The following is a 54060-nucleotide window of genomic DNA, read 5'->3' on the forward strand; positions in this document are numbered from 1 at the left end:
TTCGCTCATGCGTAGGGCTAAGGCGATGGTGGTGAGCCCCGGGCCGACGCTTGGGCAACTCGGGAACACGCTGGAATCAGCGATGTAAAGGTTGTCGAGCTCGTGGGAACGGCCATCGCCATCGACCACTGATGCAGCGGGATCGTCGCCCATGCGGCAGGTGCCGCAGGCGTACCCCACCACACTCAATGGCGCTTCACCGCGGGGGTGTGTCGGCGCTTTGGTCACCACTTTGGTGATGGGATCCGCTTCGACGGCCGTCAAGGTGTCGATCCAGCGGTAAACAAGGCGGTCATGCGCCTCCCGATTGTTGTGCAGGTAATTGATGCGAATCTGATCATTGTTCAGCCACACTTTGTTGTGGGGGTCGGGAAGCACTTCCGTCATCGCCCACCAGGCCACTGAGCGGGAGGCCAGCCGTTCCAAGCCGAAATCAGGGATCAACTTGCTGACAAGGGACAGCACCGGTGGTGATTCGGCAAACAGGGCATCCTGCAGAACACCTCCGGCAGCCTGGATGTGACCGAGGGGGAAGCTCACATTTTTGTCACCCCAGTAGTAGTCATTCACGCCAAGCGAACGGGCATAACGACCGTTATTGCGTTCAGCTGCCAGTTGGAGAATCGAGGTGAGCTGAAGATTCATCAGATTCCGACCCACCTGATCGGACCCGTTGCTGAGGCCGCGGGGGTGCTTTTCACTGCTGGAGCGCAGCAGGATGGCTGCTGTGTTGATCGCTCCCGCCGCGAGCACAACAACATCCGCTGAGAACAACCAGGTTTCACCGTCCACGTCGGCTTCCACAGCTTTGACCTCGCGGCCGCTTGGGTTCACATGGAGCCGCATTACCCGGGCCATCGATCGCACCTCGAGCTTTTCGGAATCGGCGTTGTCAAGTCCGTACAGCTGGGCGTCACCGCTGGGGTCTTCCTGACTGCTCGACCAGCTCAAGGGCAGGTCGTAGGGCTGACAGCCTTGGCGCTTGAGCCCTTCCCGCAAGGGCTCAAGAAAGGGCATCAACGGTTTTGGTGCGTGGCCGAAGTCACCGTTGCGGGCCGGTTCGGTGGGGTCCACGCCCGATTTGCCGTGCACTTGATAAAGGTGTTCGGCCTGGTCATAAAAGGGGGCCAGGTGCTGGTAGTTGAAGGGCCAGCGTGGGGAAATACCGTTCTGAAGAGGGAGATCGTCGAAGTCCTTCTCGCGCATGCGTTCGAGAACGGCCCCCCAAATCTTGGTGTTGCCCCCTAAGGCATAGGTGGTTTGTGGGGCGATCGGATCACCATCCGGTCCGAACCAGCGTTCGTTGCGTGGGTGATAACGATCCTTGCGGAAGAGATCAACATCGGCCACGTTCTGGTCGCTGAGGGCCATGGCTCCGCCGCGTTCAAGCAGGAGCACCCGTCGGCCCTGTCGGCTCAGTGCCCCTGCCAGAGTTCCGCCCCCGGCGCCGCTGCCGATGACGATGATGTCGTAGTGGCGATCGTCGATGATCATGGCGGAAGTGTTGTATTGAAACCGTTTGATGCAGCGAAATCAGTTGGTGCGCTGCCACACGTAAATCAGCACAAAAAGGATAATCCAAATCACATCCACAAAGTGCCAGAACAGGCTCACCGCGGTGACGCCCATGTCTCCTTTCTCGTAGTTTCCCGGGCGGAAGGAGTGAAACAGCATCAACCCCATCAGGCCAATGCCTGTAATCACATGCAACCCATGGAATCCTGTTAGGAGGTAAAACGTTCCTCCAAAGACACCGCTGCCAAGGCCGAATTCCAGGCTTGACCATTCAACATATTGTCCATAAACAAAATAAGCGCCCATCAGCATGGTGATAAACCACACGATTCGGAAGCCCCAGAGGTTGCCTTTGTGGAGGTAGCGCTCGGCGAAATAGGCCACAAAGCTTGAGCTCACCAATACGATTGTGTTGATGAGCGGCATCCTCACTTCCAGGCCCTCAACGCCTGGAGGAAGCCATTCAGGGGATGTGATTTTAAACAGTGTAAATCCTGCAAAAAATGCCAGAAAGATGATGCTTTCCGAGCAAAGAAAAATCACAAACCCCGTAAGGTTGTGGCCGGAGTGTTTGATGTGTCCCGGCGTGTGATTGAGTTGTGAGGATGAATCCAAGCTGGTCATGGGTCAGGCCTCCTGGGCGCGTCGGATGTAAAACTCCTCATCGGCCACAAAGGGCTCATTCAGCCCGTAGCCATAGGGGTTGTTGAGAACGGTTGGAACATCGTCCTCGAAGTTCTCTGCCGGCGGTGGTGAGGGCAGAAGCCACTCCAAGCCGATGGCTCCCCATGGATTGGGGGACGCCTTGGGCCCCCGTGCCCAGGAGCTCACCATGTTGAGAATGAAGGGAATCGAGGCCACCCCCAGAAGAAACGCGCCAATACTGGCAAGAACGTTCCAAATGGCGAATTCGGGGTCGTAGGACGCCACCCGTCTGGGCATGCCAAGTAGTCCCGCCCAGTGCAGCGGGAGCCAGTTCAGCGTGCATCCGATGAAGGTGAGGGCAAAGTGAACCTTTCCCAGGCCTTCGTAGTACATATGACCAGTGAACTTCGGGAACCAGTGATAAACGGCGGCGAAGACACCTAGCACGATGGCATTGAAAATCACATAGTGAAAATGTGCCACCACGAAGTAAGTGTTCCCAACATGGATATCGATCGGCACGGTTCCCAGCATCACGCCGGTGATTCCAGCGAAAATGAAATTCAGCAAGCCACCCAAACAGAAAAGCATGGGTGTGGTTAAGCGAAGCTTCCCTCCCCAGAGTGTGGCCACCCATGCGAACACTTTGACCCCCGTTGGCACAGCAATGGTCATGGTGGTGAACATGAAGAGGATGCGCATCCAGTTCGGGGTGCCTGTGTAGAACATGTGGTGAACCCACACGATCAGCGACAGAAACACAATTCCGAACGAGGCCAGAGCCACAAACTTGTAGCCGAACAGCGGTTTGCGCGCGTAGCAGGTGAAAACTTCGGAGAAAATGCCGAACACCGGCAGCACCATCACATACACCGCAGGGTGTGAGTAGAACCAGAAAAAGTGTTGGTAAAGAACAGGATCGCCGCCGCCTTCAGGTCGGAAGAAACTGGTTCCAAAACTCAGATCGAACAGCAACATGATGGCGCCACCCGTCAGTGCTGGAAGGCCGATCAGCTGTATCGTCTGGGCTCCCCAGGCTGTCCAGCAATACAGGGGCATCTTAAAAAAGCCCATGCCTGGGGCCCGCATTCTGATGATTGTGGTGACGAAATTGATGGCGCCGAAGATGGACGACACGCCAGAGAGTGCCACGGCAAGCAGCCAGAGCTGTTCCCCATTCACGAAGTGATTGAGGGGGTTCTGGATGCTGATCGGCGGGTAGGACCACCAGCCAGACTGCGCCGGTCCACCCGGAATGAAAAAGCTTCCCATCAGCAGCAGAGCAAACACTGGTACGAGCCAGAACGCTGCTGCATTGAGCCTGGGAAAGGCCATGTCGGGCGCACCGATCATGGTGGGAATCAACAGATTGTTGAGACCATTCAGAACCGGGAAAAGAAAGAGGAACAGCATCACTGTTCCGTGCATTGTGTAGAGACCGTTGTAGACGCTGGGATCAACAAGATCAGCTGGTGGAGTGATCAGTTCACCCCGCATCACCATGGCCAGGAGCCCACCCACAAGCAGAAAAAGCAACGAGGTGGCGATGTATTGAATGCCAATCACCTTGGCGTCGGTGTTGAAGCTGAAAAAGCGCTTCCAGTTGTCTGGGGCCCCGGGCACGGGATGGGGCGCTTTGAGGATGCGTGGATCGAAATTGGTGGATGTCATGAATATCAGGCGTCGTGGGGGATCGAAGCGTCACCGGGGTCATTCACCATCGGTGGTGGTGCCGGAGGGACGGTCGCCCATCCTTTGTTCCCGTTGGCCAGTCGTTTGGCGTAGAGCTCATTGCCAGGGCTAAGACCAGGTTGCAGTGGTTGTTTCGCTGTTGCCGCCAGCCATTGGTTGTAGGAGTCTTCTGACTCAACGATCACGTCTGTTTGATTCTGAGAGAAGTAAGCGCCACTAAACATGGCGTCCCTGAGTCGGAATCGTCCCTGTTTTGTGGGTGTGAGGCTGTAGGAAATCACACTGCCTGGAATGATGTCTTGCTTCAGTCGAAATGCTGGAACGTAAAAACTGTGATTCACATCTTCGCTGATCAATCGAAAATTAACGCGTTGATCAACGGGCAGGTGAAGTTCGGAACTCCTCGTTCCATCGGGGTAGATGAACTCCCAGCTCCATTGCCTTGAAATCACATCGATTGGCCCCACCGTTGCGCGTGGATCCACCTCGGCAACGGCCACAGGGTCAGTGCCGATGGCGTACTTGTGCTTAGGGCCAAGGGCATCGAGCTTGTCATTCACCTGCATGGAATAGATCGCAATCGCGAATACGATCACGGTTGGAATGATTGTCCAGGTGATCTCGAGTCGGTTATTACCTTCAATCGGCTCGCCGTAACTTTCGTCGTACTTGGGCGCCCGATTGAACAGGAGCGTCCAGGCAATCACGGCGGTGAGGCCGAACCAGAGAAAGGAGCCAATGGCCGTTTCCAAGGCGAACAGATCATCCACATAGGGCGCGGCGCTGGAGGCCTGGGGCGGGAACCAGCTGTAGGACCACTGGGCCATCTGCGCTGCCAGCGCCGTGTTGAGAGCGACCCCGATGGAAATGATCAGGATGGCCTTGATGTTCGGGCCTTTCCGATCCGTTGATGTGGTCATGGGAGCACCTCCTTGAGATCAGCGCCTGCGGCGATCAGTTGGTCGGCTGTGATGTGCACACCAAATTCGCTGGCAAGCCAGGCCCCGAGACTTCCGTGCACGCCCATCACAACCAGAATGAAAGCTCCGCTCGCGAGGTAGAGCCAGGTCACCTGGCGGCCGAGATCTTTTCTCCATACAAAACGCTGGTACCCACGCCAGATCGTCATGGCCACGATGATCAGCAGCAAGGCGACGCCGCCAATCGCATGCCAGAGCATGGTGTCGATGGCGTTCTGACCGATCACACTGCGAATTCCTGGAAGAGGAACCGCCAGGAGCATCTCGTAGAAGCCTGCAGCCACCGTGAAAAAGGTGATCACACTGCAGGCCAAAACGTTGTACCAGCCCACATCGTGAAAGCCTGTGCGGGTAACAGGAAGGGCGAGAAAACGGAAAATCCTTTTCTCTAGTGGATAGAAGGCCCCTGCAAAATCAAAGGCGATGCCAATGGCAAACAGCCCAATCGTGAAGTGCACAAGATTGGGGTGAATCGGAATGGCGTAGGGAAGATCGTTGGCGCCGAGTTGCTCAACGATGTCGTTGATCGGTGAGGGGATGGCGATCAACGTCTGCATGGTGGGGAGGCTCATGAGACGGCTCCACTGCGAATTGCTTCGACAACAGGCACGGTGTGAAGCCCGTAAACCCAAACGAGCTTGTCGCCGAGATACACCTGGCAGAACACCAGGGTGGCCAGCACTCCATCAATCACGAGGAATCCCGAGGGCAGTGCTGTGGGATCCTTCTGCCGCACCACATAGCGCCAACCCGTGAGCAGGCCGAGCACACCAGCCAGCGACCAGCCGATTGTGCTGTGGTAGTTGAGAATGTCTCTGGAAGCCCCGTAGGGCATCGCCAGGCCTGCTTCAATTTGGCCGAAGATGATGGCGACAAAAATGGCCACGGTGGCCACAACAAGATTCCAGAAACTCACCTCGAAGAGGTTGCGGCGACGTGTCACGACACCCAAAACGTCGAACACAACAGTGATCAACGCCATGGCGATCACGAAGTGAACAACAATTGGATGAATGACATCCAACCAGGGCAGGTTCTTATCGTTGAGTGGTGGAAGCAATTCGAGCATCGGCAAGCGGAGCGACGCTCTTTAAGGATGAACAGCTTTCCCACAGCGGTCACCCTTTCGTGAACGAATGCACCATTCCGTGTGGGGATGCCGACTTGGGCGAGGTGTTGCCGATCACCTCACGGGCAAGTTGTTTTGTTTTTGTTTGCGTTTGAGTTGTCGCCAGTACACCCCTGCCTGAACGCTGATCATGACAATCACTGCAGGCAGAACCAGGCAGAGCATCACGATCCTGAACTCGTCCTGCCATGTGGGCAAGGTGCGTGGCAGCACCTGGTCGACCACATAGAAGACGTACAGCGTCACCAGGATCCCGCCTTCGAGGCGGGTGATCTGGCCGCGGGTCCAGAAAATCGGCAGGCAGGCCAGGGCGGCTAACACCATCACCGGCAGATCCCGCGCAATCAGCATTGGGCTCACCTGCAGACCGGCCCCACCAGCGGCTGCCACGGCGCTGGCCCCCAGCACCAGCAGCTGATTGAGCAGATTGCTTCCCACCACATTGCCGATCGCCAGATCCGTTCTGCCCTTCACGGCGGCCACTAAAGAGGTGATCAGTTCCGGCATGGAGGTGCCTGCCGACACGATTGTCAGACCGATCACGGCCTGACTCACACCCAAAAACGTGGCGGCTGCGCTGGCTCCATGCACCAGCACGCGCGATCCAACGCCCAGGAGGACGATTCCGACCACAAGCAGACCGATGGCACGGGCAACGCCACGTTTGCCTTGATCAGGATTCACCTCCGGTTCAGCTTCTTCCACACCTTCGGGTTCTTCCCGAGCCGTGCGGATTTCCCACACGGAATTGATCGCGAGGGCCAGAAGCAGAGCAATCCCCGCCTGCCAGGTCACCCGACCTGCCGAGGCCATTCCCCAAACCGCAGCTGAGACTGCGATCAAAAGGGGGACATCCCTGCGCACCAGACGGCTTTCCACCCGTAGAGGCATTACCAGGGCGCTGCTGCCCAGCACCACCATCACGTTGAAAATGTTGCTTCCCACAACGTTGCTCACCGCGAGCGCATCAAATCCCTGGGTGACGGAGCTCAAGCTCACGAACAATTCCGGAGCACTGGTGCCGAATGACACAACCGTGAGGCCAATCACCAGCTGGGGAATGCCGAAGATCAGCGACAGGGTCACCGCGCCCTGAACAAACAATTCTCCGCCACCAAAAAGCAGGGCGATTCCCACCAGAACTTCCAGACAGGAGAGCAGAAAGGGAGGCATCGCTACCAGAAGCCAGACCTCATTGTGCGCTTTCGACCGTCACGTGCTCCTCCTTCAACCCAGGGTCCGATTCCCGTGGCGGGACTTAGCATCGCCCCATTAATGGCCTTCTACGGCGTGTTTCTGAATCACATCAGCACCCGCAACATCCGGGGGGACGTCTTTGGGGGGGTGACGGCTGCTGTGGTGGCTCTCCCGATGGCACTGGCTTTCGGAGTGGCCTCCGGTGCAGGCGCCGCCGCTGGTTTGTGGGGTGCCGTGATCATCGGCCTGATGGCCTCGCTGTTCGGAGGAACGCCCACACTGATCTCTGAGCCCACAGGCCCGATGACGGTGGTGTTCACCGCTGTGATCCTGAGCTTCACAAGCCAGATTCCAGATCGCGGCACCGCTCTGGCGATGGCCTTCACCGTGGTGGTGCTGGCTGGTGTGTTCCAGATCCTGTTCGGATTTTTCCGTCTGGGGCGCTACATCACGATGATGCCTTACACCGTGATTTCCGGGTTCATGTCCGGAATCGGGGTGATCCTGGTGATTCTTCAGCTTGCCCCTTTTCTTGGACAGGACAGTCCAAGCGGGGGCGTGATTGGAACCCTGAGCAATCTTCCTGAGCTTGCTAAAGGAATTCAGCTGCATGAGCTCGGCCTGGCCGTGATCACACTGCTGATCCTCTGGTTCACGCCTGAACAGCTGAAGCGGTTTTGCCCTCCCCAGTTGCTGGCGTTGGTGATCGGAACGGTGCTGTCCCTAACGGTGTTCGGCGATGTGGGGCTCCGCCCAATCGGTCCGTTCACCGCTGAATTCCCCACCTTTCAAGCCCCCACGTTTTCTCTCGATCAGATCCGCTTGATGGTGGTGAATGGTGCGGTTCTGGGGATGCTCGGCTGTATTGATGCGCTGCTTACATCTGTTGTGGCTGACAGCCTTACCCGCACAGAGCACGACTCCAACAAAGAATTGATTGGTCAGGGTCTCGGCAATGTGATGTCGGGACTGTTTGGTGGTCTCCCCGGTGCTGGGGCAACGATGGGAACCGTGGTGAACATTCAGGCGGGCGGGCGATCGGCCCTTTCCGGCATCGTGCGCGCGCTGATCCTGATGCTGGTGATTCTGTTGGCGGCTCCGTTGGCGTCCCGCATCCCCCTGGCCGTTCTTGCCGGCATCGCCCTCAAGGTTGGTTTCGACATCATCGATTGGAGTTTTCTCAAGCGCGCCCATCACCTGTCGATCAAGGCGGCATGCATCACCTATGGCGTGATTGCGCTCACCGTTCTGGTGGATTTGATCTGGGCCGTGTTCATCGGGGTTTTCGTGGCGAATGTGCTCACGATTGAGCGCATGACGGCGCTCCAGTCCAAAGGGGTCAAAACCATCAGCACGACCGATGATGACGTTGAACTTCCTGAGCAGGAGCAGGTCTTGCTCGACCAGGCCTCCGGGCGCCTGCTGCTCTTTCAGCTCACCGGTCCGATGATCTTCGGTGTGGCCAAAACGATCAGCCGCGAACACAACGCCATCGACGACTGTGAGGCTGTTTTGTTCGATCTGAGCGAAGTGTCCCACCTGGGCGTGACCGCTTCGTTGGCGCTCGAGAATGCCATCAAGGAAGCCATTGAAGTGGGCCGTGCTGTTTACCTTGTTGTGCTCTCCGGATCCACGCGGAACCGTCTGGAGAAGTTGAAGCTTCTCGATCTTCTCCCCGATCACCATGTGAGCGAGGATCGCGAAGAGATTCTCCGGCGTGCCGTCGGAGAGCTTCCCGTGCTTCAGGAGGTTTGACCATTGCAGGACAGTTCCAGCCAGCTGGTGATTCGCCGTCCTGACGACTGGCACGTGCACCTGCGGGATGGAGCCATGCTCAAGGCCGTCGCCCCGGCAACCGCCAGGGTGTTTGCAAGGGCAGTCGTGATGCCCAACCTGAAACCACCGGTCACCACAGTGGATCAGGCGCGCGCCTACCGGCAGCGAATCGTGGAGGCCGTGCCGGCGGACGTGAGATTTGAGCCGCTGATGACGGCCTATCTCACCGATCACATTGATCCAGCTGAGCTTGAGCGAGGTTTCAGTGAGGGCGTGTTCACTGCAGCCAAGCTCTATCCAGCCAATGCCACCACCAATTCAGCCGCTGGTGTGAGCGATCTGTCCAGGATCAGCAAGGTGCTGGAGCGAATGGAGGCCATCGACATGCCTCTGCTCATCCATGGAGAGGTCACAGATGCTGATGTGGATGTGTTTGATCGGGAAGCTGCATTCATCGAATCGCACTTGATTCCCCTGCGCCAGCGTTATCCATCCCTGCGCATCGTGCTTGAACACATCACCACGGAGCAGGCTGTCGATTTCATTCGCACTGAAAGTCTGGCTGGTGATTCGCGTCTCGCAGCCACGATCACGCCGCATCACCTGCATCTCAATCGCAACGCGATGTTCTTGGGTGGTTTGCGCAGCGACTTCTATTGCCTGCCGGTTGTGAAGAGGGAATGCCATCGACGCGCCTTGGTGAAGGCGGCCACCAGTGGCCTGTCCTGTTTCTTTCTGGGAACCGATTCAGCACCCCATCCGCGATCAGGCAAGGAATCGTCCTGTGGGTGTGCCGGCATCTTCAATGCGGTGCATGCACTTGAAAGCTATGCCGCTGTCTTCGAGCAGGAGGGGGCTCTTGAGCATCTTCAGGGATTTGCCAGTGAGCATGGGCCCCGTTTCTACGGTCTTCCCCTGAACAACGAATCCCTCACCCTTGTGAAACGCCAACAGACCGTTCCCAAGACCCTTGAAGACTCAGGGCTCGAAGCCGGTGAATGGCCAGTGCTGTTCCATGCCGGTGAAACGTTGAACTGGTCGGTGCATGTCGATGGGCAAGCGGAGACGAACTGAATAGGGTTCGTGCAGGCGAACATCTCATTCCATGGGCGATCCCCAGATCCAGACTCCCGCCGCAGAGCAGTATTGGCATCTGTGGACGGATGCCGAGGGCATCAGTCGCCATCAGCTCTGCACGATCAGTGAGTTCAAGCTCGGCCGTCTCGGGCCGCGAAACTCACCACAGTTCTCCCGCGATCTGATCAAGGATGGCAATGCGTTCGTGACGTATCTGCCCGTGGGTTGGACAGCCGATTGGCATGAAAACCCTGAGCCCAAATGGATCTACATCCTGCGCGGAGCCTGGGCTGTCACGAGCATGGATGGTCAGCGGGTTGTCATGAAAGCTGGTGAATACTCCTATGGGGGAGATCAGGGCTGCGTGATGACATCCGATGGTCGTTTGGGCCATCTGTCCGAACAGGTTGGCGATGAACCGTGTGTGCAGTTGGTGATCCAGCGCAATGACAATGCCTGGCGCAATCTTCCCCCAGGCTCATTCAGCTGAAACAAGCGACCGCAGCGATGAACGTCTACCAAAGCGATTTCGTTGAAACAAGGCTTGAGGAGCTTGATCCTCGCTTCAGTTCTCTGGTCTTGTTCAATGCCCAGTTGGAACGACTGTTTGATGGTTGCCGATGGCTGGAAGGTCCTGTTTGGCTTGGTGATCAGCAGCGCCTTTTGGTTTCTGATATCCCCAACGACCGCATCCTGTCTTGGGATGAGGTGCACGGCTTGAGCGTGTACCGCCACAATGCAGGATTCCCGAATGGTCAGACGCGGGATCGTCAAGGACGTTTGCTGACATGCAGCCACCGCGATCGTGCCGTGTTGCGGACCGAGCACAACGGCAGAGTGACGTCGTTGGTGGACTCCCATCAGGGAAAGTCTCTCAACACACCCAATGATGTGGTGGTGAAACGGGACGGCACCGTCTGGTTTAGTGATCCGCTCTATGGGCTGGTGAATGATTACGAGGGCGGTCGGCGCTCGTCGTTGCAGGCTCCGGTGATTTACCGCTTTGACCCAGCGGATGGTTCATTGCAAGCCATGACCACACCAGATGAAGTGTCGGGTCCCAATGGTCTGGCCTTTTCGCCTGATGAGTCCCTGTTGTACGTCGTTGATACCGGTGCTCCGGATGATCCCGTTGCCGATCGACTGATTCATGTGTTTGATGTGGTGCAGGGTGGCCGGCTGCTCGAGGGACGGCGGGATTTCCACCGGGTGAACAACGGCAATGCCGATGGCATTCGTGTGGATGAGGTCGGCAATGTTTGGAGCAGCGCAGGCAATGGTGTGCACTGCATCGCTCCCGATGGAACCCTGTTGGGGCGCATTGCCACGCCGCGCCTCGTCAGCAATCTTTGTTTTGGCGGTGTTCATGGCAACCGACTGTTTCTGTGCAGTTGGGACACCGTGTATTCCATCCACGTCAACACCAGAGGGCTTCAGCATCCAGCCCTTCCTTGACCCAATGTCTCTCCCCATGACCCCTCATCCTCAACTTGAAGCGTTTCTCAGCAAGGTGAAAGGTGATCCCGACCTGCTGAAACAGTTCCACTCCGCCGAATGCCTTAATGACATCGCTGCCATGGGGGCTGGGATGGGCTTTCAATTCAAAGGTGTGGACATTCTTCTGCACCAAGCCTCAGCCACGCTGAAGCTCTCTCCGGATGCCCTGGAAGCCCTGGCTGCAGGTGTGGAATTGGAAGGGCATCTCTGGAAGATGGCCATTCAATGGACCTGAGCTGATGCAGATGATTCCCTGCCTGGACCTCGCCGATTCCGAAGCGATTGTCTTCTCCGCGCTCCAGACGGCTGAACGCTCTGGGTCGCAGGTGTCGATTGCAGTGGTGGACGGGGCTGGACTGCTGATCCGTTTCAGTCGGATCGATGGCGCTTCAGCAGCGAGCGTTGAAGCGGCCATGGCCAAAGCGCGAACGGCCGCTTTGACAGGAAAGGACAGCGCCGCTGCCGAGCAGGCCATCGCCTCGGGGCGTCTGGCGTTGCTCTCGCTGCAGGGGGTTCTCCACCAGCCTTGTGCGCTGATGGCTGGTGGTCTTGTGCTGCGCTCCCAGGGCGTGGTGGTGGGGGCGATCGGCGTGTCTGGGATGACTCCTGATCAGGACCTTGCGATCGCCCGAGCCGGCGCGGACTGTTTTGCGCTCAGAGTCCAGGACTGCTCATCATGATGCCGCCGTCAGCAAACACGCTGGTGGCGGTCATGTAGCTGGCTCCATTGCTGGCGAGAAAGGCCACCACGGAAGCGATTTCTTCAGGCTGAGCCATGCGCCCCATGGGAATCGCTGCATTGAGCTTGGCCAAAAGCTCAGGATTGTTGATTGTGGAGTCGTTGATTGGCGTCGCCACGGCGCCAGGACCCACATTCACAATCGAGACTCCTTTGCTGGCCAGTTCCACCCCGGCGGTGCGGGTGAGCATGCGCACACCGCCTTTGGCCACGCAGTAGGGCGTGTTGTCAGGCATCGGCCAATCTTCATGGACCGATGAGATGTTGATGATCCTGCCGCCGCTGCCTTGGGCGATCATCTGTTTGGCTGCGAACTGCGTGGCGAAGAACACCCCACGGAGATTCACATTCATCACTTTGTCGTAGTCCTCGGGAGTGGTGTCGAGGATCGAGGTGCGGGTTTCGATGCCTGCGTTGTTCACCATCACGTCGATCTTTCCGAACGTCTTCACCGCAGTGTCGATGAGCCGTTGAAGATCATCCAGCTTGGCCACGTCGGCCTGCACACCAATGGCTTGGCCGCCCAGTTCGCCGATTTCTTCGATCAGCTCTTCGGTGCGTTCGGGATGGGATCTGTAGTCGATCACCACTTTCGCGCCCAGGCCGCCAACCGCTTCAACGATCGACTTGCCGATTCCGGAATTACCTCCGGTGACAACGATCACTTTGTCGCGAAGACAAAGGGATGTCATGGCCTTAGGGACCTGGTTGGTCATGGGGATGGGTGAGCAACCTTCATTGAATAGCTGGTTTTCGTCTGGCTTGCTGTGTTGTGTTGCGTCGCCTGGAACGCGCTAAGACGCCTTTAAAGCCCTTGGTCTGGCCATGACTGACTCCCTTCAACTCTCCCCTGCAGTGGAAGGCGTGGCGTTTTCTCTGCCAGACCCGCAGGCGCTTGATCCACTGTTCAGCGTCCTTGGCGTCACTGACCATGGCAGCACGATGCTCGATGGCGCAGCGCTCCAGCGTCGTTTCGGCCTCAAGGAAGGACGGGCGACAGTGCATCACCATCGCCTCGGCTCCGAACGTCTCGACACCATCACCTTTGAGGACTGTCCTGCCGCAACGTCTTTCCAGCCGGGCCCTGCCAACACCCTGTGGTTTCAGCACGTGGCCATCGTGGTGAGTGACATGAACCGTGCGGCGGCCTGTTTGATGCCGATGGTGTCACCCATTTCCGAGTCCCCCCAGTGGCTCCCCAACGGAGTTGCGGCATGGAAGTTCAGGAACGCGGCCGGCCATGCCATGGAACTGCTGTGGTTTCCTTCCGAACTGGGCCATCCCCGTTGGCATCAGTCGAATCCTCCGCTCTTTCAAGGGCTTGATCACACAGCGATCGCCATCGCTGACAGCGACCGCAGCCTTGACTTCTACGGTTGTGAACTCGGGCTGCAATTGCGTTACGCCACGCTTAATCAGGGGCTTGAACAACAGCGCTTGGATGGCCTGAAGGATCCCCGGGTTGCGATTCATGGTGTCAGTGGCTCCAGTCCCTGTGGGGTGGAGTTCCTTCGTTATCTGCACCCCGAGCCCTGCCAGCCAACAGCGGCGGCTCTGCAACCTCAGGATGCGTTGTATGCGCAAATCCTTTTGCGCGATCCGGATGCTGGGCACGGCCGATTGCTGCGTGACCCTGATGGTCATCGACTCTGGATCGAGTCTTAAGACAATCCTTAACGTTCCGGTTGGGCTCGGTTTCTAGCGTTCGTTAAACGCGTCCTGTCCGTTGGATCTAATCTCTCTGATTCTCCCCGCTGCGCCGACTGGGCCCGCTGCAGGGGGCTTGCTCTTGCTGCGTGTGTTCACGGGGCTGGTGTTCATTCGCCACGGATGGCCGAAGTTAAGCAACCTCGCGACCTGGGCTGCTGCGATGAATACTCCGGCATGGCTCTGCTTTCTCTCGGCGTTTTCGATGTGGGCCGGAGGGATTGCTCTCATCCTCGGCGTCCTCACGCCGCTTGCCGCATTGGCGATCGCTGTGTCGATGCTTTACGCCGTTGTGTTGGAGATCAAGAATGGATTTCCCTTCATTGCTCCTGATCCTTTTCAGATTCCGGAGGGTGATTATGTGGGCCCCATGGGAGTGGGCGACCCTCCGAGTTGGGAAAAGGCCGCCATGTACGTGGTGATGTGCGGTGTGCTGATCACCGCTGGAGGTGGTCCTTTCAGCCTTGATCTGGCTGTGGTTGCGCCCAAAGTTCAGGCTTGGCTGGGCTGATCAGCCCAGCCTCTCCTTGAGGTGATCCCCAACGCGGATGGCATTGGCAATCGCGGTGAGTGATGGGTTCACGGCCGAGCTGCTGGGGAAGAAGCTTGTATCCACGACATAGAGGTTGTCCACATCGTGGGTGCGGCAGTTGAGGTCCAGCACGGATGTGGCGGGATCGGTGCCGAAGCGGCAGGTCCCCATCTGGTGACCGACAGCTGCAATATCCATCGAAGAGGCGAAGTACACCTGACGTTCAGCCAGGTGATTCTGCAGATAAAGCTTGTCAAGAAGGCCTTCCAGTCTGTTGATCAGCTCCTGGGATGCCCGGTTGTTGGTCATGGTGTAGCTCAGCTTGATCTGGCCATGGGCATCCACGGTGACCCGGTTGTCGGGGCAGGGCAGGTCTTCGGTTTGCAACCAGAAATCAAGCGAATGCTCAGCGATGCGATCCATGCTCCAAGTGGGAGCGAGTGCCGTTAAACGCGGCTTGTAGCCCTTGATCATGGCTCCGTTGGTCTTGCCGGTCATCTGCACATTGCCCATCGGATAATCGAAGGCGTTGTCGCCGAAATACCAGTCGTTCACTGCGACGGTTTTCTGGAAGATTGTGGTGTTGGGCTCATGGGCAAGGGCCACAACGGCCTTGCAGTTATGGAACATGTAATTCCGTCCCACCTGATCGGAGCTGTTCGCCAGTCCTTTGGGATGGGCATCATTGGCCGACATCAGCAACAGTCGGGCAGAGTTCGCTGCTCCAGCTGAAATCACCACAATGTCTCCCCGGAAGCGGCGCTCTTCACCACGGTGATTCACAACAACCTCGGTGATCTCGCGACCGCTGGCGTCAGTCTTGAGCTTGCAGACTTCCGCTTCGGTCAGCAGAAATACGTTGTCGTGATCCAGGGCTGGACGCACACCCATCACCTCGGCATCGCCTTTGGCGTGCACGAGACAGGGGAAACCGTCGCAGCGATTGCAGCGCACACAGGCGCTGAACGCTGGATCCAGTTCGTTCATGGCCACGCCGGTTGGTGCATGGAACGGATGAAGACCGGCGGAGCGCAGATCAGTCACCAGTTTCTGCATCCGCGGTTCGTGGCTGATCGGTGCGTAGGGGTAAGGCGAGGACGCCGGTGGCTCGGTGGGATCCTCCCCTCGTTCGCCGTGCACGTGATACCACTCTTCGGCTTTGCGGTAGTAAGGCTCGAACACGTCGTATTTAAGGGGCCATTCCGGTGACTCACCGTCGACGTGAATCACCGATTCAAAATCTCTTTCGCGAAGGCGAAAGTGGGCTGCTCCATACATCTTGGAAGCACCACCAACGAAGTAATGACTCCCGGGTTGAAATTCCTTTCCGTTCTTGTCGAGCCAGGGATCGGTTGAGACGTAGCGATCCTTCTGAAAGACTTCAACTGGGTCCCAGTTTTGAGGTTCTCGGGGCAGCCAGCCACCTCGCTCCAGGATCAGAATCGAATGGCCTGCATCGGCCAGGGCCCGTGCCAGAGAGCCGCCACCAGCACCGCTGCCGATGATCACCACGTTGAAGTGATCGCCTTGAGGCTCCATCGGCGTCTGACGCTGCGCGGAGCAAGTGGCAAAATCCATCGGTGGCACTGAAAGCACTGCCTGAACGCTAGGTAGGGCGTTGGCCGACGTCAGGCGATGCGTGTTGAGCCAAACCGATTGAAGGGGATTAGGTCTGCCAACGATTCAGCTGGGTGATCATCTTGGCGACGATGGCGCTCCACCCTGTCTGATGACTGGCTCCGACCCCGGCGCCGCTGCAGCCATGGAAATATTCGTTGAAGAGGAAGAGATCACGCCACAGCGGATTCTGCTGAAACTGTTCAACAGGGCCATTGAAGGCGCGTCGTCCGTCGTCATCACGGCGGAAGATACCGATGAGGCGTTGTTCCAACTCAAGGGAAATTTGCCAGAGGTTGAGTTCCCGGCCGGAGCCTGTCGGGAATTCCATTTTGAAATCGTCGCCGAAGAAATGGCCGAATTTCTGCAGCGCTTCGATCAGTAAGTAGTTGATCGGCATCCAAATGGGACCCCTCCAGTTGGAGTTCCCTCCGAACATGGCAACCGGGCTGTCTGCTGGGCTGTAGCTGATCGTGGCGTAATCGTCTCCCTGCTGATAGGAATAAGGGTGGTTTTCATACACCTTCGAGAGGCTGCGAATGCCGTAGGGAGACAGGAACTCCTCTTCATCGAACACTCTCGTCAGAATTCGCCTCAGACGGTGGGGAGGAACGATTGAAAACAGAACCCTGTCTCGGTGCCACGTGCCGAGGTGCGAGATCGCATCAAAGGGAGCTCCGCGTTCCCGGCCGAGATCATTGAGGTAGCTGCGAACATCCAAGGCTGGAATTGAATCCACCGTCTGGGCGTCAAAGGTGGCGATGGCCAGCAGTGGGATCAGTCCGCTGAGGGAGCGGGTGCGCAGATAATCGGAGCTCCCGTCTGGCCGTTTCAGCACGTCGTAATAGAACCCATCCGCTTCATCCCAATTCACGAATCCCCGTCCTGAGGGACTGTTGAGGGCATAGGTGAGCCGGCTGAAGTCGCTGACAAAGCGCTCGCACAAGCCTTTGTACTCTTCACGATCACTGGAGAGCAGAACACAGGCCTCCAGCATGTTGAGACTGAGCATGCCCATCCAGGCTGTGCCATCGGATTGCTCGATTCGACTGCCGTCTTTCAGGGGATAACGGCGATCGAAGATGGCGATGTTGTCGAGTCCGAGGAAGCCACCTTCAAACAGGCTGTCGCCGTTGCGATCCGTGCGGTTGGCCCACCATCCGTATTCGAGCAGAAGCTCCCGCAGGCTGGCGCGCAGAAAGGGATAGTCCTTTTGCCCATGGGTGCGCTTGGAGATCTGGAAAATGCGCAGGGTGGCCCAGGCTCCGATGGGCGGATTGGCGTCGGATAAGGCCCATTCATAGGCGGGGGACTGCCCGTTGTTGGCTGTCACGCTCGCCTGGCGCAGCATGCGGGCCTGACGTTTCGCTTCGCCGGGGTCGAGTTCTGCAAAGGCCACGGCGTGAACCATGAGATCCCACTGGCAGAAATAGGGATATTCCCAACAGTCGGGCATCGAAATGATGTTGCGGGCTCGCAGGGTGCTCCAGTAAGCGTTCTCGGAATGCCAACGCTCTTCCGGTGGTCGCGGAGCATTGCTGTCACCGCGCAACCATCGGGCGACGTACCAGTTGTAAAACTTGCGGCACCAGAACAACCCGGCTGCGGCGGCGGCGTGAATCGCCCGGTCTTCCGTCCCCAAGCCCGGTGCGACCCATTGCAGGTGATCCTCCCAGTCCTGGCGACGCTGGCTCAGGACGGCGTCCACCTGAGAGGACTCCATCGGGTCTGGAGCCTTCGCTCCGTGATGGTCATGACGGCAGAGGCGCAGATCGACCTGCCAGACCTCGCCGGGGTCGAGACGGCGTTGGAGATGAAGCGCCGCTTTGCTGCCCTCGCCGCTTGGGTTGACAGCACCTGCCTCCCCTTCAATCAGATACCGGTGAAAGGCATCCTTCACATAAGGCTGGCGAAGCGGTTGGTTGTAAAGCCGCTCGGTGTTGGTTTCATTCTCCGTGAACAGCCAGGTGCCCTGCTCGCTGCAGCTGAAGTTGTAAGACGCCAATGCATTCAATGCGTCGCTGACCACCACGCCGTCTGCCAGACGAAGTCTGGGACGGGCACTGGTGTCATCACCCCAGTCCCAGGTGTTGCGGAACCAGAGACTGGGAAGCAGGTGCAGATCCGCGGCCTCTGGTCCTTGATTGGTCACTGTGAGGCGGATCAACAGATCCTCTGGTGAGACCTTCGCGTATTCGACGCCGAGATCGAAGAAGCGATTGTCTGAGAAAATTCCGGTGTCGACCAACTCGAATTCAGGCTCATCCCGGCTGCGGCGTTGGTTCTCCTCGCGTAGACGCTCGTAGGGAAAGCGTTCCTGTGGATAGCGATAGAGGGCCTTGGCGTAGCTGCACGTGGGTGTGCCCGCCAGGTGGTACATCGTGTCTTTCAGGTCTTCACCGTGGTTCCCTTCAGGGTTCCCTAAACCGAACAGGCGTTCCTTGAGCACAGGGTCTTTCCCGTTCCAAAGCACGGGAGCGAAGCAGAGCAGACCGTTTTCATCGCTGAGTCCGAGCAGGCCATCTTCTCCCCAGCGATAGGTGCGCAGATGACTGTGATCGAAAGGAAAGGAGTTCCAGGCATTGCCATCGCCTGAATAATCTTCACGGACGGTTCCCCATTGGCGATCGCTGAGATAGGTCCCCCAGAGGTCCCAGGGTTTCAACCCTTCATCCCTTTCCCGGGATCGAACCAGCTCCAGAGGCTCTTCGCCCAATTGGGCCGTGGAGATGACGGACGTGGTCATGCGTTGCTCTGAACCCTTGCCCCAGAACGTAGAGGGGGATTCAAAGACTGCCCATGGGATCGTGTCGGATCGACAGGTCGGCCGGATGGGGGCGGGGGGACTTGAACCCCCACAGGATTTTCATCCCAAACGATTTTAAGTCGCGTGCGTCTACCGATTCCGCCACGCCCCCGGAAACCACTGGTTCCGATCCGGCATCCTAGATTCCCCTTGCTCAGGAATCATCAGTGACGATGGAGACGCTTCTGAACGCCATTCCCCAGGAGACTCTCCTCGTGATCGGTGCCTACGGTGCCCTCGGAGCGGCGTATCTCGTGGTGATCCCGCTGTTTCTTTATTTCTGGATGAACCGTCGCTGGACGGTGATGGGAAAACTGGAGCGGCTGGGAATCTATGGACTGGTGTTTCTGTTCTTCCCCGGGTTGATTCTGTTCGCGCCGTTCCTGAATTTGCGGATGAGCGGTCAAGGAGACGTTTGATTTGACGCGAGCAGGAGTTTTGTCGCTGGGCGCCGCCCTGCTTGTGGCTGGAGCCCTCGGCTACGCGGGCTTTCAGGCCTTGGGCTTGAAGGGATTTTCCGCTGGAATTGCCGCCGAAGCCCTTTTGGTGCTCGTGGTGGTTGTGTGGACAAGCAGCTATCTCTTCCGGGTGATCACCGGTCGGATGACCTACATGCAGCAACGGCGCAACTACAGAGCGGAGTACGACGCTCTCACCGATCAGCAGTTGCAGGCGCGTTTCGATGCCATGAGTCCAGAAGAACAAGCGGCTTTATTGGCTTCAGTCTCTGGTGAGAAGCCTGAGGAATCCCAGGACAAGGTTTCTTCCGACTCGTAGGCTCGCTGCCGTCACATTGTCAGATTCTGCGATGCAGCCTTCGTCACGAATCGCCGAGGTCTTCGCCCAGACCGCTCGTGAGCAGCGCCTCGCACTGATGCCTTTCATCGTGGCTGGCGATCCGAATCTGGAAACAACAGCCGATATCTTGCTCAGCCTTCAGTCCAATGGTGCTGATGTGGTTGAACTGGGAATTCCTTACAGCGATCCACTGGCGGATGGTCCGGTGATCCAATCCGCTGCCTATCGAGCATTGGCTCAGAACACCACGCCGTCGAATGTGCTCACCATGCTGCGTGGTCTGCGCGATCGTCTGACCATGCCAGTTGTGCTGTTCACTTACAGCAATCCTCTGCTGAACCGTGGTGCAGAAGCATTCTTCGCTGAGGCTGCAGATGCAGGCGTGGCTGGATTGGTGGTGCCCGATCTTCCCTTGGAGGAGGCGGAACGTTTGTCTCCACTCGCTGCTGAGCAGGGCCTGGATCTTGTGCTGCTTGTGGCCCCCACCACTCCAGGCGATCGTCGGCGCAGGATCGCAACATCCAGCCGTGGATTTACTTATCTGGTCAGTGTTACAGGCGTGACCGGTGAACGTGCTTCTCTTCAGGATCGCGTAGCAGAGCTGGTGCTTTCGCTAAAGGGATTGGAGGCTGGACCTGTTGCGGTTGGCTTTGGAATTTCTGGGGCTGATCAGGTGCGTCAGGTGCGTGAGTGGGGAGCTGATGGCGCCATCATTGGCAGTGCCCTCGTTAAAAGAATCGCCGCTGCACAACCAGGTTGTGCAGCGGCGGAAGCAGGTGAATTTTGCCGGGAGCTGCGCAAGGCAGCCGGCTGATCATCACTCTTCGTCTTCGTCGGTGCCGCCGACGGGGACGAGGCGAATCTGCTTGCGGCCAAGCTTAATTTCGAACTCATCACCAGGCTTGAGATCGAGCATGGCTGTGTAGGCCTTACCGATCAACAGATTGCCGTTGCCTTGAACGGTGGCGACGTAGGAAAGCTTGCGACCGCCTTTGCCGATTCCGCCAACGCCAGTAGCACCGAGATTCACTCCCTTGGCTTCGAGCAGTGCTTCATAGAAGGCGGTGAAGTTGAGGCGCTCCCCACCATCCTTCTTGTTGGACACATAACCGCAGGCACGGACGAGATCAGACTTGCTGACATCACCCAGCTCTTTCACTTTGTTCAGCAGGTCAGCACCTGTAAGCATGGTCGTTGAAAACATCTACTCATTGAACATAGCGCTTGATGTGCAGCATGTGCCATCCTTTCCCTTGGATTTGTACCAACTGAGCAAGCAACCTATGGCGCGTTTCGTTCTTTGGGGTTTGTACTGCGAAGATGCTCTTCAGAAAAGAGTGCCGTTTCGTGATGAGCATCTAGCTCGTCTTCAAAGTCTCAAGGACGAGGGCACCTTGATCACCTTGGGTCCAACGGAGGCCAGCACTCACGTGTTCGGGGTGTTCGAATCCGAGAGTGAATCAGCTGTTCGTGCGCTGCTCGAAGCCGACGTCTATTGGCGGGAGGGTATCTGGACGCGTTTGGATGTTTATCCCTGGATCCAGGCGTTTTGAGCCTGAAGCCATACCCAATCGCCAACAACCTGCTCGTTTCCCTCGCCGAGGGCATCGCCATAACCACTCATCTGGCCGATTCCCTCCTTGGCGATCGCTGCAATCGCTTCTGGATTGTCCAGGCCTCGTTTGGAAAGATCCTTCAATTTCAGTGAACGGCCGCGGCGAATGATGTTCCCGCCGTTGGGGTGACAACCAGCACAGTGAAGATCAAACAGCTGGGCGCCATCGCTCGAGAGGGCGCCGACGCTTTCGACGGGCAAGGCGAGCGCGATGATCAGACCAGCCACAATCAACAGTGCTCGCATTGGCGACAACCCTTCAAGGGTTCTCAGTCTGCCTTTGAGGCCGTGTCATTCATCTGGTGAGACCGTTGATAGCGGAGCACCAGATCCTCAGGGGAGCGGTAGCTCTGAGGAAGTGAACGATGCAGCCGTTGGAGATAGTCCCAGCAAATCGTGCGCTGAATGGCCGTCATGGATCGCCCTTCAGAAACAAGGCGACGCAGCGCTTGGCAATAGCTTGAAAATCCTGCTTCCAGATCACCAATCGTGAGCGTGCGACTTGAGGCGGTCATGACCGGATCTGTCAGGTTCCCCTGACTTTCGTGGCGTCATGGCCATTTCGTCTGTTGCCAGGATCACGAGATTGCTACGGATGTCATGGCAGAAGAGGATCTGCAGCGGTTTCTGGAGAAGGTGAAGGCGCTCAATGCTCTCGTTGCACGTCTCGAGAGCGATCCTGCTTCGCGCCAGCAGTTCGCTGCTTGCTCGGACCACAACGCCGTGGTGGCGCTGGCCTCAGCGTGGGGATTTGAGATCGGACGGCGTTGGGGTGAAGCGTCGCTCACTGGGCCATCGCCCTCAACGGCGACGTCGAATCTTCTGGCGGACGCCGAGACTCTTCCTGGTGAGGAGCAGGAGGACGTTCTCTGCAGCGGCGCTGATTGGAGGTTGGTGGTCATCCGCTCCAATGCTGCGAGCACTCCCGCTGGCTTCTGGTACGACCAGAGTGAAAACGAATGGCTGACGTTGCTGAAGGGAAGCGCTCTTCTGCGTCTGGCAGATCCTGACCAGTTGGTGGATCTCAGTGTTGGCGATCAGTTGCTGCTTCCGGCTGGTCGTCGTCATCGGGTGGAGCGCACTGATCCCCATCCAGGTACAACCTGGCTTGCTCTGTACTGGACTGATGCTTGCGCGCCGAATCACCAGGCTGCATTGAACGTTTGACCAGCCAGTAAGCGCCTGCAAGAGCGATTGAGGAAATTCCTAGACCGATCAGCAGCTGGGGTTTGTTTTCCGATCCCGCTGGCAGCACGATCACTTTGCGGGCGACGGCGGTTAAGGCTGTCACGAGAACCAGTTCGATTTGAACCACGTGACGCCGCAGGTAACTGGTGATGTTCTGCAGCACCTCCAAAGCGATCAGAACAGTGAGCAGATCTCCCAGAACTCGGATCAGTCCGTCGCCGAGCCAGTACGCGTCCTGATCGGTGTTAATCAGGGCGAGTGTGACTTTGACAGTGAGTTGAACCAGGGCTGCAACGATGACCACTGCTGTGATCACGGTGAGAAGCATGGCGACTTGTTTTTCGCCCTGATCAACCCACTGCAGAAAACTGCGGCGCCGGCGACGAAACTCAGGCATGCGCTTCAGTTGCTGCTGAAGGGGTTGTAGTAAGGCTTCGCCGGGGTATCGCCGGGTGGGTTCTCGATCTTGGTGTTGCAGGTGATCGATCCGTCTGCATTTTCCAGGCAGTCGGTGGGAACAACGGTGCTCTCTGGACCTGTGCGGCTGTTCGGACCCAGAAGCCAGACCTCCGATTGAGCCAGAGCGGCTTGAGGGAGCGTGGCGCAAAGGGCTGTTAGCAAACTGATGCCGGCTAGCTGTCGGGGCAGGAAGGGCATCGTCCTCAATTCATCTCACTCCACTTTGCCCGGGATTGCCCTCAGCTGGCGCGGTCATCGCGGATTTCCTGCAGGAGGAGGTCGAGCTGACCGAATGGATCGGCAGCGTCGCTGGCTGCGTTCACCGTGTCGCCAAAGGAGTCCGAAGGCTGTCCGTCAGCCCACTCCGCTTCGATGGCGCAGAGGCGGGCCGCAACGCTCGGCATGCCACCAAGGCTGTAAGCACGCTGAAGCACCTCGAGCAGGGCAGGCATGCGTGTGGACGAGGCCCGGAGGCTGCGCCGCAGATCGGCCTGCGTGCGCCCTTGGCTTTTGAGCCAGTCCTTGAGCAGTGATCCGAGGTCGTCTTCCAGCTCTTGAGACCAGGGCGTCATGGAGTTGCTCATGGAAACCACCGCTCCAGTCTGCGTTGAGCTCGCTGCCTGATTTCAGGGGTGATGTGATTCCTGCACAGCCCGAGCAAGGCGGTAAGTGCCACTAGGTCGTCGCTGAAGCCAGCCACTGGCAGAAGGTCGGGGATGAGATCAATCGGAACGAACAAGTAAGTGAGCGCAGCCAGAACAGTGACCCTGGCCTGATGGGGTGTGCTCGGCTCCAGCACCATTTCCAACGCTTCCAGCGCGGGGCGGGCGACGAACCGGCCGCTCCTCTTGAGCAGGTTGCGCAGCAGTCCCGCATCCACCGTGACGTCACCGGTGTTTGCTTCGGCGCGAGGGTGAGCGGATGCCAATGACAGTTCTCAGATGACAGGGAACCCCACCCTCCATCAAATCTCCTGTCCTGTGAAGGGGAGAGATCCGATGCGTTGAGGGGCGGGGACCCGCTCAAACGCTCAGCTCGACCAGCCCATGCTGAATGCCCGTTTTACGGAGCTTGCGCAGTGCGCGCTGCACGACTTGGCGGCAGTATTCGCGACTGCAGTTCATCTGACGGGCCACCTCGGCCAATGTTCTCTACTCGTTGCTGCCATCAAGGCCGAAGCGCAGCATGACGACGGTGCGTTCCTTGGGGGTGAGATTGGATTTATCGAGCAGCTTCCAGGCTGATGCTGTGCGCTCGGCAATCTCAGCCCGTTCCATGGGTGGTACCTCTTCACTGGGCAGCACATCCACCAGTTCCGAGGGGTCGGATTTTGACTTCACCACCCCTTGCAGGCTCACGGTGACGCTGCGCAGTTCACATCCCAGAAGATCTTCAACTTCGCTGATGGGAAGATTCAGATCGTCGGCAAGTTGCTCCGTGCTTGGTGATAAACCATTCCGTTGCATCAGACGGGCTTTGGAGGCACGAAGTTTTGTTAGTTTTTCATTCACATTGACGGGAATGCGAATGGTGCGGCTTTGGGTGGACAGCGCTCGATTGAGGCCCTGCCGAATCCACCAATAGGCATAGGTGGAAAAACGATGTCCCCGGGTTGGATCGTATTTCTCAACGGCTCGGGTCAGTCCGAGTGTGCCTTCCTGGATCAGGTCGAGAAGGTCGAGGCCTTTGCCCTGGTAGCGCTTGGCGAGATTCACAACCAGCCTGAGGTTGGCTGTGATCATTTGATTCTTGGCCTTTTCACCGCGTTTGATCGTGCGCTTCTCGTCATCGCTGTACTCGCAGGCCGGGCCGCTGCCGCCCGCGAGATGGCAGCGTTCGGTCAGGCTCACCATGGCCTGAACTTTCCGACCCATCGTTAATTCCTGCTCAGGCGTGAGTAACTGGTGTCTGCCGATTTCGCCCAGAAATGCACTCAGGGAGCTCACCATTTTGTTTGCTCTGTTTCTTTGAACCTAGGGCGAATGTCTTTTTCTCTGGCCCGTGTAATAAAGAGTGCGGAATTCATACTTTGGACACAATTTTGAATTTGTACGGATTCCTTTTTTTGTTCATCTTTTCAATCGTTTTTCTTCGCTTTTTGCCAGTCTGAGTTTTTTGCCTGGTTCAGGCTTTGGCATTACAGCCGCTGGTGCGGTTCTGCCGCTACCCTCGCTTGCGCCGACCGACGTCGAACCCATGCCATTGGCCACCGTGCTCACCCCCGAGATCGCCAAGAGTGCGGGAGTGGCCTACATCCACTACGTGAGCTTCATGTTCTGCTTCGCGGCCCTCGTTGTGGAGCGCAGGCTTCTCCGTCCGGATCCTGACCGGCGTGCGGCAACGGCCATGGTGATCACCGACATCATTTATGGCATCGCCGCTCTGGCGCTGTTGGTGAGTGGCATCTTCCGGGTTCTCTATTACGGCCAGGGAAGCGAGTTCTATACCCAGAACCCACTGTTCTGGTGGAAGGTGGGTCTCTACCTGAGTGTGGGGGCTCTCTCCCTCTACCCCACCATCACCTACATCCTCTGGGCCATTCCCCTGCGCAAGGGTGAGCTCCCCAAGGTGAGTGAGGCTCTCGCCACGCGCCTCGGATGGATCATCAATGTGGAATTGGTGGGCTTCTCGCTCGTTCCCCTCCTCGCCACGCTCATGGCTCGAGGGGTTGGTCTGCCCAGTGCCTGACCCAGGCGATCGATGAGCCTTGACCTGTGCCCTCCAGTTCAGGCGGAGCGGGTTCTGGACGGGGAGGCGCTGCAAAGCAACCCTGCTGTTGCGGCGCCCGGATATGGCAGCAAGCTGGCCCGATCGCGCTATGGAGCCCCCTCGTTGCCGCAATGGTGTGTGTGGGTTGAGCCGGCTGCGGGGATGGAGGCGGATCGCTGGGAGCGACGTTGGCTGCTGGGTATGGATGCGGCTCTAGCTAGCTGGGCCAAGCTTCTGCCGATTGTTCGCGTTGAGGATCCGCAACGTGCCCATGTGCGCGTTGAGCGGCGGCGCCCTCCGCTGCGTCAGCTGCCTGGGGGATGGCGCGCCAGCAACGGACGCAGTTTGTTGCAGGTGCTGGAGGTGACCCGCGCAGGTCGCACGCTGCTCGAGCCCCGGGTCACCGTGCTGGTGTCGCCGGGGCTGCGTGCATCGTCGCTGAGGGCGACGGCGCTGCATGAGCTTGGGCATGCGTTTGGGCTCTGGGGCCATAGCGATAATCCCGCTGATGCCATGGCGCCCGTGCAGGGGGCGTCTCCGGTGCTTGAGCCATCTGCGGATGATCGCCTCACCTTGGAGTGGATCCGCCGCCAGCCGACTGGTTTTGGGCAGCCACTGCCGCCCGAGCCTCCCGTCGACGACGCGTAGGCGTTTCGTTTTCGTCGCGCTTGCGTAACGTTACCGTGTCATTTGCCAGGGAGCTGGCGGCTCCTGGGGTGGGGTGCCGTCAGGCTCGAAACTCGGCAAGCTGGCAGCAGTGAATCCTCTTTCTTTGCTTATGTCGCGGAGATGGCGCCCCGGTCAGCTGATGGCACTGCCCGCCCTTGCTGCTGTGGCGGTCGCTGCGGTGGGGTGCAGTGCCTCGGATCAGAGCGTTGATTCATCGGCTGGAGGAGCGTCAACCATCCGCATTCAGTTGGATGGCAAGGATCCATCGGCCAGTCGCGGGGAGCTGGGGCGCGGCAGCAAGCCTCTTCAGTTCAAAGTTGGCTTCGGGCGCAACGGCATTGCCTGCCAAGGAACGCGTTTCGAGGAGGGCTGGACTCCCCTGGGTACCTTCCGTGTGAACGCTGTGCTCAGTGCGGATCGCTTTGCGATGGACCCCTCCCTGGTGGAGGCCTCCGGACGCAGTGAGGACTATCTGCGCGACAACCTATTCCGCAACATGAGCGCGATTGACTTCAAAGGGGATGGTGAAACGGCGGAATACGGCATCGGTTACATCAGCCTGACCCCGGTTCCAGCGACGCCCCAGCCGTTCCGCTTCAACACCTACGACGGCCAGTTCCGCTGGTACAGCTTTGCCATTCACGGCACCAATGACTCCAGTCGGGTTGGTCAGTCGGTGACGGGTGGGTGTATCAACGTGGGAGAGCAGGCGATGGCCGACCTGCTCAAGACCGTTCAACTTGGCGATGAGGTTGTGATCACCTCCGAGAGCCCCTGCGTGTCTTAGGCCGACGGATCGTGCCGCCTTGGTGCCCCGCGTCGGGCCGCAAGAACCTCTTGCACCTGGCGCCAGCTCACCCCGTGATGGGCGAGGGCGACTTGCATGTGAAACAGAATGTCGGCTGCTTCACCGGCAATCTCATCGGCGTTGTTGTCCTTGCAGGCCATCACGAACTCGGCGCTTTCTTCGCCGATCTTTTTGAGAATGCGGTTGTCGCCACCCTCAAGCAGCTTGTTGGTGTAGCTGCCCTCGTCCGGGTGTTCGCGGCGGTGTTCGATCACGCGCATCAGTTCCGTGCAGGCATCCGCCGGCGGTGGCAAGGCCTGGGGGCCGCCTTCACTGCGTTGATCCCGGTTTTCGTAGAAGCAACTGCGTGCTCCTGTGTGGCAAGCCACATCGCCGCGCTGCTCGATGGTGAGCAGGATCACGTCGGCATCGCAGTCGTAGCGGATGTTGCGCACCGTCTGGGTGTGCCCACTGGTGGCTCCCTTGTGCCAGAGCTCCTGGCGGGAGCGGCTCCAGTAATGCGCCTCGCCGTTGCTGAGGGTGAGCTCCAGTGACTCGCGGTTCATCCAGGCCACCATCAGCACGGCGCCATCCAGCCAGTCCTGCGCAATCGCGGGGATCAGTCCCGCTTCGTTGAAGCGGAGCTGATCGAGGAACGCTGGGGTGAGGGACTGCATCGGTGGGCGTGGGGTCCAGATGTAGACAGGAGGAATCCTCCCGCAGCGCCGTTCCTTTCGTCTGCCCGATGCCCCTGCCCCCCGCTGGTTACACCTGCAGCAAGCAGTTCGACGGCTACCCCTGTTGTCACCGGCAGTGGCAGCACCCCGGGCATTGCCGCTTTGTGCATGGCTACAGCCGCAGCTTCACGGTTTGGTTTGCAGCCACGGCTCTCGACGCCTGTGGCTTTGTGGTGGATTTCTCCAGCCTCAGGCCTCTGGAGAAACAACTGCGCGACCAGTTCGATCACACGTTTCTGGTGAATGCTGACGACCCGCTGATGGAGCAGTGGCAGGCGCTGCATGCGCAGGATGCTTTGGATCTGCGCGTGATGGAGAACGTGGGCATGGAAGCTTCGGCACGGTTGGTGTGGGGGTGGGCCAACACCCTGTTGAAGGAGCGCGATGGTGGTCGCTCCTGCTGCTGGAAGGTGGAGGCCCGGGAGAACCGGGCCAATAGCGCCTGTTACGAAGCCCTGCCGGAGTGGTTCAACGCAGAGCCAGCTGTTGCTGGTTCTCGTGGCCTGTGACAGCTTCCACATCCACATGGACGGTGTCACCGTCGCCATACCTGCCGGAGAGGATGGCTTTGGCAATCGGCGTTTCCAGTTCGCGCTGAACGGCGCGCTTGAGTGGGCGGGCGCCGTACACGGGGTCGTAGCCGGCATTGGCCAGCCAGTCCGTGGCTGCTTCGCTGAGATTGAGGCCCAGTTTGCGCTCATCCAGGCGAGCGCGTAGGCGTTCCACCTGCAGGGTCACGATCTGGCGCAACTCATCCCGCCTGAGGCTGTGGAAGATGATCTGGTCGTCGAGCCTGTTGAGAAACTCGGGCCTGAAGTGAGCGCGCAGCGCTTCGTTCACCCGCCGCTCCATTTCGCCATGCTGGCCGTCATCGCCTCCGAGGTCGAGGATCGACTGGCTGCCGATGTTGCTGGTGAGGATCAGAACAGCATTGGTGAAATCCACCGTTCGTCCCTGTCCATCGGTGACGCGGCCGTCATCCAGGATCTGCAGCATCACGTTGAACACATCGGGGTGGGCCTTCTCCACCTCGTCGAACAGGATCACGGCGTAGGGCCGGCGTCGCACAGCTTCCGTGAGCTGCCCCCCGGCTTCGTATCCCACATAGCCCGGAGGGGCTCCGATCAGCCGGCTCACTGTGTGCTTTTCCATGTACTCCGACATGTCGATGCGCACCATGGCCTCTTCACTGTCGAAGAGCTGCGCGGCCAGGGCTTTGGACAACTCGGTCTTGCCGACCCCGGTCGGGCCCAGGAAGAGGAAGCTGGCGATCGGTCGGTTGGGGTCGCTGAGACCAGCGCGGGAGCGCTGGATCGCATCGGCAACAGCGGTGACCGCCTGCTGCTGACCGACGACGCGTTCGTGCAGCTCGGTTTCCAGGCTCAGCAGCTTGGCCATCTCCGATTGGACCAGCTTCGCCACCGGAATCCCTGTCCACTTGGCGATCACCTCGGCGATGTCGTCTTCGGTGACCTCTTCGCGCAGCAAGGATTTGTCCTGGCTTCCGTCGTCGGCCGCAGCGAGAGCTGTCTCCTTCTCGGCCAGCTGTTTCTGCAGGGTGGCCAGCGTTCCGTATTCGAGTTCGGCTGCTTTGTTCAGGTCGTAGCTGCGCTTGGCTTGCTCCACCTGCAGCTGCACGCGCTCGATCTCTTCCTTCAGGTTGGAGAGGTCGTCGATCGCGCCTTTTTCATGCTGCCACTGGGCATTGAGGGTGCTCTGCTGTTCGGAGAGTTCCGCCAGCTCCCGCTCAAGGCGTTCCAACCGCTCCTGGCTGGCGGCGTCTGATTCGCGGCCGAGAGACAGTTTCTCCATCTCCAGCTGCAGGATCTTGCGGTCGATTTCGTCGATCTCCTCCGGTTTGGAGGTGATCTCCATCTTCAAACGTGCCGCCGACTCATCTACCAGATCAATCGCCTTGTCCGGAAGGAAGCGATCGGCGATGTAGCGGCTGCTCAGAACGGCCGCAGCCACCAGGGCGCTGTCGGCGATGCGCACGCCGTGGTGCACTTCGTAGCGCTCCTTCAAGCCACGCAGGATCGACACCGTGTCTTCCACGGTGGGCTGATCCACCAGCACTTGTTGGAAGCGTCGCTCGAGGGCGGGGTCCTTTTCGATGTGCTGCCGGTGTTCATCCAGGGTGGTGGCACCGATGCAACGCAGTTCGCCCCGGGCCAGCATCGGCTTGAGCAGATTGCTGGCATCCATGGCTCCACCGGTGGCACCGGCACCGACCACGGTGTGGATCTCGTCGATGAACAGCACAATCCCGCCGTCGGAGGCGGTCACCTCCTTGAGCACGGCTTTCAACCGTTCCTCGAACTCTCCTCTGTACTTAGCGCCGGCGATCAGCGCGCCCATGTCGAGGGCGATCAGCTGCCGGTTCTGCAGGGCCTGGGGAACATCGCCGTTGACGATGCGTTGTGCCAAGCCTTCAACGATCGCTGTTTTGCCAACGCCAGGCTCACCGATGAGCACTGGGTTGTTCTTCGTGCGGCGGCTCAGAATCTGAATCGTGCGGCGGATTTCCTCATCACGACCGATCACCGGGTCGAGCTTGCCGTCCCTGGCTGCCGCCGTGAGATCCCGGCCGTATTTTTCAAGGGACTCGTAGGAGCCCTCCGGGTTCTGATCGGTCACGGTCTGGCTGCCTCGCACAGCGTTGATGGCCTTTTTGAGCGAGCCAGGGTCGGCGCCGGCCTGTGAGAGCAGGCGCCGACCGCAGCGACTGTCATCGGCAAGGGCCAGCAGCAGATGCTCAACGGAGATGTAACTGTCGCCATAGTCTTGTTTGAGGCTGTCGGCACGATCGAGCAGGTCGCTCAGGCCCTTGCCCAGATACACCGATTCAGGTGGGGACTGCAGGGCTGGCTGCTGCGTGAGGTGACTGTCCACACTGCTCTGCAGGGCGGCAGGTGTGACTCCAGCTTTTTCGAGGATGCGGCTGGCCAGGCCATCCTGTTCCAGGAGGGCTTGGAGCAGGTGTTCCGTTTCCAGCTGCTGATGCCGGCGTTTCTGGGCCAGCTGCTGAGCCGAAAGGATGGCGGCCCAGGCTTTCTCCGTGAATTGTTCGGCCGTGGGTTGCATGGTTCTAGTTGTTCTTCACCAACCGTATGGGTGATCGTCGAATCAGAGTCCTGGAGAACCGCTCCTTGTCGTTCGGTCTCCACGACAGACGACGGCTTACCGATGGGAATCGGTAGGGTCCACCGAACTATTCCACTGACAATGCAACAGCCCAAGGCTGTCGACCCAACGCTTGTGAGGCGCCTTGTGGCCAGGGTGCGGGAGGTTTACGGCGCAACCCTGACCGACCCCGAGCGCATGTGTTGGACCGTTGTGCATGAACACCATCACGAGGCGATGCCAACGGAGTACGACATCCGCGAGGTGGACGAAGATCTGTATCTGGCTGTTCTTGAGGCCTGCCGCCAGGGGGGCTGATGGCTCAGATCCTGCTCTTGTCAAACCAGTTTGCGATCTTGGAGCAGTGCGCATCGGCCTGGAAATCTCCGGCCGAAACCGAAAAGCCTGTGCGTCTTGCCAGTTCGATCACCGCATCAAGCGTGGCGAGGTTCTGAAAGTCTCGTCTCAAGCCTGGGCTGCGCTCCAGCGCTCGAACGAAATCGCTGAATCCCTCTCGGCTCATCGGGACCAGCCCTGTTCGGCCTGGCTCTCCACGTAGGCCGCGACATCAGCAATGTCTTGATCACTGAGCTTGCCTTCGTAGGCAGGCATGGCGTTTTTGCCGTTTTCGATCTGATGCTCGATGGCCTCCAGTGGGTCCATGCCGTAGGACTCCAGATGGGCTTGCAGATCGGTTTGGCTCAAGGTTCGGCTTGCGCTGATCACATTGCCACCACCCATATGGCAGGCCGCGCAGTTGGCCGAGAACAGCTGGGCGCCATGCTCAGGATCTGGACTGCTCAGAGCACTGGCAGGCCATGCCGCGATCAGGCTCAAGCCCATGCAGAGAAGCAAGGCCAGGAAAGGGGTGGGGTTCAGCATCCAACCCGGGGAATCTCTGCTCGAACCCTATCCAGACCAGGGCATAAAGAAAGCCCCCGGAGGAAAGGTGACATCCTCCGGGGGCCTCTTGTGTTGCTTTCAAGAAATCGTCAACCGATCCAAGACAGCGTGATCACTCAACAATCACCTTGCCAACCATGCCAGCACCACGATGGGGCTCGCAGTAGTAGTCGTAGGTGCCGGCTTCGCTGAAGGTTTCTTCCCAGGACTCACCGGGGGCGAAGGCCAGGTCGCTGTGGCTGAGCTCGTCATGACCGTCGAACACAGCGTTGTGAGGAGCCAGCTTGTTGTTCACGAACTTGACGGTGTCGCCAGCTTTGATGGTGACGGTGCTGGGCTCGAAAGCCAGCATTCCGGCATCGGTACCAAGCTTCACTTCAACAGTGGCGGCGTTGGCAGAAGCGACGCCGATGGAGCAGACCACGAGAAATGCGATGGCTGCAGAGAGAATGGACTTCAGGCTCTTAAGCATGACGTCAGAAACACTTGGGTGATCTTAAGCGTTTTTAGACGCCACCTCGATGGGGTAAGCCCGAGTCTTGAAGCACAGCTTCAAGATCTGCAGCATGGCTGGTGCCGCCGAAGCGCTCGGGCTGGGTGACCGGGTTGTGGATGAAGTGGCGCTGTTTGATCGAGAAGCGGTCCCAGGCGTTCACCTCGATGGGGAGAATCTTGATCAGCGTTTCAATCAACCAGGGCCAAAGTGGAATCCCCGGCGTACGGGCGACGCCACGCCACCGGCAAAGGGTGGCAACGGCTTCATTCACGCTGATGGCCGGCTGTCCCATCACGATGCGTCGAACCGCTCCCTGGCCTGGCTCGGCATTGCGCTGATGCGGGGTGACCGCCAGGTGCCCGCAGATCGCGGCAATGTCCGCTGCATGGATGAAATGGAAACTGGCGTCGGCCCTGAGAAACCGGGCCAGCCAGAGCCACTTGCTGGCTTCCGCCAGACCTTCTGTGAGATAGCTGGTGGGAAAGGGACTGGTGCCATCCACTCGCCCGCCGAACACCAGCGTTGGAAACACCGCCACGATCTTCTCGGCCAGCGGATGCTGTTCCAGATCGCTGAGGCACTGCGCTTTGGTTTGGATGTATTCCGTGCCGTAAGCGAGTGCTTCCGGGAGTGGCTGGAGGTGGCGATTCAGAATGCTCGCCGTTGAAAAGTATGTGATCTGTTCGATCAGATTTGGGTTGAGCAGCGCCAGCAACCGCTTCACGGCCACCACATTCACTTGATGGGCGCGCTCTGGATCCCCCCAGGCCGTGGCGGTGTGAATCACGCGGGTGACCGTGGCCAGATCGCTGGCAAAGCGGTCGGTTTCGCGCAGATCGCCCACCAGCAGCCTCACCCGGGGATTGTTGGCCTGGATTGCCGTGAGCTTGGAGGGATCCCGCAACCAGAGGAGGAGATCCGCATCGCTGTTCTGCAGCAGCCAATGGGCGGTGTACTGACCAACGCAGCCGCTGGCGCCGGTAATGAGGATGCGGGCAGGCATGGGCTGGTGCTCAGGCGAGGGCGCCGATGCGGTCCATCACGCTCTTGCCGGAGCGGAAGAAGGATGCACCGTTCTCCTCAGGGGTCCCAGGCAGGATTCCGTGACCGAGGTTGAGGATGTGCTTGCGGCCCCTGGCTTTGCGCACGCAGTCGTCGATCCTGGCCTCGATCGCTTCGGGCGTTCCAAAGAGCAGGCCGGGATCCACGTTGCCTTGCACGCCGATGTGCTCGGGCAGCCTGGCCAGGGCTTCGGCCATGTCCACGGTCCAATCGAGAGAGATGATGTCCACCCCGGTGGTGGCCATGCGCTCGAGCACCCCTGCACTGCCAGAGATGTAGAGGATGAAGGGGGTGTCGGGGTGGGTCTGCTTGACCAGATCCACCACTTTCTTTTGATAAGGAGCCGCGAAGGTGTCGTAATCCGCGGGGCTGAGCTGGCCGGCCCAGGAATCAAACATCTGCACCACCTGGGCGCCGGAGTCGATTTGATAGCGAAGGTACTGGGCAATCGATTCCGCGAAGTGATCGAGCAGCTTGTGCAGCAGCGCCGGTTCCTGGAAGGCCATGGCCTTGATCACGGCGTAGTTTTTGCTGCTCTTGCCCTCCACCACGTACGCGGCCAGCGTCCAGGGAGCGCCAACAAAGCCCAGCACGGCGGCCTCATTGCCCACGCTCTGACGCAGACGACCGAGAACTTCGCCCACAAAAGGCATCGATTCAGCTGGGTTCAACGGATGCAGAGCATCCACCTGGGCCATGGTGCGGATCGGGTCGCCGATCTGGGGGCCCTTGCTCTCGATGATGTCGAAATCAATGCCCATGCCCGGCAGGGGCGTGAGGATGTCGGAGAACAGGATCACGCCGTCGGGCTTGAAGGCGTTGAAGGGCTGCATGGAGATCTCGTAGGAGAGATCAGGGTTTTCGGAGCGTTCCCGGAAGCTGGGGTATTTGTCGCGGAGATCCCTGTAGATCTTCATGTAGCGACCTGCCTGACGCATCATCCAGACGGGAGGACGCTCCACCGCCTCACCGCGGGCTGCGCGCAGCAACAAGGGCAGGGTGTCGCTCATCAAGCTTTTATCGGCGTAGCCGGAAACTTACCTGAGTGATGCATGTAAAAAGCCCCGGGATGCCTGCATCCCGGGGCCTTCGTCATATGCGGAGAACTTTCTCGGGATGGCAGACCCGATCACTCCTGAACTGGATTGAGGCTCTTTTTGGGATCGTGCTTGAACACCATCAGGCTCAAGGGCGGCAGGCAAAGGTCGAGAGAGTTTTCGTAGCCGTGGATCCCCCACTCTTCAGTGGGCTTTCCGCCCATGTTGCCCAGGTTGCTGCCACCGTATTTGCTGGCATCGGTGTTGAAGATCTCTTCGTAGTACCCAGCCAGAGGAACGCCGACGCGATAGTGAGAATGACTTTGCGGCGTGAAGTTGGCCACAACCACGAGCCAGGTGCCGCTTGTGCTTTCCCGGCGCATGAAGCTGATCACGGAATGGCGGTTGTCGTTGCAGTCAATCCATTGGAAGCCGTATTGATCAAAGTCATCACGCCAGAGGGCAGGCTCTGATTTGTACAGCCCATTGAGGTCATCGACCATGCGCTGGACACCTTGATGCGGTTCGTAGTTGAGAAGATCCCATTGCAGATCTCCCCAAACATTCCATTCAGCCCTCTGGCCAAACTCCATTCCCATGAAGATGGTTTTCTTGCCCGGGTGCGTCCACATGTAGGCCAGTAGTGCTCTGGTGTTGGCGTATTTCTGCCAATCATCTCCAGGCATTTTGTGCAGAAGATTGCTCTTGCCATGCACCACCTCATCGTGGCTGAGGGCCAGCATGAAATTTTCCGTGTAGGTGTACCAGATGGAAAATGTGATGTTGTTCTGATGGAACTGGCGGAACCAGGGATCAAGCTCGAAATAATCGAGCATGTCGTGCATCCAACCCATGTTCCATTTCAGGTTGAAGCCAAGACCACCGATGTCCGTGGGCTGCGTGACCATGGGCCATGTGGTGGATTCCTCGGCGATTGAGAGGGCTCCTGGGAAGTGCTGGAAGAGCACGTGATTGGCTTGCTGCAGGAATTGCACCGCTTCGGTGTTTTCCCTGCCGCCGTGTTCATTGGGGAGCCATTCGCCATCCGGGCGCAGATAGTCGCGATACAGCATCGATGCAACAGCGTCCACACGGATGCCATCGATGTGGAACTGATCGAACCAGAACACCAGGTTGGCAACCAGAAAGTTGCGAACCTCATTGCGGCTGTAATTGAAGATCAGCGTCCCCCATTCTTTGTGTTCGCCAATTCTTGGGTCGGCATGCTCATAGAGATGGCAACCGTCGAAGAAGGCGAGGCCATGGCTGTCGCGCGGGAAGTGGCCAGGGACCCAATCGATGATCACGCCGATGCCCTCAGCATGGCAGCGGTCGACAAAGGCACGGAATTCATCAGGTGTGCCGTAGCGGCTCGTGGGCGCGTACCAACCGGTGACCTGATACCCCCAGGAGCCATCGAAGGGATGCTCGGTGATCGGCATCAGCTCGATGTGGGTGAAGCCCCGCTCCTTCACGTAGGGAATCAGGCGATCGGCAAGCTCCGGATAGGTGAGCAGCCGAGCACCGGGTTTGAGGTCAGCGGCGGGAACAGGAGCTCGGGGGGTGCCATCGGCTTCGATGAAGGGCTCGTCGGCGGCCGCGTGGATCCAACTGCCGAGGTGCATCTCGTACACCGCGATCGGTTGATCGAGGGGATTGCTGCTGTCGCGCTTCTGGATCCAGTCCGTGTCAGTCCAATGGAAGCCATCCAGGTGGCTCACCACTGAACTGGTGTCGGGACGAACCTCATGCTGGAACCCGTAGGGATCGGCCTTCTGATAGCAGTGGCCCTCCTGGGTGCGGATTTCATATTTGTAGAGCTGTCCCTCCGCCAGGCCGGGAACGAAGAGCTCCCAGATTCCTCCCAGGCGCTGCTGCATGGGGTGGTGACGGCCATCCCAGGAGTTCAGATCGCCGATCACACTCACGCTGCGTGCATGCGGAGCCCAAAGGCAGAACATCACCCCCGGGATCCCTTCCCGCTCGCAGTGATGGGCACCCATGCGGCGCCAGATGTGGTGATGGTTGCCTTCGGCGAAGAGATGGCGATCCATCTCGCCCATCCAGTCCTGTCGGAACGCCCAGGGGTCGTGCTGTTCGTGGGTGATGCCTCCGCGGTGCACCCGTAAGCGGTAGGCGCATCCGGGGTCATGGGCGACGGACGCTTCGAAGATCCAGGGATGGTGGGGAGTCGACATCCCCATCTCTTGGTCTCCCAGGAGCAAGGTGACACCCTCCGCTTCAGGCATCCATGCGCGGAGAACCCAGGTGCCATCCTCCTGAGGTTGGGGCCCGAGGACGGCGAAGGGATGGTCGTGACGGCACTCGGCCAATCGCTGGGCGTCCTCAACCATCCACTCGAGAACAGTGTTGGTCATGCCTTCGGACGCCGCGTTGGCCGGGAGCTTAAGCCGAAATTCCCAACATGCGGCGCACCGATCCGTCGGAGGTGGTGATCAGACCAAATCCGCGGAGAAATCCACGTTGATGATTCGCCCCTGGCGGTTGAAGATCACGAACAGGTTGTCGGTGACTTTGCCGAATTCGATGGTGACCAAAACGAGCTGTTGCTCACCCCCTTGGCTCGCCACCAGCGCGCTCTTGATGCGCTTCACACCGCCGAGGACAGTTTCGAGCTTGGTCCATTTGCGTTGCAGATCGGCCGGTGAAATCTCTTTCTGGAAATCGAGATCGAGGTAATAGCGAGCCGCCACCCAGCGGCCTGCATCCAGATCCTTCACAAAATTGAGTGCCGTCTGCTCGATCGGGCGCATCGTGCCGACCCATTTCCAGGCGAGCAGTTTGCCGTCGTCGTCGAGCACCAGCATCAGAGGAACCTCCCGGGTTCCACCGTTGGTGATCGCAACGGTGTCCACGGTGGTGTCGTCCATGCCGGGGTTCACGGCCACCACGCGGAACGTTTCAATCCCTGGGGCGGATTCCAGACGCTTGGCGACGGCTTCCGCAGTGGTTGCGGCCTGCAGCGGCGACGAGAGCAGGGCGTAAATCCCTGCTGCATTTTTGGTTTGGATGGCTTGAAGCAACGCCGTGGCGGCCTCGGTGGCCTGGCGGGGGCTGAGGCCTGTGCGGGGTGCTTCGGTGGCCTGGCTGAGGAGACTCTCGGCGCGAACGGAGGGGGCAGGGATCAGCTCAACCGTGCTGGTGGCCAGGGCTGCAGCCAGAAGACAGGAGGTGAGCTTCACAACAATCATCCGAACATTCGGCGTCAGTCTGCCGGAGTTCCATCGTTGTGGAGCATCAGCAAAGACTCCATCTGCAGCCGAGCTGTCTCCAAATGCAACGCGATGCTGATCACCTGGCAGCCGGGATGCGGTGCTCCGCAGGAATGCTCCAGCGTGCCTGGATTCACGCCCACCGCAGGCCACGCCGCACCGGCAATGGAGAGCCGCAGGCGATCGCCTGCTTGAAAACTCGCAAGCAGCGGCTGCAGTTCAACGCAGCGTTCCTCGATCTGCTGGGCACGGTCTCCAAGAATGCGCCGATGACCCGTCGATAATTGCTGGGTGGTCGTCGATCCCGCGGGGAGTCTGGACAGGGTCACGCTGAGATCGAATCCGGGTTGATCCGCCGACGCCTGACAGCGCAAGACCGGACGGCCGTTCAGCACGATTGCTTCTGGCAGTGGAGCACTGGTGAAGAGAGCAACATCACTGCGCTGGTCGATGGAACTGCGGTCGCAGGGTCCCGCTGATGGACTCAGGTGACCACCTACGGCCTGGACCGGACGCCAAGGATCATGCACAACGGTGACGGTTCCTCCGCAGCCTGCCGGCGACGGGAGAAGACGGCCATCGTTGGGATCGAGGCAGGCCAGGCCGCCACTGGCGAGGTGCCAGCCAACGGCATGTTCTGAGGCGGGTTCCGCCAGGGTCCAGGGCCCTTCAACCCAGTGATCACGTCCCTGGTCCCAGAGCCTCAGGCTCCCAGCATCCGCAACCGCTGGATGGTCTTGCAGATGGCGCTGAAAGAAGTTGAGCAGCAGCGCACTGCTCTGAGGCCACCATTGCAGATGGGTGGCGGGGCCGATGTGCAGTTCCGGACGTCCGCCTGCGGCCCGGGACCTTGCGGCGAGATCGAGCACGCCGCGGAGATGGGGATCCCACCATCCGCCCAGCAGCAGCAGCGGACGACGCAACCAGGAGCGTGGGCTCTGATGCTGGATCCAGCCATCCGCTTGGTCTGCACGCTGCTTCAACCAGCGCAGAGCCATGCCATCGGGATCATGGCGTTCAAGCAGTGCAGGGCCATCCCGCAGGTAACGACCATTCTCAAGGCTTTCACGGATCTCAGCCCAGCCACGCTGATCACCCCGTCGTCTGGCCTGCAGTGCTGCCAGCTGCAGACCCCAGCCCAGGCCGAGATGCCACCAGTGCGCACCGCCCTCGCAGCTCCAGTGGCTGCGCTCATCGAGCCCGCACATCGCCGGTGCCATGCAATCGGGCGGAGGACAGTCCTCCGGGGCCAGAAGCTGGGTCAGGCCTTGATAAGAAAAGCCGTAGAAACCGATCCGACCATTGCAATCGGGGTGGTTGCGAACCCATTCCAGGGTTGTGGCCGTATCGCGCGCTTCCTGTCCGAATCCTTTGAACACCCCATCGGAGTCTCCTTGCCCGCGAACGTCCTGCACCATCACCATGAACCCATGGCGGCACCACCAATCAGGGTGCGGCAAAGTCACGGTGGAGGCGATGGCCCGTCCATAGGGTTGGCGCATCAACAGCCAGGGCCATGGACCGGCACCATCAGGACGCCAGAGTCTGGATGCGAGCCCAATGCCGTCCTCGCTGATCAGGGTGTGATCAACGAACATCGGGGCAGTGAAGGCCGATCACATACGTGGCCAGGATCTCAGCGTCGGTGGTGCTGAGGTTGCGCTGACTGGCCAGCTGACCGATGGCCTGACCCGACAGCGCCGACTCACCCTTGGCATTCAAGGCTTTGAATTGCCGGCAGAGGGCCTTGGCCTCCTTCGGATTGCGCTTGACGCTCTCGAGAAGGGTGGACTGTGCAGCGCTGGGCATGGCCATCGTGAACGCCAGCGCCATGGAGGCAGCGCTCAATCGAGCCAACGTTCGTGCCAACGTTTGGAAGGAGTGCATAGGACCTCCGCCCTTGTTCATGATTCATTTGAAACGGGTGGGACCATGACCTGCTTGCCGGGGCGGTCAGTTCGTGTTTTGCCTCTCCTTGGCTCTCAGGATCCAGGTCTTTGCCAAAGCCAGGTCAACCACCGGTGGGCGCCCGCTGCGCAGTTGCCGCTCTAAACGCCCTGTGCGGGTGACCAGCTCAGGGGGGGATGAACCCGCCACGGCGGCGACTGTGGCCAGACCCGCATGCATCAGGAGGGCCGCATCCGCTGGAGCGAGATCGAGGCGGCATCCCAGATCAGCCATGCCTTTGAGGCGGCGGAGGTTCCGTGCGGAGGCCCTGCCTGAGGCGGCCAGGCGACTGATCTGATGATCGCTCAGGTTCTGAACGTCTCCCCAGGTGTTCAGTCCTGAGGCCAGGAGCTGAGCCTGTTCATCACGCAACCCCTGTGGCAGCTCTTCGAGTGGATCGGAGGCGTTCATCCGGCCTCAAAGCTGCGCTCGAGCTCCCCGAGAACGACGGGCTTCGAAGCGCCGTCGCCAGCTGGTTGCAACTGACGCAGCCGCACCGAGACCACGGCGCTGCTGCGCCCTCCAGGTCGCACATTGCTGGCGAGCTGTTCGAGGGTGGGTGCTACGGCCTCAGGGGGGAAATCAATGCCTGCCTGCGCCACCACGAGATCGTCCCCGTTGTCGAACACCACAGGAACGCGAAGGGCTCCATCCACCTTCACGGTGGGGGTGTAACTCACTGAAAAAGCCCAGCAGCTTGCGGCCAGCAACAGGGTGAAACTGCTCACTCCCACCAGACGGAAACGCAGTCCCCAGCGGGCGATGAAGGCCACGATCGTCAGTGCTGACAGCGCTGCTCCGCCCCAGGCCAGCCAGCCGCTCGACTGATCCAGCAACTCCGGTAAGGGCATGGGGTGGTGTCTCAAGGATGTGCTCCTTATATTGCGTCGGCTTCCAGGCAATTGACGGAGATTGATGCTCGGAAGCGGTCCAAGGGGGCGAACTCACACCGTGATCGCCAAGAGGCTCGCAGTCGCGCTGATCGGTGGTGGTGTTGTTTGGATTGCTGCCGATCGCGTCGTTGCGTCGGTGTTCGAACGACTGCGCCCGGACCTTGAAGAACAGGTGGGCAAACCCCTGGGACACCCGGTGAGCATCGGCGCTTATCGGGGGTTGAGCCTGCGCGGGATCACGGTTGGCCCGATCAAGGTGCAGCGCGGTCGCCGCGATCAGTCCACGGCCTCGGTGCAGCAGCTGACGGTTGGTCTGAACCCTCTGGCCAGCTTGCAGCGGCTTCGGCCCGTGGTGACTGTGGGCGTCAAGGGCGCCCAGCTCGACCTGCGCCGCAATCCTCAAGGGGCGTACTGGGTGCTGGGTCCCCAGCCGAAGGGCGGCAAGCCGCCTCGCCTCGATCTGGATGTTCGGCTCACGGATTCAGCGCGATTGCAGATTGCTCCTGCTGGACTGGCGCTCCGTGCAGCAGGCAGAACATCGGTTCGCCTGGATGAGCATCGAGCCGACGTGTCCCTGCAGGTGGCACTGCCGGATCGTGGCCGGATCACGCTCCAGGGGCGGGGCCGTTGGGTGCGCCCGGAACTGCAACTGAGCACCCGACTGGAGCGGATTCGGCTGGAGCGCTATCAGGGGCTTCTGCCCGCCCAACTCCCTGTGCAACTGCGGGGACAGCTGGGCGGAGATCTGCGCCTTGGCTGGAGGCAGGGACAGGCGAATTGCAGCGGGGGGGTGTCCCTGGTTGGTGTTGAGGTGAGCGGTGAACCTCTGGATCAAACCCTGCGCTCGAAGCAGCTGAAGGTCAGCTGCCGTGGCAACGCGCTGACGATTCCCACCAGTGCATGGGTTTATGGGAACTATCGCGCCGATCTTGGTGGTCAGGTGCGTCTGAATCGCGCCTTCGATTTACGCGGTGGCCTCAGGGAGCTTGGCAAGGACAGGACCGTTGCCTTCCGTTTGCTGGGCGATTGGTATCAACCAAAACTTCAGCTCAAGGGGCGCTGGGCTCTGCCCGAAACGGTGGCTCTGGATGGGCCTTTGCAGTTGGCTGTTCAGCTGGGCGCCGATTGGCGCAACCGCAAGGCCTGGACGGCCCAGCTCGAGCGTTTCGATCTGCAGGCACCCGGTGTGGCGGTGCAAGCGCAGGGGACGCTTCATCCACAGCTCGATGTGACCAGCCAACAGCTCACCCTCGCCGGGCCGGCTTGGAAGCGACTGCCGCTGGTGCCTGAGTTTCTGGGGGCGGAGGCGCCGCTGCAGGGGCTGTTGAAGCTACGAGGAGAAACGGCGAAACCCGTTGTCAGTTTTGATCTCGCGCAGGCCAGCAATCCTCTTCTCGATGCCTGGTCGCTGAAGGCTGGCTGGAGCCGCGCAACCGGTCTTCTGCGGGTCGAGGAGTTCCGCAGTCCTGACCTTCAAGCGCAGGCCCGTCTTCCGCTCGCCCTTGGCGGGCAGGGCCTGCAACTCGGAGATCTTCAGGCTGATCTAAAGCTGGATCGCTATCCGCTGAAGCGCCTCGGTCCGCTGCTGGGCACCGCGATGGACGGATCGATCAGCGCATCCGGTCGGGTGCGTGGTCCGCTTCAGGCGCTTCGACCTGATCTCAGCATCGCTGTGAATGAACCCCGTGCCGGGGCGATTCGCCTGGCCGAGAACTGGACCGGACGCTTTGAGGGGCTGGCTGGAGGAGGTGGCGTTCTGACCATGGCCTCCGTTGGTGCGGTGGTGCAGGGGGACCTCGAAGCCACCCTTGGAGCGAACTGGTTGCCGCGTCGGGTGCTTCTGACCCGGCGTGGTGGTCGCATGGAGATGACTGGAACACCGGCGGCTTACCGCTGGATGGCCAAGGGACTCGCCATCGACGGGGTGGAGCTGGCCTTGCCTCCGAAGCAGCGCTGGGAGGGGCTCTATGGCCGCTTGAGTGGAGAAGGGACCCTGGGGCTGCAGCCATTGGCAATGGAGGCTGATCTGAGCATCACTCGGCCGGGGCTGATGGGGCTCCAACTGCGTCAGATCCTGCTGAGCGGTCGTTACGAGGATCGTCGCTATGCCTTCAGCGGTGAGCTGCTCCCACCGGACACGGGCCAGATCACGCTCGACGCCACCGGTCGGCTGAACGGTTCCTTGGATGCCCATGTGGAAGCACGGGGACTCAGTGCCCGTTGGTTGGCCAACAGTGCGCTCAGCCTGCCCCAGCTCAACGAAGAGCTGCCGGCCTCCATGGGGACAGCCACGGATCTGGGCACCTTGTTGGTGAACACCTTTGGGGGAACGCTTGACGGTCAGCTGCAGGCCCTTCGCGACGCCCGGGAGGCTTTGCTGAACGCGACCCAAGCAAGCCCTGATCGCGATCCCTTGCATCTCAAGGATCTGAGAGGGCAGGTGGATGCGGTGATCGATGTGAAAGGCCCCAGGCTCAGTCGCCTCGATCTTGATCTCCAGGCCAGGGGCCATCTCTGGATCGAAGGACAGGACCAGGATTACGCCCTGCAGGTCAAACCCTTCATCGCCCGAATCGAAGGCCCGATCCAGGGCGGGGAAGGCAGTTTCTCCCTGGAACATCTCCCCTTCAGCCTGCTCGCCCTCGTGGCTCCTGTGCCGCCGGCGCTTCAAGGCGCTGTTGGATTCACGGGCCGCTACAAGCTCGGCGCTGCATCACCCGAGCTCAGCCTCGATCTTGCGCTGGAGGATGCGCGGGTTGGGGACAAGCCGGTCGCTCTCGAGCGCGGGCAGGTGCTGTTTGAAAACGGTGGCTTAACGCTTGATCTGGCGCTTCTGGCGGAGCAGGCCGCTGAGCCTGTCACTGTCACCGGGCGCATCCCGCTGGGCTCCGATCAACCGCTCGATGTCAGGGTTGTCAGCCTCGGGGATGGTCTGCGTTTTCTCACCGGTTTCACGGGGGGATTGGTGTCTTGGACCAAGGGAGATGCCGACCTGCGGCTCCTGCTCAGCGGACCGTTGTCGGCCCCGGAAGCCAATGGTTACGTGGTGCTGAAAAATGCTTCGTTCACGGCTCAGGACCAAGCGCTCTCCCAGGTGAACGGGTCGGTCGTGTTCGATTTCGACCGGTTGGAGGTTCAGTCGCTGACGGGACGCGTCGGTTCAGGCGGTGAGCTCAAAGGCAGTGGCTCCCTGGCTCTGCTCCGCCCCGCCCCTGAGGCCAAGCCGTTGCGACTGCAATTGGAGAAGGCGCGGATCAAGTTGCCGATTGCAGACGTTCAGGTTGGTGCCGATCTCACGATCACGGGGGCCTTGGTGAAGCCTGATGTGGGCGGCAGTCTGGAGGTCAGTGATGGCGCGATCCGGCCAACGCGCTCGATGTTGGTGCGTCCCAAGAACAGGGCGGCATCGAAGGTTCTGGCCACAACGCCGGTCAAGGGCGGTGGTGGGCAGATTGTGTCGGCGGATGCCCTGCTCGAGCAGCAATGGAACTTTGAGGAACCGCTGGTCTTGCTGGGGCCCAACATCGAGGCGAACAGCAGCCGTGCGCTGAAGGCGTCGCTGCCAAACCTTCCCTTCCTGGGATTCAATGATCTGCGGCTCAGGCTTGGTCCCAAGCTCAGAGTGGAGGTGCAGCCGCTCGCGAACTTCACCACGGCCGGACTGTTGACGCTGAATGGTGCCCTGGACCCCAGCCTGCAGCTCCGCGGTGTGGTGCAGCTGCTCACCGGGCGGGTGTCGATGTTTACAACGACGTTCAACCTGGATCGTCGCGCACCCAATGTGGCGGTCTTCACCCCATCTCTCGGTCTGATCCCCTACGTGGATGTGGCCATGACCAGCAGGGTTTCCGACAGTGTGAACCTGGGGACCGGGAGCAACTCAGTCTCCAGCTCCGTGTTCGATACCAATGGCCTCGGCACTCTCGGCGGTGGTGGCCAGTTGCGTCTGATCAAGGTGATGCTCACTGCCGCTGGGCCAGCGGATCGTTTGGCTGATGCCATCACACTGCGCAGTTCTCCTCCGCTGCCCCAGGCGGAATTGCTGGGCTTGATCGGCGGCAACTCCCTGGCTGGCCTCTCCGGCGCTGGTGCTGGTGCGGCTCTGGCGGCGGTGCTCGGCCAGTCGCTGCTGTCGCCCGTGCTCGGCACCTTGACGGATGCCTTCAATCAACGCTTGCAGTTCGCCCTCTATCCCACGTACGTGACCCCAACGGTGCAAAGCAATCAGGAACGCACGTCTGGGCAGGTGCCTCCCCAGCTCGCCTTGGTCACGGACGTGGGTGTGGCGCTCACCGATCGCTTCGATTTCTCCGTGTTGGCTGCTCCCGACCGCAACGACATCCCCAGCCAGGGCACCTTGACCTACCAAATCAACTCCAGAACGAGTGTGTCCGCTTCCGTGGATACGCAGGGCACGTGGCAGTCTCAACTTCAGGTGTTTCTGCGCTTCTGATTCATGGCTGAGCCGTGTGTTCTGGGAGTTGATATCGGTGGAACCGCTCTCAAGCTCGGCCTGTTCAGCCTGGATGGCACCTTGCTGGCTGAACTCCAGCGACCCACGCCGCAACCGGCAACACCCGGATCCGTGTGCATGGAACTGGTGGAGGCCATCGACACGCTCGATCCGCAGAGGACGGCCGAACGGGTGGGGATTGGGCTGCCTGGACCGATGGATGCAGCGGCCCGGGTGGCGAGGGTGTGCATCAATCTGCCTGGATGGGAGGAGGTTCCCCTGGCTGCGTGGCTGGAGCCACGCCTCAAGCGCAGGGTCACGTTGGCCAATGACGGCAACTGCGCCCTCGTGGGAGAGGCCTGGAAGGGGGCTGCTCGAGGTTGTCAGGATGTGGTGCTTCTCACCTTGGGAACGGGGGTTGGCGGGGGGGTGATGCTCGGGGGCACGTTGTTCACGGGCCACAACGGTGCCGCTGCAGAGCCTGGTTTGATCACCCTCGACCCGGACGGGCCTCCCTGCAACAGCGGCAATCAAGGGTCGCTCGAACAATTCGCCAGCATCAGTGGCCTGGGGCGTCTCAGCGCCAAGGCGCCAGCCCTTCTCGCTGAAGCGGCGTCGCGCGGGGATGCTGAGGCTCTGGCGATCTGGGCTGAATACGGCCGCCTGCTGGGGATCGGCATCACATCGCTGGTGTACGTGTTTACACCACAACGCGTGCTGGTGGGCGGAGGGCTGGCTGGAGCCAGTCCCCATTTTCTTCCCGCGGTGCGCCAAGAGGTGGCTCAGCGGGTGCAGGCCGTTTCCAGGGAGGGACTGCGCATCGAAGCCTGTGCCCTGGGAAATGGAGCCGGTCGTCTCGGCGCAGCTCGGCTCGCTTTGCAGCGCTTGCGCTGAAGTCAGGCCCCGGTTGACTCCGCCAGCCCCTCGGCGTTGATGATGGCCTTCGTTGAACGTCGCCTCAGGCATGAACGAAGTCCCAGAGCCGTCCCCTGAGCTGCTGCAACGGGCTGGCGCCGTGCGTCGGGCCGCGGTGGATCTGGGGATGGCTGACGATGGTCAGCGAATGCAGGCTCTGCAAGCCATGGCTGACGCCCTGGCTGAGCGCTCCGATGCCCTTGTGGCCGCCAATCGCGAAGATCTGGATCGCTCGGCCTCCGAGGGGCTGGCGCCCGCATTGCTGGCCCGGCTCAAGCTGGATGCCGCAAAGCTTGAGGGGGCGATCGATGGCGTCCGCAAGGTGGCCAGCCTGAAGGACCCTCTCGGCCGGCGTGACCTGCACCGTGAACTGGATCAAGGCCTCACTCTCGAGAGGGTGACCGTGCCTCTTGGGGTGCTGGGCGTGATCTTCGAGGCGCGTCCAGACGCCGTGATTCAGATCGCCTCCTTGGCCATTCGCTCTGGGAATGGCGCCTTGCTCAAAGGGGGCAGTGAAGCCCGCTGCACCAACGAAGCGGTGATGGAGGCTCTCAAGGCCGGGTTGGCTTCCAGTGCTGTCTCACCCGATGCACTCGCTCTGTTGACCACCCGTCAGGAGAGCCTGGCTCTGTTGAAGCTGGATGGTCTGGTTGATCTGATCATTCCCCGAGGCAGCAACGAACTGGTTCGTTTCATTCAGGACAACACCCGCATTCCTGTGCTGGGTCACGCCGATGGAATCTGCCATCTCTACGTGGACGCGGCGGCGGATTTGGACAAGGCCGTTCGGGTGGCGCTGGACAGCAAGACCCAGTACCCGGCGGCATGCAACGCCATTGAGACCCTGCTGGTGCATCGCTCTGTGGCCGCCTCCTTCCTGTCTGCTGCCATCCCGGCGTTCCGCGACGCGGGGGTGGTGCTGCGTGGCGATGCTGCCAGCGTCGCGCTGGGGGTGCCTGAATCGGCGACGGAGGCTGACTGGCGCACCGAGTACCTCGATCTGACCCTGGCGGTGAAGGTGGTGGATGATCTGGCCGCAGCCGCTGATCACATCCGCCGTTTCGGTTCGCGTCACACCGAATGCATCGTCACGGAGGATGCAGCCGCTGCCGACCGCTTCCTGAGCTCCATCGACAGCGCTGGTGTGTATCACAACTGCTCCACCCGTTTCGCGGATGGTTTCCGCTACGGGTTCGGCGCCGAGGTCGGCATCAGCACCCAGACGCTCCCGCCCCGCGGTCCAGTTGGTTTGGAGGGTCTGGTGACCTATCGCTATCGCTTGCGCGGTGATGGCCATGTCGCCGCCGACTATGCCTCCGGTGCCAGCCGCTTCACGCATAACGATCTGTCGTTGTGATGTCTGCTTTGACCGCTCTCCACGCTCTGGATGTGATCCGCATCGATGATCTGCGCCTCTGGGCCCATGTGGGTGTGCTGGAGCATGAACGCAGGGATGGGCAATGGTTTTGTCTGGATCTTGCGTTGCATCTGGATCTCTCCAGTGCCGCAGCGGTGGATGCACTCGAGGCCACCGCTGACTACAGCCTGGCTGTGACTGCACTGCAGGGGCTTGCCGCTGAGATTCGTTGCCAGACGATCGAACACTTCAGTGAACGGGTCTTCGCGGTTTTGGAGCACCTGTATGGACCCTTGCCGATGCATCTGCGTCTGCGCAAATGTTCCCCTCCCATCGCTGGATTCACCGGTACGGTGAGCGTTGAACGCTGGCGCAACCGGCCGTCCTGACATGACCTCCTCGGTCAATGAGCCGGCGCCTGCGCGGCGCCCGCTCATCCTTGTTCACGGGCTCTGGGATTCACCCCGTCTGTTCAATCGGTTGGTTCGCCGACTGGATGCCGACGAGTGGCCGCTGCTCGTGCCCCATCTTCCCCATCGCTTGGGTGCTGTTCCCCTCGTCACGCTTGCGGAACAGTTGGACGATCACATCCGCCAACGCTTCGGCGATGACGCGTCGGTTGATCTTCTGGGTTTTTCGATGGGGGGCATCATCGGTCGGGTGTGGCTGCAGCAGTTGGGTGGAGCCCGGAGAACCCATCGCTTCATCAGTGTGGGCAGCCCACAGCAAGGCACGCTCACAGCCCAGTGGATTCCTCGCTGGTTGTTTGCTGGGCTGGCTGATATGAAATGCGGCAGTGCCCTGTTGCGTTCCCTGAATGCCGATCTCTCGCCATTGGCTGATCTCGATTGTGTGAGTTATTTCTGCCGCTGGGATCTGATGGTGGTGCCTGGATGGCAGGCCCGTCTTCCCGTTGGTACGGCGCGGGGTATTCCTGTGCTGACCCATCAGCAGCTGATCGCCCATCCCCGTTCACTGGATGTGCTTCTGCAGACCCTTCGGGGTGACTAATGGTCAGCGACTGATGACACTTTTTGTTCGCAAGGTCACACTTGGGTGTCGTCGACGGGTCGCCGCCCATGTGTTTTTCGGCATCGGCAAGTTTCACCGCCTCAGCTGTGCTCATTCCCCTGGGGCTGTATTCCAATCATCTGGCCTCCAGGCACGAACGGCCGGATTACAAGCCTTTGGCGCTGGTGCCTTTCTTTTTCGGCGTGCAGCAGCTGGTGGAAGGTCTGGAATGGACGGCGATTGACAACGGCAATCTGGAACCTCTTGGCACCCTCGCAGGCTTGGGATTCCTCTTTTTTGCCTATTGCTTCTGGATGATCTGGATTCCATGGAGCGCCTGGTCGATCAGCCGTACCACCGACTCCATTGGCCTTCAACGACGGCTCAAATGGGTGGCCATCGTGGCCACGGTTCTGGGGATTGCCTTCTATTTGCCGGTTCTCTTCAATCCTCCAGCTCTCCAGCCTGCGGTTGAAAGCAACGGACGGCTCCTCTATGACGTCTCGAACTTGAACAGCATCGTTCACAATTTCATCAATACAGAACCGGTGGGAGAGTTGCTGTATTGGGGATTCATTGTTTTGCCACTGATCGCATTGAGCGATAAGGCGGTCAAGCTGTTCGGTGTGTTGATCTTCGTGTCGATCGTGCTCACCTGGCTCACGTACAGCGCCACGTTCAATTCGGTGTGGTGCTTCTACTGCGCTGTGTTGTCGATCATGGTGATCTGGATCGTCAACCGCCCTCAGTTGCGTCGGGCTTGAAGGCCCCATGGTTGACCAATTGATCACCGGGTTGGACTCCATGGCTCAGTTGCTGCTGGCCATGGATTCCGGCGTTGGTCTCCTGATCGGTGTGGGGATCTCGATGTCGGCATCCCATGGTTTTGCCCTGCTAGCGAACAGGCTGACGCCCCCTCAGATCCTGATGCACATGGTTGTTGATGCCCTTGTTCTCAGCCTGGCGTTTCTGCTCTGCATCCTCTGTCACAGCGTGATGTTGATGGTGTTTGAAGGGATCCCTTTGCAACCCATCACCTTTGCCAACCGCATGGGTGCTGCCCTCTGGCCTGGGCTGCTGTATGTGCTGGTGGCAGCTCCCTACGTCAGTGATGTGCTCGCCGTTGGCCTTTTGGCCTGGATTCACCTCAACGTGCTGGTGCTGCTCCAGGCCGTGTACGGCGTCCCCTTTCAGACGGGACTGCTCGTGGTCTTGCCTGGTTACGTCGTGGCTCTCGTGCTGGTGGGTCTCTTATTCGCGCAACGCTGGCGCAGGAGTTACGACACCCTGGCCCGTGAAGTGACGGCTCTGTTGCAGTGATGGCAGTTTCGTCCGCGGTCATCCAACACCAACGCAGCCGTCTGCGTTTCGCCCGCCGCTGTCTCATTGCCGTTCTGGTGAGTGTTGCCGTGCTTGGCCTGCTTGGGCTGGCGGCCGTGCGTCGTGATGCTGAGGATCTTCTTCAACCTGAATCTCTGTTGGAGCTTTTGGTCTGGACCGGCTCTGTGCTGGTGGTCGTGATTGCTTTGGTGGGGGTGTATTCCGTGATGGCGGACTTCGTGTTCTGGGAGGGTTGGATGCGTGGTCTTCCCGATCCATCCCGTCTGTTTTCACAGGAGACCAGCCAAGCCTCGACCCATCGTCATTACCTCGTGTATCTCGATGGGATTCATCAAAGTGAGGAATGTCATCCGCCCAAAGTGTCGGAGTTCCTGGAATGTCTCGAGGCAGCGATTGCTGAAGACACGCTGCTCGTGAAGGGCATCGAGGCTTACACGATCACCAACGTTGGATTGCGCTCCACTGTGTTTGCCGGATGGTTCTGGCAGCGTCTCTTCTCGCTTCAGGAGCATCATCCCAACGCAGTGGTGCGCTTGATCTGTGCCATCTGCGTGCAGGCCAACAATGTGATCAAGGTGGGGATTTCATCGGATCGTCGCTACGGGCCGGTGATGAATTACGAGCTGGCGCTCAAGATCGCCCGCCGTCTTGGCTTGATGGGGTTCCATCCCAGTCGGGCGTCCCGGGTTGTGCTTGTTGGTTACAGCGGAGGGGGGGAGATGGCCATCGGCACCGCTGAGATCCTGCAACAGTTATGCCGCGTGCCTGTTCAAGTGATCACTGTGTGTGGGGTGTTCAGTGGCAATGGCGCCCTGGACACCATCAACAATGTGGCGATGGTGGTGGGAAGCCGGGATCCGGTTGCCGCTCTGGGACGCATTGCCTACCCAGGTCGCCTTCCATGTCTGTTTCTGTCCAACTGGAATCGATGGCAGCGGCTTCATCCGCTTCATCGCTACCCCATTGAGGGGATGAGCCATAACGGCTCCTCAGGACCGTTTTCCATCACGTTCCGCAGCGCGGTGGTCGCTGCTGTTTGCCGTGAGCTAGAGCGCTCTGCGCTTAAGGTTTAGCGGTGCTTTCCCCATTCAGGGATCTCACCAGGGCGAATGGACTGTGGGGAGGCTGACTGGCGAGCAGGCGCCGGTTCGCGTCGTTGACGGTGTTGCGGTTGACGAACAGATCCTGCGGTGTGGTGTCCAGGCTCTGCCTGTAGCGCTCCACCGTTTCAGCACTGGCCTTCAGTCCGTTCTCCAGGAGCTGATTGAGCTGATCGTCGAGGCGTTGACGCCAAAGACCACCCAGGGTTAGAGGGAACAAGTGCGTTGTTTGGCGCACGGCCACCTCCAGCATGGCCGTGGAATCGATGCAATAGCCCAGCGCGCCGTAGCCGCCAATGACCAGTCGGTTTTGTTGGGCTGCACTGTTATGCACAGCACCCATCAGGTCGCAGAGATCCAGGGCAGCGCTGAGGGTCTCGCCGGTGAGCTCTGGCCCTGGGTAGGCCACCGTTCCATTGCTGCGGTCGTTCTGCCAGGGGCGATTGAGATCATTGAGAGCGGCCCAGCCGTTCAATCCTTCCGTTCCCTGGTAGTACTGAAGCAGGAAGGGTTCCCCGTGGTCGGGTTGCAGCTCCATCTCAAGGGAGCAGTGGGGGAGGAGGGCTCGGCGTTCCTCTCCCTGGGAATCGCAAAGACCTGTGCGGTACGGCACGGCCAAGGGAATTTGTGACCACTGATCACCGTCGCGGGTGCTGGCTCCCAGCCCGAAGCTGGCGACGCTGGCCCGGAAGCGGGCTCTGCACTGCCATCCCCCTGCGATCAGATGGGTGATCAACGCGGAGCTGCGATCGCAGCTTTCAAAGCGGAATGGCTCCGAGGAGCCTGGCGGTGGCGGCAAACGGTTGCTTCCCAGCACATTGAGAACCTGGGCGAGCGCACGGTTTCGCAAACGGGCATTCTCTGGTTGCAAAAACGGCAGGCCTTCGTTCCTCCACTGCAGCTCTGCACTGAATCCCTTCGCCACGCGGGCAAGGGCTCCTGCTCCTGGAGATGGGGGTGCGCTGTCCGGGCTCGAGATGGACTGCAGGGCGATCAGGTTGGTGGGTAACAACCGTGAGCTGCCATCGTCGAGATCAATGGAGCGCTGGCACCAGCGATCCATGGCGTTCTTTTTGGCTGGTTGCCTCTTGCCCTCGTGGGCGATCAGATGCTGCAGATCATCGGCGAGAGCTGCGAGAAGCAGCGGACTCAGCAATCCATGTTCCAGCACACCTCCCAGGTTGCGTAGGGATTGCGGCAGGGCCGCCGGCTGCAGTCGCCAGCGTCTGGGCAGCATGAAGAGCAGGGGGATGAGCCGCTGATGATTCAGCTGGGTCAGGGTTGACTTGAGAAAGTCGTCGCGGCTGATATTCCGGCGCAGGCTGCTGGATTCGAGAGCTTGCTCGAATGGGACCAAAGGCGCGATGTCTGTGCCATCTCCCTGGGAATGCCCCCAGCTGTCACTCAGTTTCAGAAGGTCATCAGCCATGGCTTAGCGACCCCATTGGATCAGCTTGTCGTGGCTGCCAGCCCCGAATGGCGAATGAGCGCCGCGCTGCTGGCATCTCGGCCTCGGAACTGCCGGTAGATCTCCGCTGGACGCAGGCTTCCTCCCAGGCTGAGGATCGTGTTCCGGAAGCGCTCGCCGGTGGCTGCCACAGCATCATCCTGCTCCAGACCAACCTCTTCAAACGCAGAGAAAGCGTCCGCACTGAGAACTTCCGCCCACTTGTAGGAGTAATAGCCCGCTGCGTAACCCCCAGCAAAAATATGGCCGAAGGCGCAGAGAAAGCGATCGGTGGCGATCGGCGGCAGCACGGTGGTTGATTCGGCGATCCGGCGCCGGAATGCATCCGGGCTCAGTCCGAGCTCGGGGGACCATTGGCTGTGCAGGCGCAGATCCGTGAGTGCGAAGTGGATCTGGCGCAGCGTGCCACTGCCTTGCATGAAGGTGCGGCTGCTGCAGAGCTTGTTGTAATCCGCCTCCGGTAACGGTTCACCGGTTGTCCAGTGCCGGGCCATGCCCATCAGTGTTCGGCGGTCGAAGCACCAGTTCTCCATGAACTGACTGGGGAGTTCCACGGCATCCCACTCCACGTTGTTGATGCCTGCGGCCTGGGGATGGTCCACCGTGGTGAGCATGTGCTGCAGGCCGTGCCCGAATTCGTGGAAGAGGGTCTCCACCTCTTCGAAGCTCATGAGGCTGGGGGTGTCCCCTGAGGGTGGGGTCTGATTGCAGATCAGATAGGCCACCGGAAGGGTGAGGTCACCGTTCGCTTGCTGTTTGCGGTTGAGGCACTCATCCATCCAGGCCCCGCCGCGCTTGCTGGCCGGCCGACTGAAAGGATCCAGATAGAAGCCAGCCAGCGCCTCGCCGCTGCGGTCGAGAACGCGGAAGAACCGCACGTCTTCATGCCAGATCGGCGCGTCTCCATCGGCGGCTTCGATGCGAATCGCAAACAGGCGCTCGCAGAGGCTGAACAGGCCGTTGAGCACCTGGGGGAGGGGAAACCATGGCCTCAGAGCTTCTTGATCGAGATCAAAGCGCTCCCTGCGTAGTTGTTCAGCCCAATAGCTCACATCCCATGGCGCCAGGGTCTCGCTGACACCACGGCGGGCTGCGAGTTGGTTCAGTTCCTTGAGCTCCTGTTCAGCCACAGGAAGGGCTGCAGCTCTGAGTTCCTCCAGAAGGGTTTCCACTGCATCCACCCCATCGGCCATCTTGGAGGCCAAACTGAGTTCGGCCCAGTTGGAGTAGCCCAGACGCTTGGCCTGCTCCTGGCGTAAAGCAAGGATTTCCTCGATGAGAGGGCCATTGTCGAGATCACCCTGGCTCGCCCGGCTTACGTAGGCCTTGTAGAGCGTTTCGCGAAGCGTGCGGTCCTCGGCATGGGTGAGGATCGGTAGGTAGCTCGGCATGTCCAGTCCGAGTCGCCACGGGCCGTTGGCGGCGGTGGGCTCGGCACCGGATGCGCTGCGCTCACCTGCAGTGGCTGCAGCAACGGCCAGAGTCTCCAGCACGCGTTCGGGAACTCCCTGCAGTTGATCCCGGTCGTGCACGACGAGGCTCCATTGCTGGGTGGCGTCGAGAACGTGATTGCTGAAACTGGTGGAGAGGGCGGCCAGACGCTCGCTGGTGCGGTTGAAGGCTTGCTGCTCGTCTCCTTGCAGACCCACACCGCGATGCTGCATTGACAGCAATTCGGTTTCGAGAATGCGCGTCTGGGTTGCATCGAGCGTGTGGGTGTCTTGCGCAAGCAAGGAACGCAGAGCCTGGTGCAGGACCACGCTCTGTCCAACCCTGTTGCTGAAGCGCACCACATCAGGTTGTTGGCGGGCGTGGGCTTCACGCAACTCCGGTGTGTTGCGAACGGCGGT

57 protein-coding genes, 1 tRNA gene and 2 pseudogenes (2 of these 60 only partly in view) are annotated in these 54060 nt (G+C 59.9%); 26 read left to right on the forward strand and 34 right to left on the reverse strand.

Going from position 1 to position 54060, the window contains the following annotated elements; genetic code table 11:
- The 7 genes from KQ296_RS09820 to KQ296_RS09850 all read right to left on the reverse strand — a co-directional run.
- Nucleotides 1-1494: the 5' portion of a GMC oxidoreductase gene (locus KQ296_RS09820; protein WP_011932621.1), read on the reverse strand. Its footprint begins 27 nt before the window's first position; 1494 of the gene's 1521 nt are visible here — the first part of the coding sequence; it begins with the start codon at nt 1492-1494; its stop codon lies beyond the left edge, outside the window.
- A 39-nt stretch (nt 1495-1533) separates the two neighbouring features.
- The gene (locus KQ296_RS09825) at nt 1534-2139 is read right to left on the reverse strand and encodes a heme-copper oxidase subunit III (protein WP_011932622.1); all 606 of its coding nucleotides are present in this window, start codon (nt 2137-2139) and stop codon (nt 1534-1536) included.
- Between the two features lie 3 nt (nt 2140-2142).
- Nucleotides 2143-3831: a cbb3-type cytochrome c oxidase subunit I gene (locus tag KQ296_RS09830; RefSeq protein ID WP_011932623.1), complete on the reverse strand. Its 1689-nt coding sequence runs from the start codon at nt 3829-3831 to the stop codon at nt 2143-2145.
- 5 nt (nt 3832-3836) lie between these two features.
- Nucleotides 3837-4772, reverse strand: a complete 936-nt coding sequence (locus tag KQ296_RS09835) for a cytochrome c oxidase subunit II (RefSeq protein ID WP_011932624.1) — start codon at nt 4770-4772, stop codon at nt 3837-3839.
- On the reverse strand, nt 4769-5389 hold the full coding sequence (locus tag KQ296_RS09840; protein ID WP_041428777.1) for a DUF2231 domain-containing protein: 621 nt from the start codon (nt 5387-5389) through the stop codon (nt 4769-4771). Before KQ296_RS09840 ends, KQ296_RS09835 begins: the two co-directional genes overlap by 4 nt.
- Nucleotides 5390-5400: 11 nt before the next feature.
- Entirely contained in the window at nt 5401-5901 is a 501-nt protein-coding gene (locus KQ296_RS09845) for a DUF2231 domain-containing protein (RefSeq protein WP_011932626.1), read from the reverse strand.
- Between the two features lie 114 nt (nt 5902-6015).
- The gene (locus KQ296_RS09850; RefSeq protein WP_011932627.1) at nt 6016-7134 is read right to left on the reverse strand and encodes a calcium/sodium antiporter; all 1119 of its coding nucleotides are present in this window, start codon (nt 7132-7134) and stop codon (nt 6016-6018) included.
- 102 nt (nt 7135-7236) lie between these two features.
- Here KQ296_RS09850 and KQ296_RS09855 point away from each other — a divergent pair, with 102 nt between their 5' ends.
- The 6 genes from KQ296_RS09855 to KQ296_RS09880 are packed head-to-tail and all read left to right on the forward strand — an operon-like array spanning nt 7237 to nt 12188.
- Entirely contained in the window at nt 7237-8913 is a 1677-nt protein-coding gene (locus tag KQ296_RS09855; RefSeq protein ID WP_259726474.1) for a SulP family inorganic anion transporter, read from the forward strand.
- 3 nt (nt 8914-8916) lie between these two features.
- Nucleotides 8917-10008 (forward strand): dihydroorotase, encoded by a 1092-nt coding sequence (gene pyrC, locus KQ296_RS09860; RefSeq protein WP_011932629.1) that lies wholly within the window; start codon nt 8917-8919, stop codon nt 10006-10008.
- Nucleotides 10009-10039: 31 nt separating this feature from the next.
- Nucleotides 10040-10501, forward strand: a complete 462-nt coding sequence (locus KQ296_RS09865; RefSeq protein WP_011932630.1) for a cupin domain-containing protein — start codon at nt 10040-10042, stop codon at nt 10499-10501.
- A gap of 17 nt (nt 10502-10518) precedes the next feature.
- Nucleotides 10519-11466 carry an SMP-30/gluconolactonase/LRE family protein gene (locus KQ296_RS09870; protein WP_041428406.1) on the forward strand — a complete coding sequence of 316 codons (948 nt, stop codon included), beginning with the start codon at nt 10519-10521 and terminating at the stop codon, nt 11464-11466.
- Between the two features lie 16 nt (nt 11467-11482).
- Nucleotides 11483-11743, forward strand: coding sequence for a Nif11-like leader peptide family natural product precursor (locus KQ296_RS09875; protein WP_011932632.1), 261 nt, complete (start codon nt 11483-11485; stop codon nt 11741-11743).
- A gap of 4 nt (nt 11744-11747) precedes the next feature.
- Nucleotides 11748-12188: a heme-binding protein gene (locus tag KQ296_RS09880; RefSeq protein ID WP_011932633.1), complete on the forward strand. Its 441-nt coding sequence runs from the start codon at nt 11748-11750 to the stop codon at nt 12186-12188.
- On the opposite strand, the gene KQ296_RS09885 is transcribed toward KQ296_RS09880, so the two are convergent.
- Complete coding sequence (locus tag KQ296_RS09885; protein WP_011932634.1) at nt 12163-12939, reverse strand: SDR family NAD(P)-dependent oxidoreductase; 777 nt, start codon at nt 12937-12939, stop codon at nt 12163-12165. The two genes, KQ296_RS09880 and KQ296_RS09885, sit on opposite strands and share 26 nt — an antisense overlap.
- A 133-nt stretch (nt 12940-13072) precedes the next feature.
- Here KQ296_RS09885 and KQ296_RS09890 point away from each other — a divergent pair, with 133 nt between their 5' ends.
- Both KQ296_RS09890 and KQ296_RS09895 read left to right on the forward strand, forming a co-directional pair.
- Complete coding sequence (locus KQ296_RS09890) at nt 13073-13912, forward strand: VOC family protein (RefSeq protein WP_041428408.1); 840 nt, start codon at nt 13073-13075, stop codon at nt 13910-13912.
- A 118-nt stretch (nt 13913-14030) separates the two neighbouring features.
- Complete coding sequence (locus KQ296_RS09895) at nt 14031-14465, forward strand: DoxX family protein (protein WP_011932636.1); 435 nt, start codon at nt 14031-14033, stop codon at nt 14463-14465.
- Here KQ296_RS09895 and KQ296_RS09900 read toward each other — a convergent pair whose 3' ends face one another.
- The 3 genes from KQ296_RS09900 to KQ296_RS09910 form a co-directional block, all read right to left on the reverse strand.
- Nucleotides 14466-16064 (reverse strand): GMC oxidoreductase, encoded by a 1599-nt coding sequence (locus tag KQ296_RS09900; protein ID WP_011932637.1) that lies wholly within the window; start codon nt 16062-16064, stop codon nt 14466-14468.
- An 88-nt stretch (nt 16065-16152) separates the two neighbouring features.
- Nucleotides 16153-18849 (reverse strand): MGH1-like glycoside hydrolase domain-containing protein, encoded by a 2697-nt coding sequence (locus KQ296_RS09905; RefSeq protein WP_011932638.1) that lies wholly within the window; start codon nt 18847-18849, stop codon nt 16153-16155.
- 86 nt (nt 18850-18935) lie between these two features.
- Nucleotides 18936-19021 (reverse strand) — tRNA-Leu (locus KQ296_RS09910).
- A gap of 61 nt (nt 19022-19082) precedes the next feature.
- Here KQ296_RS09910 and KQ296_RS09915 point away from each other — a divergent pair.
- From KQ296_RS09915 to trpA, 3 genes are read left to right on the forward strand one after another with little or no spacing between them, the layout of a single operon-like run.
- Nucleotides 19083-19328, forward strand: a complete 246-nt coding sequence (locus tag KQ296_RS09915) for an NAD(P)H-quinone oxidoreductase subunit L (RefSeq protein WP_011932639.1) — start codon at nt 19083-19085, stop codon at nt 19326-19328.
- Between the two features lies 1 nt (nt 19329).
- Nucleotides 19330-19686 carry a DUF3007 family protein gene (locus tag KQ296_RS09920; RefSeq protein WP_041428412.1) on the forward strand — a complete coding sequence of 119 codons (357 nt, stop codon included), beginning with the start codon at nt 19330-19332 and terminating at the stop codon, nt 19684-19686.
- A 31-nt stretch (nt 19687-19717) separates the two neighbouring features.
- Nucleotides 19718-20521, forward strand: coding sequence for a tryptophan synthase subunit alpha (gene trpA / locus KQ296_RS09925; RefSeq protein WP_011932641.1), 804 nt, complete (start codon nt 19718-19720; stop codon nt 20519-20521).
- A gap of 3 nt (nt 20522-20524) precedes the next feature.
- Here trpA and KQ296_RS09930 read toward each other — a convergent pair whose 3' ends face one another.
- Nucleotides 20525-20896, reverse strand: coding sequence for an AbrB family transcriptional regulator (locus KQ296_RS09930; protein ID WP_011932642.1), 372 nt, complete (start codon nt 20894-20896; stop codon nt 20525-20527).
- A 94-nt stretch (nt 20897-20990) separates the two neighbouring features.
- On the opposite strand from KQ296_RS09930, the gene KQ296_RS09935 reads away from it, so the two are divergent.
- Nucleotides 20991-21260 carry a YciI family protein gene (locus KQ296_RS09935; protein ID WP_011932643.1) on the forward strand — a complete coding sequence of 90 codons (270 nt, stop codon included), beginning with the start codon at nt 20991-20993 and terminating at the stop codon, nt 21258-21260.
- On the opposite strand, the gene KQ296_RS09940 is transcribed toward KQ296_RS09935, so the two are convergent.
- Complete coding sequence (locus KQ296_RS09940; RefSeq protein ID WP_011932644.1) at nt 21236-21568, reverse strand: c-type cytochrome; 333 nt, start codon at nt 21566-21568, stop codon at nt 21236-21238. The two genes, KQ296_RS09935 and KQ296_RS09940, sit on opposite strands and share 25 nt — an antisense overlap.
- A 23-nt stretch (nt 21569-21591) precedes the next feature.
- Nucleotides 21592-21837: a DUF3136 domain-containing protein gene (locus KQ296_RS09945; RefSeq protein WP_011932645.1), complete on the reverse strand. Its 246-nt coding sequence runs from the start codon at nt 21835-21837 to the stop codon at nt 21592-21594.
- A gap of 85 nt (nt 21838-21922) precedes the next feature.
- On the opposite strand from KQ296_RS09945, the pseudogene KQ296_RS09950 reads away from it, so the two are divergent.
- Nucleotides 21923-22384: pseudogene (locus KQ296_RS09950) on the forward strand (Nif11 domain/cupin domain-containing protein); the annotation flags it as partial.
- Here KQ296_RS09950 and KQ296_RS09955 read toward each other — a convergent pair.
- The 5 genes and pseudogenes from KQ296_RS09955 to KQ296_RS09975 form a co-directional block, all read right to left on the reverse strand.
- The gene (locus KQ296_RS09955) at nt 22347-22907 is read right to left on the reverse strand and encodes a phosphate-starvation-inducible PsiE family protein (protein ID WP_011932647.1); all 561 of its coding nucleotides are present in this window, start codon (nt 22905-22907) and stop codon (nt 22347-22349) included. The pseudogene KQ296_RS09950 and the gene KQ296_RS09955 overlap by 38 nt on opposite strands.
- Before the next feature lie 5 nt (nt 22908-22912).
- Nucleotides 22913-23167 carry a hypothetical protein gene (locus KQ296_RS09960; protein WP_011932648.1) on the reverse strand — a complete coding sequence of 85 codons (255 nt, stop codon included), beginning with the start codon at nt 23165-23167 and terminating at the stop codon, nt 22913-22915.
- A 41-nt stretch (nt 23168-23208) separates the two neighbouring features.
- Nucleotides 23209-23541 carry a hypothetical protein gene (locus KQ296_RS09965; RefSeq protein ID WP_041428781.1) on the reverse strand — a complete coding sequence of 111 codons (333 nt, stop codon included), beginning with the start codon at nt 23539-23541 and terminating at the stop codon, nt 23209-23211.
- 8 nt (nt 23542-23549) lie between these two features.
- Nucleotides 23550-23897 (reverse strand): YkvA family protein, encoded by a 348-nt coding sequence (locus KQ296_RS09970; RefSeq protein ID WP_011932650.1) that lies wholly within the window; start codon nt 23895-23897, stop codon nt 23550-23552.
- 94 nt (nt 23898-23991) lie between these two features.
- Nucleotides 23992-24918: pseudogene (locus tag KQ296_RS09975) on the reverse strand (sigma-70 family RNA polymerase sigma factor).
- A 247-nt stretch (nt 24919-25165) separates the two neighbouring features.
- On the opposite strand from KQ296_RS09975, the gene KQ296_RS09980 reads away from it, so the two are divergent.
- From KQ296_RS09980 to KQ296_RS09990, 3 genes are all read left to right on the forward strand, one after another.
- Nucleotides 25166-25657 (forward strand): DUF2214 family protein, encoded by a 492-nt coding sequence (locus KQ296_RS09980; protein ID WP_011932652.1) that lies wholly within the window; start codon nt 25166-25168, stop codon nt 25655-25657.
- 12 nt (nt 25658-25669) lie between these two features.
- On the forward strand, nt 25670-26326 hold the full coding sequence (locus KQ296_RS09985; RefSeq protein WP_011932653.1) for a matrixin family metalloprotease: 657 nt from the start codon (nt 25670-25672) through the stop codon (nt 26324-26326).
- A 130-nt stretch (nt 26327-26456) separates the two neighbouring features.
- Entirely contained in the window at nt 26457-27134 is a 678-nt protein-coding gene (locus tag KQ296_RS09990) for a L,D-transpeptidase (protein ID WP_011932654.1), read from the forward strand.
- Here the strand turns inward: KQ296_RS09990 and hisIE are convergent.
- Nucleotides 27131-27811: a bifunctional phosphoribosyl-AMP cyclohydrolase/phosphoribosyl-ATP diphosphatase HisIE gene (gene hisIE, locus KQ296_RS09995; RefSeq protein ID WP_011932655.1), complete on the reverse strand. Its 681-nt coding sequence runs from the start codon at nt 27809-27811 to the stop codon at nt 27131-27133. The genes KQ296_RS09990 and hisIE overlap by 4 nt on opposite strands.
- Before the next feature lie 68 nt (nt 27812-27879).
- On the opposite strand from hisIE, the gene KQ296_RS10000 reads away from it, so the two are divergent.
- On the forward strand, nt 27880-28380 hold the full coding sequence (locus KQ296_RS10000; protein WP_011932656.1) for a 6-carboxytetrahydropterin synthase: 501 nt from the start codon (nt 27880-27882) through the stop codon (nt 28378-28380).
- Here KQ296_RS10000 and clpB read toward each other — a convergent pair.
- On the reverse strand, nt 28340-30955 hold the full coding sequence (clpB, locus tag KQ296_RS10005; RefSeq protein WP_259726467.1) for an ATP-dependent chaperone ClpB: 2616 nt from the start codon (nt 30953-30955) through the stop codon (nt 28340-28342). The genes KQ296_RS10000 and clpB overlap by 41 nt on opposite strands.
- Nucleotides 30956-31096: 141 nt before the next feature.
- Here clpB and KQ296_RS10010 point away from each other — a divergent pair, with 141 nt between their 5' ends.
- Entirely contained in the window at nt 31097-31312 is a 216-nt protein-coding gene (locus KQ296_RS10010) for a hypothetical protein (protein WP_011932659.1), read from the forward strand.
- Between the two features lie 4 nt (nt 31313-31316).
- Here KQ296_RS10010 and KQ296_RS10015 read toward each other — a convergent pair whose 3' ends face one another.
- The 11 genes from KQ296_RS10015 to KQ296_RS10065 all read right to left on the reverse strand — a co-directional run bounded on the left by KQ296_RS10015 (nt 31317) and on the right by KQ296_RS10065 (nt 40523).
- Nucleotides 31317-31517: a Nif11-like leader peptide family natural product precursor gene (locus tag KQ296_RS10015; RefSeq protein ID WP_011932660.1), complete on the reverse strand. Its 201-nt coding sequence runs from the start codon at nt 31515-31517 to the stop codon at nt 31317-31319.
- Nucleotides 31514-31876: a c-type cytochrome gene (locus KQ296_RS10020; RefSeq protein ID WP_011932661.1), complete on the reverse strand. Its 363-nt coding sequence runs from the start codon at nt 31874-31876 to the stop codon at nt 31514-31516. Before KQ296_RS10020 ends, KQ296_RS10015 begins: the two co-directional genes overlap by 4 nt.
- A 133-nt stretch (nt 31877-32009) precedes the next feature.
- Entirely contained in the window at nt 32010-32369 is a 360-nt protein-coding gene (gene petE / locus KQ296_RS10025; RefSeq protein WP_011932662.1) for a plastocyanin, read from the reverse strand.
- A 34-nt stretch (nt 32370-32403) separates the two neighbouring features.
- The gene (locus KQ296_RS10030) at nt 32404-33396 is read right to left on the reverse strand and encodes an NAD(P)-dependent oxidoreductase (protein ID WP_011932663.1); all 993 of its coding nucleotides are present in this window, start codon (nt 33394-33396) and stop codon (nt 32404-32406) included.
- Nucleotides 33397-33406: 10 nt separating this feature from the next.
- On the reverse strand, nt 33407-34465 hold the full coding sequence (hemE, locus tag KQ296_RS10035; protein WP_011932664.1) for a uroporphyrinogen decarboxylase: 1059 nt from the start codon (nt 34463-34465) through the stop codon (nt 33407-33409).
- 119 nt (nt 34466-34584) lie between these two features.
- Nucleotides 34585-36870 (reverse strand): 1,4-alpha-glucan branching protein GlgB, encoded by a 2286-nt coding sequence (gene glgB, locus KQ296_RS10040; RefSeq protein ID WP_011932665.1) that lies wholly within the window; start codon nt 36868-36870, stop codon nt 34585-34587.
- A 78-nt stretch (nt 36871-36948) separates the two neighbouring features.
- Nucleotides 36949-37695: a DUF3887 domain-containing protein gene (locus tag KQ296_RS10045; protein WP_041428782.1), complete on the reverse strand. Its 747-nt coding sequence runs from the start codon at nt 37693-37695 to the stop codon at nt 36949-36951.
- A gap of 23 nt (nt 37696-37718) precedes the next feature.
- On the reverse strand, nt 37719-39323 hold the full coding sequence (locus tag KQ296_RS10050) for a CocE/NonD family hydrolase (RefSeq protein WP_011932667.1): 1605 nt from the start codon (nt 39321-39323) through the stop codon (nt 37719-37721).
- Nucleotides 39313-39558, reverse strand: a complete 246-nt coding sequence (locus tag KQ296_RS10055; RefSeq protein ID WP_011932668.1) for a hypothetical protein — start codon at nt 39556-39558, stop codon at nt 39313-39315. Before KQ296_RS10055 ends, KQ296_RS10050 begins: the two co-directional genes overlap by 11 nt.
- Before the next feature lie 120 nt (nt 39559-39678).
- Nucleotides 39679-40083, reverse strand: coding sequence for a DUF4332 domain-containing protein (locus tag KQ296_RS10060; protein ID WP_011932669.1), 405 nt, complete (start codon nt 40081-40083; stop codon nt 39679-39681).
- The gene (locus KQ296_RS10065) at nt 40080-40523 is read right to left on the reverse strand and encodes a Ycf51 family protein (protein WP_011932670.1); all 444 of its coding nucleotides are present in this window, start codon (nt 40521-40523) and stop codon (nt 40080-40082) included. Before KQ296_RS10065 ends, KQ296_RS10060 begins: the two co-directional genes overlap by 4 nt.
- 64 nt (nt 40524-40587) lie before the next feature.
- Between KQ296_RS10065 and KQ296_RS10070 the strand changes: the two genes are divergently transcribed.
- From KQ296_RS10070 to KQ296_RS10105, 8 genes are all read left to right on the forward strand, one after another.
- Nucleotides 40588-45018: a translocation/assembly module TamB domain-containing protein gene (locus KQ296_RS10070; RefSeq protein ID WP_011932671.1), complete on the forward strand. Its 4431-nt coding sequence runs from the start codon at nt 40588-40590 to the stop codon at nt 45016-45018.
- Between the two features lie 3 nt (nt 45019-45021).
- Complete coding sequence (locus tag KQ296_RS10075) at nt 45022-45912, forward strand: ROK family protein (RefSeq protein WP_011932672.1); 891 nt, start codon at nt 45022-45024, stop codon at nt 45910-45912.
- Nucleotides 45913-45982: 70 nt separating this feature from the next.
- Entirely contained in the window at nt 45983-47290 is a 1308-nt protein-coding gene (locus tag KQ296_RS10080; RefSeq protein ID WP_011932673.1) for a glutamate-5-semialdehyde dehydrogenase, read from the forward strand.
- Nucleotides 47290-47679 (forward strand): dihydroneopterin aldolase, encoded by a 390-nt coding sequence (locus tag KQ296_RS10085; RefSeq protein ID WP_011932674.1) that lies wholly within the window; start codon nt 47290-47292, stop codon nt 47677-47679. Before KQ296_RS10080 ends, KQ296_RS10085 begins: the two co-directional genes overlap by 1 nt.
- A 1-nt stretch (nt 47680) precedes the next feature.
- Complete coding sequence (locus KQ296_RS10090; RefSeq protein ID WP_011932675.1) at nt 47681-48301, forward strand: triacylglycerol lipase; 621 nt, start codon at nt 47681-47683, stop codon at nt 48299-48301.
- 68 nt (nt 48302-48369) lie between these two features.
- Entirely contained in the window at nt 48370-49065 is a 696-nt protein-coding gene (locus KQ296_RS10095) for a hypothetical protein (RefSeq protein ID WP_011932676.1), read from the forward strand.
- Between the two features lie 7 nt (nt 49066-49072).
- Entirely contained in the window at nt 49073-49621 is a 549-nt protein-coding gene (locus tag KQ296_RS10100) for a hypothetical protein (RefSeq protein WP_011932677.1), read from the forward strand.
- Nucleotides 49621-50715 (forward strand): hypothetical protein, encoded by a 1095-nt coding sequence (locus KQ296_RS10105; RefSeq protein WP_011932678.1) that lies wholly within the window; start codon nt 49621-49623, stop codon nt 50713-50715. The genes KQ296_RS10100 and KQ296_RS10105 overlap by 1 nt, the downstream gene beginning before the upstream one ends.
- On the opposite strand, the gene KQ296_RS10110 is transcribed toward KQ296_RS10105, so the two are convergent.
- Together KQ296_RS10110 and KQ296_RS10115 are read right to left on the reverse strand one after the other, a co-directional pair.
- On the reverse strand, nt 50705-52171 hold the full coding sequence (locus KQ296_RS10110; protein WP_011932679.1) for a hypothetical protein: 1467 nt from the start codon (nt 52169-52171) through the stop codon (nt 50705-50707). The genes KQ296_RS10105 and KQ296_RS10110 overlap by 11 nt on opposite strands.
- Before the next feature lie 20 nt (nt 52172-52191).
- A protein-coding gene (locus KQ296_RS10115) for a M3 family metallopeptidase (protein WP_011932680.1) crosses the window boundary here: on the reverse strand, nt 52192-54060 show its 3' portion. It continues 249 nt past the right edge of the window; only the last 1869 of its 2118 coding nucleotides appear in the window; its start codon lies beyond the right edge, outside the window; it ends in the stop codon at nt 52192-52194.

Origin of the sequence: Synechococcus sp. CS-197, from assembly GCF_025128215.1 — a bacterium.
GTDB lineage: Bacteria > Cyanobacteriota > Cyanobacteriia > PCC-6307 > Cyanobiaceae > Synechococcus_C.

Excerpts from the sequence above, each read along its gene's own strand:
- KQ296_RS09825 (WP_011932622.1), bottom strand. The coding sequence starts at position 2,139 with ATGACCAGCTTGGATTCATCCTCACAACTCAATCACACGCCGGGACAC.
- KQ296_RS09830 (WP_011932623.1), bottom strand. The coding sequence starts at position 3,831 with ATGACATCCACCAATTTCGATCCACGCATCCTCAAAGCGCCCCATCCC.
- KQ296_RS09835 (WP_011932624.1), bottom strand. The coding sequence starts at position 4,772 with ATGACCACATCAACGGATCGGAAAGGCCCGAACATCAAGGCCATCCTG.
- KQ296_RS09840 (WP_041428777.1), bottom strand. The coding sequence starts at position 5,389 with ATGCAGACGTTGATCGCCATCCCCTCACCGATCAACGACATCGTTGAG.
- KQ296_RS09845 (WP_011932626.1), bottom strand. The coding sequence starts at position 5,901 with ATGCTCGAATTGCTTCCACCACTCAACGATAAGAACCTGCCCTGGTTG.
- KQ296_RS09850 (WP_011932627.1), bottom strand. The coding sequence starts at position 7,134 with ATGCCTCCCTTTCTGCTCTCCTGTCTGGAAGTTCTGGTGGGAATCGCC.
- KQ296_RS09855 (WP_259726474.1), top strand. The coding sequence starts at position 7,237 with ATGGCCTTCTACGGCGTGTTTCTGAATCACATCAGCACCCGCAACATC.
- KQ296_RS09865 (WP_011932630.1), top strand. The coding sequence starts at position 10,040 with ATGGGCGATCCCCAGATCCAGACTCCCGCCGCAGAGCAGTATTGGCAT.
- KQ296_RS09870 (WP_041428406.1), top strand. The coding sequence starts at position 10,519 with ATGAACGTCTACCAAAGCGATTTCGTTGAAACAAGGCTTGAGGAGCTT.
- KQ296_RS09875 (WP_011932632.1), top strand. The coding sequence starts at position 11,483 with ATGACCCCTCATCCTCAACTTGAAGCGTTTCTCAGCAAGGTGAAAGGT.
- KQ296_RS09880 (WP_011932633.1), top strand. The coding sequence starts at position 11,748 with ATGCAGATGATTCCCTGCCTGGACCTCGCCGATTCCGAAGCGATTGTC.
- KQ296_RS09885 (WP_011932634.1), bottom strand. The coding sequence starts at position 12,939 with ATGACATCCCTTTGTCTTCGCGACAAAGTGATCGTTGTCACCGGAGGT.
- KQ296_RS09890 (WP_041428408.1), top strand. The coding sequence starts at position 13,073 with ATGACTGACTCCCTTCAACTCTCCCCTGCAGTGGAAGGCGTGGCGTTT.
- KQ296_RS09900 (WP_011932637.1), bottom strand. The coding sequence starts at position 16,064 with ATGGATTTTGCCACTTGCTCCGCGCAGCGTCAGACGCCGATGGAGCCT.
- KQ296_RS09905 (WP_011932638.1), bottom strand. The coding sequence starts at position 18,849 with ATGACCACGTCCGTCATCTCCACGGCCCAATTGGGCGAAGAGCCTCTG.
- KQ296_RS09915 (WP_011932639.1), top strand. The coding sequence starts at position 19,083 with ATGGAGACGCTTCTGAACGCCATTCCCCAGGAGACTCTCCTCGTGATC.
- trpA (WP_011932641.1), top strand. The coding sequence starts at position 19,718 with ATGCAGCCTTCGTCACGAATCGCCGAGGTCTTCGCCCAGACCGCTCGT.
- KQ296_RS09930 (WP_011932642.1), bottom strand. The coding sequence starts at position 20,896 with ATGCTTACAGGTGCTGACCTGCTGAACAAAGTGAAAGAGCTGGGTGAT.
- KQ296_RS09935 (WP_011932643.1), top strand. The coding sequence starts at position 20,991 with ATGGCGCGTTTCGTTCTTTGGGGTTTGTACTGCGAAGATGCTCTTCAG.
- KQ296_RS09940 (WP_011932644.1), bottom strand. The coding sequence starts at position 21,568 with ATGCGAGCACTGTTGATTGTGGCTGGTCTGATCATCGCGCTCGCCTTG.
- KQ296_RS09945 (WP_011932645.1), bottom strand. The coding sequence starts at position 21,837 with ATGACCGCCTCAAGTCGCACGCTCACGATTGGTGATCTGGAAGCAGGA.
- KQ296_RS09955 (WP_011932647.1), bottom strand. The coding sequence starts at position 22,907 with ATGCCTGAGTTTCGTCGCCGGCGCCGCAGTTTTCTGCAGTGGGTTGAT.
- KQ296_RS09960 (WP_011932648.1), bottom strand. The coding sequence starts at position 23,167 with ATGCCCTTCCTGCCCCGACAGCTAGCCGGCATCAGTTTGCTAACAGCC.
- KQ296_RS09965 (WP_041428781.1), bottom strand. The coding sequence starts at position 23,541 with ATGACGCCCTGGTCTCAAGAGCTGGAAGACGACCTCGGATCACTGCTC.
- KQ296_RS09980 (WP_011932652.1), top strand. The coding sequence starts at position 25,166 with ATGCCATTGGCCACCGTGCTCACCCCCGAGATCGCCAAGAGTGCGGGA.
- KQ296_RS09985 (WP_011932653.1), top strand. The coding sequence starts at position 25,670 with ATGAGCCTTGACCTGTGCCCTCCAGTTCAGGCGGAGCGGGTTCTGGAC.
- KQ296_RS09990 (WP_011932654.1), top strand. The coding sequence starts at position 26,457 with ATGTCGCGGAGATGGCGCCCCGGTCAGCTGATGGCACTGCCCGCCCTT.
- hisIE (WP_011932655.1), bottom strand. The coding sequence starts at position 27,811 with ATGCAGTCCCTCACCCCAGCGTTCCTCGATCAGCTCCGCTTCAACGAA.
- KQ296_RS10000 (WP_011932656.1), top strand. The coding sequence starts at position 27,880 with ATGCCCCTGCCCCCCGCTGGTTACACCTGCAGCAAGCAGTTCGACGGC.
- clpB (WP_259726467.1), bottom strand. The coding sequence starts at position 30,955 with ATGCAACCCACGGCCGAACAATTCACGGAGAAAGCCTGGGCCGCCATC.
- KQ296_RS10010 (WP_011932659.1), top strand. The coding sequence starts at position 31,097 with ATGCAACAGCCCAAGGCTGTCGACCCAACGCTTGTGAGGCGCCTTGTG.
- KQ296_RS10015 (WP_011932660.1), bottom strand. The coding sequence starts at position 31,517 with ATGAGCCGAGAGGGATTCAGCGATTTCGTTCGAGCGCTGGAGCGCAGC.
- KQ296_RS10020 (WP_011932661.1), bottom strand. The coding sequence starts at position 31,876 with ATGCTGAACCCCACCCCTTTCCTGGCCTTGCTTCTCTGCATGGGCTTG.
- petE (WP_011932662.1), bottom strand. The coding sequence starts at position 32,369 with ATGCTTAAGAGCCTGAAGTCCATTCTCTCTGCAGCCATCGCATTTCTC.
- KQ296_RS10030 (WP_011932663.1), bottom strand. The coding sequence starts at position 33,396 with ATGCCTGCCCGCATCCTCATTACCGGCGCCAGCGGCTGCGTTGGTCAG.
- hemE (WP_011932664.1), bottom strand. The coding sequence starts at position 34,465 with ATGAGCGACACCCTGCCCTTGTTGCTGCGCGCAGCCCGCGGTGAGGCG.
- glgB (WP_011932665.1), bottom strand. The coding sequence starts at position 36,870 with ATGACCAACACTGTTCTCGAGTGGATGGTTGAGGACGCCCAGCGATTG.
- KQ296_RS10050 (WP_011932667.1), bottom strand. The coding sequence starts at position 39,323 with ATGTTCGTTGATCACACCCTGATCAGCGAGGACGGCATTGGGCTCGCA.
- KQ296_RS10055 (WP_011932668.1), bottom strand. The coding sequence starts at position 39,558 with ATGGCGCTGGCGTTCACGATGGCCATGCCCAGCGCTGCACAGTCCACC.
- KQ296_RS10060 (WP_011932669.1), bottom strand. The coding sequence starts at position 40,083 with ATGAACGCCTCCGATCCACTCGAAGAGCTGCCACAGGGGTTGCGTGAT.
- KQ296_RS10065 (WP_011932670.1), bottom strand. The coding sequence starts at position 40,523 with ATGCCCTTACCGGAGTTGCTGGATCAGTCGAGCGGCTGGCTGGCCTGG.
- KQ296_RS10070 (WP_011932671.1), top strand. The coding sequence starts at position 40,588 with ATGCTCGGAAGCGGTCCAAGGGGGCGAACTCACACCGTGATCGCCAAG.
- KQ296_RS10075 (WP_011932672.1), top strand. The coding sequence starts at position 45,022 with ATGGCTGAGCCGTGTGTTCTGGGAGTTGATATCGGTGGAACCGCTCTC.
- KQ296_RS10080 (WP_011932673.1), top strand. The coding sequence starts at position 45,983 with ATGAACGAAGTCCCAGAGCCGTCCCCTGAGCTGCTGCAACGGGCTGGC.
- KQ296_RS10085 (WP_011932674.1), top strand. The coding sequence starts at position 47,290 with ATGTCTGCTTTGACCGCTCTCCACGCTCTGGATGTGATCCGCATCGAT.
- KQ296_RS10090 (WP_011932675.1), top strand. The coding sequence starts at position 47,681 with ATGACCTCCTCGGTCAATGAGCCGGCGCCTGCGCGGCGCCCGCTCATC.
- KQ296_RS10095 (WP_011932676.1), top strand. The coding sequence starts at position 48,370 with ATGTGTTTTTCGGCATCGGCAAGTTTCACCGCCTCAGCTGTGCTCATT.
- KQ296_RS10100 (WP_011932677.1), top strand. The coding sequence starts at position 49,073 with ATGGTTGACCAATTGATCACCGGGTTGGACTCCATGGCTCAGTTGCTG.
- KQ296_RS10105 (WP_011932678.1), top strand. The coding sequence starts at position 49,621 with ATGGCAGTTTCGTCCGCGGTCATCCAACACCAACGCAGCCGTCTGCGT.
- KQ296_RS10110 (WP_011932679.1), bottom strand. The coding sequence starts at position 52,171 with ATGGCTGATGACCTTCTGAAACTGAGTGACAGCTGGGGGCATTCCCAG.